This window comes from Blastococcus sp. SYSU D00669, from assembly GCF_054050715.1.
In genome coordinates this window covers 1-57,671 of sequence record NZ_JBJGZV010000033.1, presented here as the reverse complement: position 1 = coordinate 57,671, position 57,671 = coordinate 1, and the positions used below count along the sequence as shown (strand labels likewise).

Here is a 57,671-nt window from a genome sequence, read left to right as displayed (position 1 = left end):
CGGGGGTCCACGTGAACGCGGTCGCTCCGGGCGTCATCGACACCCCGCTCCTGCCGCGCGGTGAGGAGAACTGGGCGTTCTTCCGGACGCTCGCCCCGAACGGGAAGACCGGTGTGCCACAGGACGTCGTCGACGCCGTCCTGTACCTCACCGGCTCGGAGTACGTGACCGGTGCCGTGCTGACCGTCGACGGAGGCTCCACCACCGGCGTCTGGTGACGGACGGCCGCGTGCACGGGATAGTACGTCGGCATCGAGCGCGGTTGGGGTGAGCGATGGAACTGACCTGGTCGACCGAGGGCCTGGCGCCCGAGGACCAGTTCGCCTACTGGGCTGACGTCGTCTGCGAGGCGTGTGCTCCGCTGGCGCCGGTGCGCACCCGGCAGCACCTCAGCCGGAGCCGTTGGGGTGAGGGCCTGACCGGCTGGGTCCGGGCCGAACGGCTGGCGGACTCAACCCCGACCGAGGTCGTCTCGTGCACCCAGCGGCTGACCCACGGGCCGGCCGAGGTCCGGCGCGGCCGCGACGAGCAGATCTTCGTGAACCTGCAGCTGGACGGAACGGGTCGCGGCGAGCAGGACGGACGCAGGTGCGTCGTGCCGCCGGGGTCGTTCGCGGTGTTCGACACGACGCGGCCCTACGTGCTCGAGTTCGACGAGTCGCCCGACGGCTCCCCGTGGCGGGTCCTGTCCTTCAAGATCCCCCGGGAGCAGATGCTGCCGTTCATCCCGCAGCCGGCCCTGCGGACCGCACGCACCATCGATGCCCGGTCCGGGGCCGGCGCGGTCGCCGCCGACATGATGACGAGCCTCTGGCGCTCGCGGGCGCAGCTGAGCCCCGCATCACGTCTCGCCCTCGACCACGCCTGCACCGAGGTCATCGCCAATGCGCTCGGGGCGTTCGAGAAGGACGGTGACGACCGCAGCTCGGTCGACGACGCGTTGCGGGCGTCCATCGCCCGCTTCGTGCACGAACGGCTGCCGCACGGGCAGGTGCTCGCCGTCGAAGCGGCCCGGCACGTCGGCATCTCCGTCCGCAAGCTCCATCAGCTGTACAACGGACACGAGACCACGTTCGGCGCCACCGTCCGCGACCTGCGCCTCCAGCGGGCGGCCCGTCAGCTGGAGATGCAGGGTCCGCACGTCACCGTGACGGACGTGGCGACTCGCTGGGGGTTCTGCGATGCCTCGCACCTCAACCGGGCGTTCAAGGCCAGGTACGGGATGAGCCCGACGGCCTACCGCGAGTCTTCCAGCGCCACTGTCACCTGACCAGCAGCGCGCCGGACGTCCGGCGGGCCGCCGGAACAACGCTGGGCGCGCCGGCTCTCCGGGGCTGCCTCACGGCGCGGATCGGGCTGGTCGACGTTCGTGTCCCGAAGGCCGATCTGCTCGGTCTGGAAGGCCGAGGTGTCGAGCTGACGCGCAACGCCTTCGTCGGCAGCGGTGCCGCTATCGGGACCTTCTCGGTGGCCGCGACGCGCCAGGCCTTCGACGTCGCCTACCGTTTCGCGCTCACCGAGCACCGTGGCGGCGTGGTCCCGATCATCGAGCACCAGGCGGTCGCGGATGTCCTGGCGAGTGCCGAGGCGCGGATCGAGGCGACCCGGCTGCTGTCCTGGCGCGCGCTGGATGCGGCATGGTCGGGGACCCACAGGCGCTCGAATGGGCGATGCACGCGAAGGTCTTCGGGTCCGGGAACTGCGGTCGAGGTCATCAACGACCTGGTCGGCGTGGTCGGGGTCTCGGCCTGCTGTTGACCAGCAGCGGTCACGAACCGCTCGCGGCGTCCGAGATGAGCTGAGTGCCGCCGGAGAGACGCCAGCAGGTCCTCGAGCCGGATCGCCGTTCGCGGAAGATGATCGGGCGAGTCAGCGCTGTGCCAGCCCTCAAGAGGGCCGGCAATCACTCGTCCTCGCTGGTAGAACGCTTGGCGCGGCTGGGCTGCACGCGCATCGGCTCGCCCGGCATCTTCGGGTAGTCCGGGGGGTACGGGAGATCGCCCAGCCCCTGGTCGGCCGCCTGCCGCTCGGCCAGCTCCAGCAGCGGCTCGATGCCGAACGAGTGCTCGGAGATGCCGGCGTGCTTGTCGCCGACCTCCCGGAAGCGCTTCGGCATGGTGAGGACGTCGAAGTCGGTGGGGTGGACGTCGGCCAGCTCGTCCCAGTCCACCGGCGCGGAGACCGGGGCGTGCGGCTTGGGCCGGATGGAGTACGCCGAGGCGATCGTGCGGTCCCGGGCCATCTGGTTGTAGTCGATGAAGATCTTCTCGCCGCGCTCCTCCTTCCACCACGACATCGTCACGCGGTCGGGCAGCCGGCGCTCCAGCTCGCGGCCGAAGGCGATCACGGCGCGCCGCACCTCGGGGAAGGTCCAGCGCGGCTGGATCGGCACGTAGATGTGCACGCCGCGGCCGCCGGAGGTCTTCGGCCAGCCCTGCATGCCGAACTCGGCGAGCAGCTCGCGCACGTGCGGGGCCACCCACACGGCGTCGGAGAAGTCGGTGCCCGGCTGCGGGTCGAGGTCGATGCGGATCTGGTCGGGCTGCTCGACGTCGGACTTCGACACCGGCCACGGGTGGAAGGTCAGCGTGCCCAGGTTGGCGCACCAGGCGACCACCGCCACGGAGTCGGGCGCGATCTCGTCCGCCGTCCGCCCGCTCGGGAAGGTGATGTGCGCGGTCTGCACCCACTCGGGCGCGTTCTTCGGCACCCGCTTCTGGTAGAAGGCGTCGCCGGTGTTGTCCACCCGCGTCGACAGCCGCGCGCCCTCGAAGACGCCGCCGGGCCAGCGCTCCAGCGTGGTCGGCCGGTCGCGCAGCGCGTGCAGGATCCCGGGGCCGACCGAGACGAAGTACTCGACGACGTCGATCTTGCGGATGCCGCGCTCGGCGAAGTAGGGCTTCTCCGGGTTGGAGACGCGCACCTCGTGCCCGTCGATCTCCAGGACGACGGCGTCCTTGCTGGCGGCCATGGGCGCTCCTTTCCTCGGGCGGCGCGGCCCGTCGGGGCGCCTAGGCCGCCGGGCAGGTCAGCCCGTCGGAGGGCGCGGTCAGGTCGATGAGGTACGCGTTGACGGCGTCGGTCACGCACGGCGTCTTCGGGTAGCTCGTGTGGCCCTGACCCTGCCAGGTCAGCAGCACGCCCGACTCCAGTTCGTCCGCCATGTCCACCGCACCGGGCAACGGAGTCACCGGATCGCCGGAATTGCCGACGACGAGGATCGGCGCCGAGCCGGCGGCGTCGCGCTCCGGCAGCGGCGTCCGGTCGGCCTCCCAGGCGGAGCAGGTGTACAGGCCGGTCGCGGCGCCGGCGCCGAACAGCGGGTACGTCGCGTTCCACTCGGCGGCCAGCCGGCGGACCTCGTCCTCGGGGACCGCGGCGTCGGTGGAGGTGTCGGCGCAGTTGATCGCGATGTTGGCGTCGAACAGGTTGGAGTAGCCGCCGTCGGGCAGCCGCCCGGAGTAGCTGTCGGACAGGGTGAACACCCCCGCCGAGTCACCCCGGGACGCGGCGGCCAGCGCCTGCGCCAGCTGCGGCCAGGCCTCCTGGCTGTACAGGGCCGCCCGGACCGCGTTCCACACCACGCCGGCCGTGGCGGTGCGGGTCTCGCCCGGCGTCGAGCTCGGGATCGGGGTCGCCGCCGCCTGCGCCAGCAGGTCGTTGACGAACTGCCGCGGGTCGGCGCCGATCGGGCAGCCGGCGATGAGCGCCGTGCAGTACTGCGAGAACGCGTCGAACCCGGCCTCCAGCCCGGCCGCGCTGGCCTCGGCGTCCTCCACCGGGTCGGTGGTCGGGTCGACCGCGGCGTCGAGCACCAGCGCGCGGACGTTCTCCGGGAACAGCTCGGCGTAGGTCGACCCCAGCGTCGTGCCGTACGAGTAGCCGAGGTAGGTCAGCTGCTCGTCGCCCAGCGCCTCGCGCAGCAGGTCCAAGTCCCGCGCGGTGTCGACGGTGTTGAAGCTGCCCAGCGCGTCGCCGTACTCCTCCGCGCAGTCCTGCGCCACCTCGTCGGCGAGCCCGAACGCCTCGTCGAGCTGCGCCTCCGTCGTCGGCCGCGGCTCCGAGGCGATCAGCCGGTCCTTGAGGTCGGTGGAGATGCACTCGACCGGTGTCGACAGCCCCACGCCGCGCGGGTCGAAGCCGACCAGGTCGAACCGCTGCAGGACCTGCTCCGGCATCCGCAGCGCCAGGCCGAGGACGGCGTCCGCCCCGGACCCGCCCGGTCCGCCCGGGTTCACCACCAGCGAGCCGATCCGGTCGGTCTGCCCGGCCATCGTCACGCGGACCAGGAACAGCGGCAGCGTCGCACCCTGCGGCTCGTCGTAGCTGATCGGCACCTCGGTGCGGCCGCACTCGAACGTCAGCGGCCGCTCCGACCCGGGCCGGCCCTCGATCAGCGGCCGGATCTGCTCGCTGCAGTCCGTCCACTCGATCTCCGCGGCCGCCGGCTCGGCAGCGGCCGAGCTGCTGGCCGCGGCCGCCGTCTCCTCGGCCGCCATGGAGCCGGTGAAGGACGTGCAGCCGGTGAGCAGGAGGAGCAGCCCGGCCACGACGACGGGCAGGGTGGATCGACGACGCATGATCACGAGCCTAGGAGGACCTCGATGCCGTCGCAGGCGATCGAGACAAGCCTCACCCGTCGAGCACCTCGGCGAGGTCGTACCGCACCGGCACGTCGAGCTGGTCGTAGGTGCAGCTCTTCGGGTCGCGATCGGTGCGCCAGCGCAGGAACTGGCCGGTGTGCCGCAGCCGCCGCCCCTCCAGCTGGTCGTACTTGATCTCGACGACCAGCTCGGGGCGCAGCGGCACCCAGGAGAGGTCCTTGCCCGCGTTCCACCGGCTGACCGCACCCGGCATCCGGTGCTCGCCCTCGCCGTCGGTCTGCGCGTTCGCCCAGTCCTGCCACGGGTGACCGCTCAGCGCGTTCGCCCGGTAGGGCTCGAGCTCCTCGACCAGCTCGGCCCGCCGGGTCATGGGGAAGGACGCCGCGACGCCGATGTGCTGCAGGTCCCCGGCGTCGTTGTAGAGCCCCAGCAGCAGCGAGCCGACGACCGGCCCGCTCTTGTGCCACCGGAACCCGGCCACCACGCAGTCGGCCGTGCGGACGTGCTTGACCTTGGTCATCAGCCGCTGGTCGGGGCCGTAGGGCAGGTCGGCGGCCTTGGCGACGACGCCGTCGAGCCCGGCGCCCTCGAACTCCTGGAACCAGCGCTGCGCGGTCGCCGCGTCCTGGGTGATCGAGGTGACGTGCACCGACCCGGTCGTCGTCACCACCTCGCGCAGCCGGGCCTGCCGCTCGGCGAACGGGGTCTCCAGGAACACCTCGTCGCCGAGGGCGAGCAGGTCGAAGGCGACGAAGGTGCCCGGCGTCTGCTCGGCCAGCAGGTCGACCCGCGACTTCGCGGGGTGGATGCGCTGCAGCAGCGCCTCGAAGTCCAGCCGGTCGCCGCTCTGGACGACGATCTCGCCGTCGACGACGCACCGCTCCGGCAGCGCCGCCTTGACCGCCTCGACCACCTCGGGGAAGTAGCGGGTCATCGGCCGCTCGTTGCGGCTGCCCAGCTCCACCTCGTCGCCGTCGCGGAAGACGATGCACCGGAAGCCGTCCCACTTGGGCTCGTAGAACAGGCCCTCGCCGGTGGGGAGCTTCGTCGAGGCCTTGGCCAGCATCGGCTTCACCGGCGGCAGCAGGGGCAGGTCCATGCAGGTCAGTAGACCAGCCGGGGACGACGGCCGACGGCTCAGGCGGTGCGCACGCCGTATCGGGTGAACAGCATCCCGTCCTCCTCGAGCACCTGCCGCAGGTCGAGCCGGACGACGTCGGCGAGCGGCACGTCGCCGAGCAGCCGCACCTCGCCGCCGACCAGCGCGGGGGAGATCGAGAGGTCGAGCTCGTCGACCACGCCCGCCTCGAGGGCCGTGCGCAGCAGCTGCGGCCCGCCCTCGCAGGTGACGTGCGCCAGCCCGCGCCCGGCCAGGGCGTCGAGGGCGGCCGGCAGGTCGACGTCGTCCTCGCCGCACACGAGCACCTGCACGCCGGCGTCGGCGAGCGCGGCCCGCCGTCCGGCGTCCGCGGCGGCGCAGGTGACCAGGATCGTCTGCGGCACCGCCAGCCGGCTGCCCGGCTCCAGCGACGCCCGCCGCGACACCACCGCGATCGGCGCGGTCGCCGGGCGGCCCAGCTCGACGCGCAAGCGGCCGACGACCGAGTCGTCGGTCATCGGGCCGTACCCCTCGGCGGCGGCGGTGCCCGCCCCGACGAGGACGACGTCGGCCAGCGCCCGCAGCACCCGGAAGACCAGCAGGTCGCCGGGCGACTGCAGGTCGCGGCTGCGCCCGGCGACGGTGGTCGCGCCGTCGAGGCTGGCGATGAAGTTGATCCGCAGCGCACGGCCGGGCGGCAGCCGGTAGGCCGCGCCGATCTCGTCCGGCGCCAGGTCGGCCGGGTCGGGGAGCAGCCGCCTCACGTGGTCAGCACCACTGCGGTCTCCGCCGGCAGCGTCACCGTCTCGCGGTCGATGCGCGGCTGCTCGCCGGTGGTGAACAGCACGCCGGTGGCGGGCCGGTCGAGGTCGATCTCGCGCGGCTCGCCGGCGAGGTTGGCCACCACCCGCAGGGAGCCGCGGTGCACGGCCAGCCAGCGGTCGTCGTCGTCCCAGCTCACGGCCACGGCGGTCAGGTCGGGGTCGACCAGCTCGGGCTGCGCCCGGCGGAGCGCCAGCAGGGTGCGGTGGACCTCCAGCAGCCGGTCGTGCGGCTCCTTGCCCGGCTCCGACCAGTCCAGCTTCGAGCGGGTGAACGTCTCGGGGTCCTGCGGGTCGGGGACGACGTCGGCGTCCCACCCGTGCTCGGCGAACTCGCCGATCCTCCCCTCCGCGGTGGCCTTGCCCAGCTCCGGCTCCGGGTGGCTGGTGAAGAACTGCCACGGCGTGGACGCGCCCCACTCCTCGCCCATGAACAGCATGGGCGTGAACGGGCTGGTGAGCACGATGGTCGCGCCGACGGCCAGCAGGTCGGGGGAGAGGGAGGCCGAGATCCGGTCGCCGACCGCCCGGTTGCCGATCTGGTCGTGGTCCTGCAGGTAGCCGAGGAACTTCCAGCCGGGCAGCAGCGCGGTGTCGACCGGCCGGCCGTGGTGCCGCCGGCGGAAGCTCGACCACGCGCCGTCGTGGAAGTACGCCCCGGTCAGCGTCTTGGCCAGCCCGCCCAGGCCGGCCTCGGCGAAGTCGGCGTAGTAGCCCTGCCCCTCGCCGGTGAGGGAGGAGTGCAGCGCGTGGTGGAAGTCGTCGCTCCACTGCGCGGTCAGCCCGAGCCCACCGGCCACCCGCGGGGTGACCATGCGCGGGTCGTTCAGGTCGCTCTCGGCGATGAGGGTCAGCGGCCGGCCGACGGCGACCGAGAGCCTGTCGACCTCCTGCGCCATCTCCTCGAGCACGTGCGTGGCCCGCTCGTCGACCAGGGCGTGGACGGCGTCGAGGCGCAGCCCGTCGACGTGCATGTCGCGCAGCCACATCAGCGCGTTGTCGATGATGTAGCGCCGCACCTCGTCGGAGTCGGGCCCCGACAGGTTGACCGAGTTCCCCCACGTGTTGGCCCCGCCCTCGGCGAAGACGGGGAAGAACAGCGGCAGGTAGTTCCCCGACGGGCCGAGGTGGTTGTAGACGACGTCCTGGATGACCCCGAGCCCGCGCTGGTGGCAGGCGTCGACGAACCGCTGGTAGGCGGCCGGCCCGCCGTAGGTCTCCTGGACGGCGTACCAGAGGACGCCGTCGTACCCCCAGTTGTGGGTGCCGTTGAAGGCGTTGACCGGCAGCAGCTCGACGAAGTCGACGCCGAGGTCGACGAGGTGGCCGAGCCTGTCGACCGCCGCGTCCAGCGTGCCCTCGGCCGTGAACGTGCCGACGTGCATCTCGTAGACGACCCCGCCGGCCAGCGGCCGCCCGGTCCAGGCGCCGTCGCCCCAGGAGTACGCGCCCGGGTCGAACCGGCGCGACGGCCCGTGCACGCCCTCGGGCTGCCGCCGCGACCGCGGGTCGGGCCGCACCGTGTCGTCGTCGCCCAGCAGGAACCCGTAGTCCGCCTCGGGACCGGCCTCCACCTCGGCCCGCCACCAGCCGCCGTCGTCGCGCCGCATGTCGTGGACGGCGCCGTCGACCTGCAGGCGCACGCGCTCGGGGAGCGGCGCCCAGACGGAGAACTCGACGGGTGCGGACATGCGGAGGGCCTCCAGAGGTGCGGGATCGCGCCGATCATGCCCCCGTCCCGTGCGGTCAACCCTCGCCGCGGGACGGATCCTGCCGCCAGACTGTCCGCCGTGCCGGCGGAGCGCAGCGACTGGGTCGAGCTGCGCGTGCACGGGGTGAGCGGCACCCCGCCGGACTACATGCTCGGCAGCGCGCACACCGCCCAGGTCGCCGGCGACGACCGCAGCCGGTGCTTCCGCCCCACCGACTCCCGCGGCCGCGAGGTGCCGGCGCCCGACGGGCACGTGCTCGAGGCGTTCCACTGGGGCCGCTGGACCTCCGGGTCGTGGGTGCAGGGGCTGTGGCTGCTGCTCATCCCGTTCGGGATCCTCAACGCCGCCCACCACACGCTCCCGTCCGGTCCGGGCCGTCCCGCCCGCGCGGCGCGGGCGCTGGCCGCCGCGCTGCTGCGCCTGGTCGGGCTCGTCCTCACCGGGCTGTTCGCCCTCGCCACCTGCCTGGTCGTCGTCGACCTGGCCGCCTGGCAGTGGCTGGCGGACCTCGGGCCGGTGCCCGGCTGGCTGGTCGTCGACGTCGCTCTGGCCGTGGCCGCCCTGCTCATCGCCGGCCTCTCCGGGCTCGGGCAGGCCGACACCGGCCGCCGGTACCGGTTCGCCGCCGCCGGCCCGTGCGACCTGGGCCGCGGAGCGGGCGGCCCGGCGGCTCTCGGTGACGCCGCCTTCTTCGACGGCGACCCCGACAACCCGGCGCTGCGGCTGCTGCACCGGGCCGCCGGCCTGCTCGTCGTCGGCTGGCTGGGCCTCTCGGTCGCCGTCGACGCCGGTGTCGGCTGGGCCGCCGTGCCGCGCGGGGGCGTCGCCGTCGTCCTGGCGCTGGTGGCGGCCGCGGTGTCGGTCACGGGCCGGGGGCAGGCCGACGGCCCGGCGCGGTGGCGGTCGGTGGCCGCCGTGGCGGTGCGGGTGCTGTCCTGGGCCGCCGTCCTGCTCGCCCTCGCCGCGCTGGCCGGGGCCGACGTCGACGGCGCCGGTCCGCTGCCCGGGACGACCGTCGCCGTCGCCGTCCTCGTCGTCGCCGGCTTCGGGGGGCTGGCGCTGCTCGTGCTCTCGGTCGCCGTGCTCGCCGCGGCGACCCGGACGGCGGCGCGGGTGCCGCCGCGCCCGTTCCGGCGGTTCGCCGGCGGCCTGGCGGCGGGCCTGGCGGCCTCGATCGGCTGCTACCTCGCCGTCGGGCTGACCGCCGGCCTCACCCTCGGCGTGCAGGGGTTGCTCAACGGGCTCTTCGGCGCGTCCGTGCAGGGCCCGGCGCTGCTGCAGCGGTTCTCGTACGCGTGGGGCGTCACGGCCGCCGTCTTCGCCGTCCTCGGCGGGCTCGCCGCCCCGCGGCTCCGCCGGGACCGCCGCCGGTTCCGCGACCGGGCCGAGGCGGCCATGACCTTCGGCGACCCGCCGGTCCTGCACCTGCCGGCGCGCTGGGTCGCCCGCACGGGCCGCGCGATGCAGACCGCGCGGCTGAAGAACGCGATCCCGCAGGCCCTCGCGGTGTGGACCCTGCTCGGCCTGGTCCTGGCCGGGGCCATCGGCGCGGCGTTCGTCCTCGACCGCGAGCCGCCGGTCCCGCTGGGCCTGCTCACCGGCGCCAGCTCCGCCGCGGGCGGGGCGGTGACCGGGGACGACGTCGTCATCGGGCTGGGGCAGGTCACCCTGCTCGGCATCGCGGCCGCGGCGGTGCTGCTGGCCCGGGGCGCGCTGCGCTCGGAGGGGGCGCGCCGCGGGCTCAACGTCGTCTGGGACGTCGTCGCGTTCTGGCCCCGCGCCAGCCACCCGTTCGTGCCGCCGCCCTACGCGCAGGAGGTGGTGCCCGCGCTGGTCCGCCGGATCTGCTGGCACCTCGGCGTCCCGGACCCGCTGCAGGACACCGGCGCCGACGCCGATCGCCGGGCGGCCCCGGTGCACAACCCCGACCCGGCGCCGGAGGTCGTCGTGGCCGCGCACAGCCAGGGCAGCCTGATCGCGCTGGTCGCGCTGCTGTGGCTGCCGGCGGAGGTGCGCGGCCGCGTCCGCTGGGTCACCTTCGGGTCGCAGCTGCGCAGCGAGTTCGCCCGCGGCTTCCCCCACTACGTGACCGTCGACCTGCTGCGCGAGGTCGCCGCCGCCTTCCGCTGGGTGAGCCTCTACCGCGACACCGACCCGGTCGCCGGTCCGGTCACCAGCTGGGACCACAGCCCCGACGGCGGCCCGCTCACCTCCCGCCGGATGAGCGACCCCGACCGCGCGCTGCCCGACTGGCTGGACCCTGACACGGGCCGGCGGGTCTGCGGCGACGAGTGGCGGCTGCTCGACCCGGTGCCCGGGGACCTCGCCCTGCAGACCCGCGCCGTGACCGGCCCCGGCGGCCACGGCGGCTACTGGACCGACCCCGACTGGCCGCTTGCGCTGGACGTCGTCCGGGGCCGGGTCCCCGACGGGCGGGTCCCGCGCGCCCGGGTCAGTCGCGGGCCAGCAGCGCCACCGGCAGCCGGCCGAGCACCTCACCCAGCGGTGCCCCGTCAGCGGCGGACACCACCCGGGACCCGGTGAGCACGTCCCGCCAGGCGCCCGTGGGCAGCTGCAGCGCGGTGTCGCCCCAGCCGCCCGCCGCGGCCAGCGCCACCGGCAGCCGGGTCGCCACGGTCACCGCGCCGCCGCGGTCGAAGGCGACGACGTGGTCGGCCGCCGACCCGCTCGCCGCGACCGGCTCGTAGCCGGTGAACCACCCGGGGTCGTCCCGGCGGGCCCGCAGCGTGCGGGAGACCACCAGCAGCTTGGCCGCGCCGCCGTCGTCGAGCAGCGGCAGCTGCCCGGCGTCGAGGGCGGCCAGCAGCGACCGGCGCCGGTCGTAGTCGACCGGGCGGCGGTTGTCGGGGTCGACCAGCGAGAGGTCCCACAGCTCGGTGCCCTGGTAGACGTCGGGGACGCCGGGCATGGTCAGCTGCAGCAGCTTCTGCGACAGCGAGTTCGACCGGCCGAACGGCGCGATCCGCTCCACGAACTTGTGGATCCGCGCCGCGACGGCCTCGTCGTCGTAGGCGGCGTCGACGAGGGCGTGCAGCTGCTCCTCGAACTCCTGCACCGGGTTGGTCCACGTCGTCGACGTCCCGGCCTCGCGGGCGGCCTTCTCGACGTAGGCGTGCGCCCGCTCTTGCGACAGCGGCCAGGCGCCGACCAGGTTCTGCCAGACCAGGTGCGCCAGCGACCGGTCGGCCAGCGGGTGGCGGGACAGCAGCCAGCGCACCGTGTCCGCCCACTCGGTGGGGATCTCGGCGAGCACGGCCAGCCGGGCGCGCACGTCCTCGCTGCGCTTGGTGTCGTGCGTCGACAGCGTCGTCATCGACACCGGCTTGCGCTGCTGCCGCCGTACCTGTGCCTCGTGGAACTCCTCGACCGTGCTGCCGAACCGGGCGGGGTCGCCGCCGACCTCGTTGAGCGCCACGAACCGCGCCCACCGGTAGTAGGCGGAGTCCTCCACGCCCTTGGCCATGACCGGGCCGCTGGTCTGCTCGAACCGGGTCGCCGCCTCGGTGCCGGCCTGCGCCAGCACCGGGTGCAGCGCGTCGACGGCGGTCACCAGGTCGGGCCGCCGGTCGCGCACCGCGGCCACCGTGGCGTCGAGGTGCTCGCGGCCGTCGGGGAGGTAGCTGCGGTACACCGGGAACGAGGCCAGCAGCTCGGCGAGCGCCTCGCGGACCTGCTCGGCGTCCACGCCCTGCAGGTCGCCGACCACCCGCTGCAGGCGGGCGACCTCCGAGCCGAGCATCCCGTCGGTGACCTCGCGCTTGCAGTCGTGCACCAGCTGCGCGTAGTCGACCGGGCGGCCGGCCAGCTCGGTGTCCAGGGCGGTCAGCGCGGCCTCGCCCGCCGGGTCGACGAGGACGTCGTCCACCTCGGCCAGCGCGTCGTAGCCGGTGGTGCCGGCGGTCGCCCAGCTCTCCGGCAGCTCCTCGCCGGGCTCGAGGATCTTCTCCACGACCGTCCACCGGCCGCCCGACGCCTCGGCCAGGCGCTCCAGGTAGCCCTTCGGGTCGGCCAGGCCGTCGGGGTGGTCGATCCGCAGCCCGTCGACCTTGCCCTCGCCGACGAACCGGAGCACCAGCTCGTGCGTCGCGTCGAAGATCGCCGGGTCCTCGACGCGCAGGCCGGCCAGGGTGTTGATCGCGAAGAACCGGCGGTAGTTGAGCTCGTCGTCGGCCCGGCGCCAGTCGACCAGCTCGTAGTGCTGGCGGGCGTGGACCTCCTGCGGCGTCCCCTCCCCGGTGCCCGGGGCGATCGGGAAGCGGTTGTCGTAGTAGCGCAGCTCGCCGTCGGTGCTGCCCCCACCCGCCCCGCCGACGACCTCGAGCTTGTCGACGTCGCCAGCCGACCCCAGCACGGGGATGCGGACCCTGCCGCCGCCGAACTCCCAGTCGATGTCGAACGCGCCGGCGTGCGCGCTGTCCCGGCCGTGCTGCAGCACGTCCCACCACCACGGTGCGGCGGCCGGGTCGGCCACGCCCATGTGGTTGGGCACGAGGTCGAGCACCAGCCCGAGCCCGTGCTCGTGCAGCGCCTCGACGAACCGGTCGAAGCCCGCCTGCCCGCCGCGGGCCTCGTCGACGTGCGCGTGGTCCACGGTGTCGTAGCCGTGGTTGCTGCCCTCGGCCGAGCGCAGCAGCGGCGACGCGTAGGCGTGGGTCACGCCCAGGTCGGCCAGGTATCCCGCCACCGCGGCGGCGTCGTCGAGGGTGAACCCGGCGTGCACCTGCAGCCGGTAGGTGGCCGACGGGACCCCGCGACGGCGCTCGGTGCCGTTCCCCGGCCCGGTCACGGCGCGGCGCGCAGCACGACGGTGGCGCGGGCGCCGACGGTCACCGTCTCGCCGGGCTTGACCTCGTCGGGCTCCAGCTCGCCGCGCTCGGCGGTGTCGAGGACGACGGTCCACGCGGCGGCGTACTCGCTGGTGGGCAGCGTGAACTCCATCGGCTCGTGGTGGGCGTTGAACGCCAGGTAGAAGCAGTCGTCGAGGATCGGCTCGCCCCGCTCGTCGGTCTCGCGGATGCCGTGCCCGTTGAGGTACATGGCCAGCGACTTGGCGAAGCCGACGTCCCAGTCGTCGTCGCCCATGGGATCGCCGTCCGGCGTCAGCCAGGCCACTTCGGGCAGCGGGGAGCCCTCCTCCCGGCGCACCGGCCGGCCGGAGAGGAACCGGCGCCGGCGGAACACCGGGTGCTCGGTGCGCAGCCGGATCACGGTCTTCGTGAACTCGAGCAGGCTCTCGTCGACGGACTCCCAGTCCATCCAGGTGAGCTCGGAGTCCTGGCAGTAGCCGTTGTTGTTGCCGTTCTGGCTGCGGCCGATCTCGTCGCCGTGCAGCAGCATCGGCACGCCCTGGCTGAACAACAGCGAGGCGAGGAAGTTGCGCTGCTGCCGGGCGCGCAGCGCCAGCACCTTCGGGTCGTCGGTCGGGCCCTCGACGCCGCAGTTCCAGCTGCGGTTGTGGCTCTCGCCGTCGTTGTTCCCCTCGCCGTTGGCCTCGTTGTGCTTCTCGTTGTAGGAGACCAGGTCGCGCAGCGTGAACCCGTCGTGCGCGGTGACGAAGTTGATGCTCGCCACGGGGCGCCGGCCGGAGTGCTGGTACAGGTCGGACGAGCCGGTGATCCGGCTGGCGAACTCGCCGATGGTCGCGTCCTCGCCGCGCCAGAAGTCGCGGACGGTGTCGCGGTACTTGCCGTTCCACTCGGTCCACAGGGACGGGAAGTTGCCGACCTGGTAGCCGCCGTCACCGACGTCCCACGGCTCGGCGATCAGCTTGACCTGGCTGACGACGGGGTCCTGGTGCACCAGGTCGAAGAACGCCGACAGCCGGTCGACCTCGTGGAACTGGCGGGCCAGCGTCGAGGCGAGGTCGAAGCGGAAGCCGTCGACGTGCATCTCGGTGACCCAGTAGCGCAGCGAGTCCATGATCAGCTGCAGCGACTGCGGGGTGCGGACGTTGAGCGAGTTCCCGGTGCCCGTGGTGTCCATGTAGTACTGCAGGTCGTCCTCGACCAGCCGGTAGTAGGCCCGGTTGTCGATGCCCTTGAACGACAGCGTCGGGCCCATGTGGTTGCCCTCGGCCGTGTGGTTGTAGACGACGTCGAGGATGACCTCGATGCCGGCCTCGTGCAGGGCCCGCACCATGCCCTTGAACTCCTGCACCTGCTGGCCGTCGGTCGCCGTCGCGTACTCGTTGTGCGGCGCGAAGAAGCCGATCGTGTTGTAGCCCCAGTAGTTGCGCAGGCCCTTCTGCAGGAGGGTGTCGTCCTGCACGAACTGGTGCACCGGCATCAGCTCGATCGCGGTGATCCCGAGTTCCTGGAGGTGCTCGATGATCGCCGGGTGCGCCACCGCCGAGTAGGTGCCGCGGATCTCCTCGGGGATCCGCGGGTGGGTCATCGTCAGGCCCTTCACGTGGGCCTCGTAGATGACGCTCTTGTGGTACGGGATCCGCGGCGGGCGGTCCACGCCCCAGTCGAAGTACGGGTTGACGACGACGGACTTCGGCATGTGCGGCGCCGAGTCGTCGTCGTTGCGCTCGCCGGTGCCGAAGCGGTACCCGAAGCAGGCCTCGTCCCAGTCGACCTGGCCGTCGATGGCCTTGGCGTAGGGGTCGAGCAGCAGCTTGTTCGGGTTGCAGCGCAGCCCCTGCTCGGGGTCGTAGGGGCCGTGCACGCGGAAGCCGTAGCGCTGCCCGGGCTGGATGCCGGGCAGGAAGGCGTGCCAGACGTAGCCGTCCATCTCCTCGAGGACGATGCGCTCCTCGGTGCCGTCCTCGTCGAACAGGCACAGCTCGACCCTCTCGGCCACCTCGCTGAAGATCGCGAAGTTGGTGCCGGTGCCGTCGTACGTGGCACCCAGCGGGTAGGCGGTGCCGGGCCACACCTGTGTCATGCGGGTCGTTCCTCCTGCGGTGGCCCTCCGGGGAGAGGGCAGTGGCCTCCCTCCCCGGACTGGGGGAGGAGGTCGGTACGGGGCTCGCGGGGCGCTGTGCCCGGGTCGAGCCTCCCGCACACCTGGATCGGCCGGAGGAGAGCGGGGTCACCCGCAGGAACGAGAGAGCGGCGCCCACCGGGGTCCGACCTCGCCCGGCCGGGCCGGGTGGCGCTGGTCCCCGGCGGGCACCGCTGCTGCGACAGGGAACCTAGGGGGAGGGGGCGGGGAGGACAAGTAGCCGGGACGGTCCACCCCGTCCCGCCGGCACCAGGCCGCTCAGCCACCCGTTCTGTCACACCGGCGACGTACCGTCGTCCCCGTGCGCGCGCAGACCGACATCCGGCCCACCGCGGGGCGATTCCGCGTGGTCAGCGAGTTCGAGCCCTCGGGCGACCAGCCGACCGCGATCAAGGAGCTCGCCGAACGCGTCAACGCCGGGGAGAAGGACGTCGTCCTCCTCGGCGCCACCGGTACCGGCAAGTCCGCGACCACCGCGTGGCTGGTCGAGCAGGTCCAGCGCCCGACGCTGGTCATGGCGCCGAACAAGACCCTCGCCGCGCAGCTGGCCAACGAGTTCCGCGAGCTGTTCCCCGACAACGCCGTCGAGTACTTCGTCTCGTACTACGACTACTACCAGCCCGAGGCGTACGTCCCGCAGACCGACACCTACATCGAGAAGGACTCCTCGATCAACGAGGAGGTCGAGCGGCTGCGGCACTCGGCGACGATGAGCCTGCTCACCCGCCGCGACGTGATCGTCGTCGCCACCGTCTCCTGCATCTACGGCCTGGGCACCCCGCAGGAGTACGTCGACCGGTCGCTGCGCATCCGGGTGGGGGAGTCCCACGACCGCGACGACCTGCTGCGCACGCTGGTCACCGAGCAGTACACCCGCAACGACCTCTCCTTCACCCGCGGCACGTTCCGGGTCCGCGGCGACACGATCGAGATCTTCCCGGTGTACGAGGAGCTCGCCGTCCGCGTCGAGATGTTCGGCGACGAGGTCGAGCGGCTGTACTACCTGCACCCGCTCACCGGCGAGGTGGTCCGCGAGGTCGAGGAGATCTTCGTCTTCCCGGCCACCCACTACGTCGCCGGCCCCGACCGCATGGAGCGGGCGATCCGCGGCATCGAGGCGGAGCTGGAGCAGCGGCTGGCCGAGCTGGAGCGGCAGGGCAAGCTGCTGGAGGCGCAGCGGCTGCGCATGCGCACCACCTACGACATCGAGATGATGCGCCAGGTCGGGTTCTGCTCCGGCATCGAGAACTACTCGCGGCACATCGACGGCCGGGCCGCCGGCAGCGCCGGCTCCTGCCTGCTCGACTACTTCCCCGACGACTTCCTGCTGGTCATCGACGAGTCGCACGTGACCGTGCCGCAGATCGGCGGCATGTACGAGGGCGACATGAGCCGCAAGCGGACGCTGGTCGAGCACGGCTTCCGGCTGCCCTCCGCGATGGACAACCGGCCGCTGCGCTGGGAGGAGTTCCAGGACCGGATCGGCCAGACGGTCTACCTCTCCGCCACCCCCGGCCCTTACGAGCTGGGCCGCTCCGGCGGCGAGTTCGTCGAGCAGGTCATCCGGCCGACCGGCCTGGTCGACCCCGAGGTCGTGGTCAAGCCGACCAAGGGTCAGATCGACGACCTCGTGCACGAGATCCGGCTGCGCACCGAGCAGGACGAGCGGGTGCTGGTCACCACGCTCACCAAGAAGATGGCCGAGGACCTCACCGACTACCTCCTCGAGCTGGGCATCAAGGTGCGCTACCTGCACTCCGAGGTCGACACCCTGCGCCGGGTGGAGCTGCTTCGCGAGCTGCGGCAGGGCGAGTACGACGTCCTCGTCGGCATCAACCTGCTGCGCGAGGGCCTCGATCTGCCCGAGGTGTCGCTGGTCGCGATCCTCGACGCCGACAAGGAGGGCTTCCTCCGCTCCGGCACGTCGCTGATCCAGACCATCGGCCGTGCGGCGCGCAACGTCTCCGGCCAGGTGCACATGTACGCCGACACGATCACGCCGTCGATGGCGACCGCGATCGAGGAGACCAACCGCCGGCGCGAGAAGCAGATGGCCTACAACCGCGAGCGCGGCATCGACCCGCAGCCGCTGCGCAAGAAGATCGTCGACATCCTCGACGGCATCTACCGCGAGGCCGAGGACGGCAGCGCCGAGCTGGTCGGCGGTTCCGGCCGGCAGCAGTCCCGCGGCAAGGCGCCGGTGCCGGGGCTGTCGTCGAAGAAGGCCGCCGCGTCCAAGGGCAAGGCGGGCGCCATCGACGTCCAGGGGCTGCCGCGCAACGAGCTGGCCGACCTCATCACGCAGATGAACGACCAGATGCTCGCCGCCGCCCGCGAGCTGCAGTTCGAGGTCGCCGCCCGCCTGCGCGACGAGCTGGCCGAGCTGAAGAAGGAGCTGCGCCAGCTGGACGCGGCGCACGCCTGAGGCGCCCGGCCCCGTCCAGGGGCTCGCCCCGAGCGTGCGAGGGGTGAGGGGGACGGGGTGATTCCACCATCCCCGGGGTGACGCCGAATGCGCCGCAGGCGCACACCACCCGGGGGCGGGCTACCGGTACGCCGGTCCGGAATCGCGACTCGCTGGCGGACGTGCCGGACGCGGCACCGGATCAGGCCGGGAACTCATCCGGACGGCGGCGCGTTGCACGCCTCGGACCCACGGGAACGCGAGGGCGATGACGCCTGCCCGCTCCCGGTGGTCCGCACGTGGAGGGGAGTATCCCGACGCGGCGGCGTCGTCAGTACGGGACCTGGTGGTCCCCGGCCCGCCGGCCGCCCGACGAGGGGCGGTGGGAGAGACCTCCGGTCGCTGACGCACGCCAGTCACCGGAGGTATCGCCGCATGGATGTCCCCTTCTGGGTGTGGGCCGTCACGGTCGGCGCCGTGGTCGCGATGGTCGTGTTCGACCTGCTCGGCCACCGCCGCCCGCACGAGCCCACCCTCCGCGAGTCGGCGATCTGGTCGATCGCCTACGTCGCCATCGCCGTCGTCTTCGGCCTGCTGGTCTGGGTCTTCTACGGAGGCCAGTACGGCGGGGAGTACTTCGCCGGCTACATCACCGAGAAGAGCTTGTCGGTCGACAACCTCTTCGTCTTCGTGCTGATCATGTCCAGCTTCGCGGTGCCCCGGGCGCTGCAGCAGAAGGTCCTGCTCTACGGGATCGTGTTCGCGCTGGCCCTGCGCACCCTGTTCATCTTCGTCGGCGCGGCCGCGATCGAGCAGTTCAGCTGGGTCTTCTACCTGTTCGGCGCCTTCCTCATCTGGACGGCGGTCGCCCAGGCGCGCGGCGGGCACCAGGGGCAGGAGGAGTACCACGAGAACGGCGTGCTGCGGTTCACCCGCCGCTTCCTGCCGACCACCGACGAGTACCACGGTGACAAGCTCACGACCCGGATCGACGGCAAGCGCCTGATCACCCCGCTCGCCGTCGCGCTGGTCGCCATCGGCAGCGCCGACATCCTGTTCGCGGTCGACTCGATCCCGGCGATCTTCGGGCTCACCCAGGAGACGTTCCTGGTCTTCGCGGCCAACGCGTTCTCGCTGCTGGGCCTGCGCCAGCTGTACTTCCTCATCGACGGCCTGCTCGACCGGCTGGTCTACCTGCACTACGGGCTGGCGGTGATCCTCGGCTTCATCGGGGTCAAGCTGCTGATCCACGCCCTGCACACCAACGAGCTGCCGTTCCTCAACGGCGGTGAGCACGTCACCGTGATCCCCGAGATCCCCACCTGGCTCTCGCTCACGGTCATCCTGCTCACGCTGCTGGTCACCACCGTCGCCAGCCTCGCCAAGGACCGCCGGGACCGCGCCCGCGCGGTGACGGGGGCGCGCACCTTGCCCGCGCCGGCGACGTCCGCCCCCGTCCCGGACGGCCAGCCGGCCGGCGACGGGACCCTTCGCGGGGACGACGACCTGCCCGACGACGTCCCCGCCGGGGCCGGGGGCACCCGCACCTGATGGATCAGCTCCGCCGGGGGTATGGAGCCCCCGGCGGAGCCCCCGCACACCCGACCACCCCGCCCCGGCGCCTCGGCGCCCGCAGCGCCCGGCACTTAAGGTGAGGACCCGTGGAGCAGCTCCCCGTCTGGTTCGAGGTCTCGACGTTCGTGGGGCTGACGGTCCTGCTGCTCGCCGACCTCGCCATCGTCGCCCGTCGCCCGCACGAGCCCTCCATCAAGGAGGCGAGCCTGTGGGTGAGCTTCTACGTGGCGCTGGCCCTGCTCTGGGGCGTGCTGTTCCTGCTGGTCACCGATGCGACCCGGGCCACGGAGTTCTACGCCGGCTGGCTCACCGAGTACTCGCTGTCGGTCGACAACCTGTTCGTCTTCGTGATCATCATGGCCCGCTTCCGGGTGCCCAGGCACCTGCAGCAGGAAGCGCTGATGGTCGGCATCATCATCGCGCTCGTCCTGCGCGGCATCTTCATCCTGCTGGGCGCGGCGATCATCGCCCGGTTCAGCTGGGTGTTCTACATCTTCGGCGTCTTCCTCGTGTACACGGCGATCAACCTCGTCCGGCACCGCGGCGAGGAGGACGACTACGAGGAGAACGCACTCATCCGGCGGATGCGCAAGGTCCTGCCGATCACCCAGGACTTCGAGGGCGCCAAGATCCGGGTCACCCGCGACGGGAAGAAGTACTGGACGCCGATGATCGTCGTCTTCCTCGCCCTGGGGACGACGGACCTGATCTTCGCCCTCGACTCCATCCCCGCGATCTTCGGCCTCACCCGCGAGGCGTTCATCGTGTTCACCGCGAACGTCTTCGCGCTGATGGGCCTGCGGCAGCTCTACTTCCTGCTCGGCGGCCTGCTCAAGCGGCTGGTCTACCTGTCGCTGGGCCTGGCGGTGATCCTCGCCTTCATCGGCGTCAAGCTGGTGCTCGAGGCCCTGCACGAGAACACGCTGCCGTTCATCAACGGCGGCGAGCACATCGAGTCGGTGCCCACGATCCCGATCTGGCTGTCGCTGACGGTGATCCTCGGCGTCCTGCTGATCGCCACGGTGGCCAGCCTGGTGAAGACCCGGGGGCAGTTCGTCTCCGCCGAGGAGCCGGTGGTCGAGCCCGAGGAGGCCGAGCGGATCCCCTCGCGCGGGCCCGAGGCGCTGGCCGAGGCCGAGCCGCACATCGCCGCGACCGACGAGGACCCGGCAGGGGAGCGGCGGGGCTGACCCGCCGCTACAGCCGGTCGCGAGGCGGCGCGACGCCCGTCTCCACGGTCGCGCCGCCCGCGGCGACCAGCTGCCCGTCGCGGTAGACCTCGCGCACCCGGCCGGCCAGCCCGGTCAGGTCGGGCAGGGCGCCGTCGAGCACCACCAGGTCGGCGACCTTGCCGGGCTCGAGGCTGCCGTAGCCGTTCTCGACCCGCAGCAGCCGGGCCGCCTCGAGCGTCGTGGCCCGCCAGACCTCCTCGGGACTCATGCCCACCCCGGCCATGAGCGCCAGCTCGCCGAGGTTCGACCCGTGCGGGCCGACCCCCGTGTCGGTGCCCATCGCGATGCGCACGCCGGCCTCCGCCGCCCGCGCCACCGAGGCGTCGTGCACCTTCTGCACCGCGACCGCCTTGGCCAGCATCGCCTCCGGCAGCGCCGCGCCGGCCGCCACCGCGTCGAGCACCGCGCGCGGCGCCGACAGCGTCGGCACCAGCCAGGTGCCCCGCTCGAGCATGAGGTCGATCGCCTCGTCGTCGAGGAAGATGCCGTGCTCGATCGACCGGATCCCGGCGCGGACGGCGGCCTTGATCCCGGCCGTGCTCTGCGCGTGCGCCATCACCGCGATCCCGGCGGCCTCGGCCTCCTCCACGAGGACGTCGAGCTCGGCCCGGCGGAAGTGCGGGTGCTGCGGGTCGTCGCGGGCGGAGAGGACTCCGCCGCTGGTGGCCACCTTGAGGACGTCGGCGCCGGCGCGCACCAGCTCGCGGACCGTGCGGCGCATCTCGTCCGGACCGTCGACGACCGTCCGCGGCCGGCCGGGGTGCGGCTGCAGGTGGGGGAGGTCGGCCCCGCAGACGTGCCAGCCGTCGCCGTGGCCGCCGGTCTGGCTGATCATGCTGATCGAGATCTGCATCCGCGGGCCGGCGATCAGGCCGTTGCGCACCGCCTCGGCGACCCCCAGGTCGGCGCCGCCGGCATCGCGCACGTGCGTGAAGCCCTGCGCCAGGGTGCGGCGCAGGTTGTGCACCGCCTCGTAGAACGCGTAGCTGAACGGCGTCTGCAGCTGCCGCAGCACGTCGACCCCGCTCATCATCACGTGCACGTGGCAGTCGAAGAACCCGGGGAGCACCGTCGCGCCGGTGCAGTCGACCGCCTCGTCGCCGTCCAGCCCGAGGCCCACCTCGACCACCCGGCCGTCCTCCACCACCACGTCGGCCCGGGCCGCCGGGCTGCCCGCGCCGTCGAAGACCTGCCCACCGGTGAACACGCGCCGAGTCACAGGGAGGAGGCTACGGCTCACCCGTTAGCGGTGCTCAGGATCCGCCTCGACCGCCGACTGGGTTAGCGTCGCCGTCGTGCGGCCGACCGACCTCTCGCTGTTGCGGATCCCCGGCGTGCCGACGGTGTCGCCGGACGGCCGGATCGCCGTCGTCGCCGTCACCCGGCTCGACCTCGACGCCGACGAGTACCGCGGCCAGCTGTGGGCGGTGCCGACCGACGGCTCCGCCCCGGCCCGCCCGCTCACCTCCGGCGGGCGCGACAGCGCCCCGGCGTTCTCGCCGGACGGCCGCTGGCTGGCCTTCCTGTCGGCGGCGCCCGGCGGCCGGCCCCAGGTGCAGGTGCTGCCGACCTCCGGCGGGGCGGCGCGCACGCTCACCGACTGCCCGCTCGGCGCCGGCGCCCCGGTGTGGTCGCCCGACTCGCGCCGGCTGGCCTTCGTCGCCCGCGTGCCGGAGGAGGGTCGCTACGGCACCGTCGAGGGCGTCGGCCCGGAGGCCGAGCCGCCGCGGCTGATCACCACGTTCCAGTTCCGGCGGGACGCCGTCGGCTTCGTGACCGACCGGCGCAGCCAGCTGTTCGTCGTCGCGCTGCCCGACGACGGCGGGGACGACGCGGCGGCACCCCCGCGGCCGGTGCAGGTGACGACCGGCGACGCCGACTGCACCGACGTCGCCTGGAGCCCCGACGGCACCGAGCTCGCGTTCGTCTCCGCCCGGCACGAGCGGGCCGACCGCGACCTGGTCACCGACGTGTACGCCGTCCGCCCCGACGGCACGCAGCTGCGCCGGATCACGCAGTCGCAGGGCGACTGCTCCCGGCCGGTGTGGGACCGCACCGGCCGCACGCTCTACCTCACCGCCGTCCCCGACCTCGGGCCGGACGGGCTCGGCTTCGTCGGCAGCCAGGCCACCCTGTGCCGGGTCGACGCGGCGGGCGGCCCGCTGGAGCCGCTGCTCGACCCCGAGGAGCACCACCGCGGCGACGAGACTCCGACGACGGTGCTGGTCGACGGCGCGGCGCTGTTCGGCGTCGAGCGCCGCGGGGCGGTCGAGCTGCTCCGCGTGCCGCTCGACGGCGGCGACCCGGTGGCGCTGGTCGACGGCCCGTTCACCGTCCGCGGCTTCGCCGCCGGCGGTGGCGTCGTCGTCGCCACGGTCGCCCACGACCGGTCGGCCGGCGAGCTCATCGCCCTCACGCCGGGACGGCGCCGGTTGCTCACCGGCTTCGGCCGCGAGCTGGGCGCCACCGGCCGGGTGCACCGGATGGAGGAGCGGACGGCGACGGCGCCCGACGGATACCCGGTCCACGGCTGGGTCACCGTGCCCGCCGGCCCGGGGCCGCACCCGGTGCTGCTGACCGTCCACGGCGGCCCGTTCGCGCAGTACGGCTGGACGCTGTTCGACGAGACGCAGACCTACGTGTCGGCCGGCTACGCGGTCGTGCAGTGCAACCCGCGCGGCTCGTCGGGCTACGGGCAGGCGCACGGCCGCTCGATCCAGGGCCGCTGGGGGACGCTCGACGCCGACGACGTCCTGGCCTTCCTCGACGCCGCGCTGGAGGACCCCCGGCTGGACGCCTCCCGGGTGGGCATCATGGGCGGCTCGTACGGCGGCTACATGACCACGCTGGTCCTCGGCCGCACGACGCGGTTCGTCGCCGGGATCAGCGAGCGGGCTTTCGTCGACCCGGTCAGCTTCGTCGGCTCGTCGGAAGTCGGGTGGTTCTTCCCCGACCAGTACCTCGGCACCGACCCCGAGCGGATCGCGGCGCAGAGCGCCATGACGGGCGTCGACCGGATCGAGACGCCGACGCTGGTCATCCACTCCGAGGAGGACTGGCGCTGCCCGGTCGAGCAGGGCCTGCGGCTCTACGTCGCGCTGAAGCGGCGCGAGGTCCCCACCGAGCTGCTGCTGTTCCCCGGCGAGGGGCACGAGCTGACCCGCTCCGGCCGCCCCAAGCACCGGCTGGCCCGGCTGGAGCACGTGCTGCGCTGGTGGGCCCGCTGGCTGCCGACGGCGGCGAACGGCGGGACGGTGGAGCTGCCGCCGGCCGCCGCGGGTCGGGCGGGGGACGACACGGTCGACACCGGCGAGCCGGTCGACCCGGCGCCGCTGACCGTGCGCTCCACCCGGGTGCCGTGACCGGGCTGCGGGCGGTCGCCGGGGAGCTGGCGGCGACGGCGCTGCGCACCGTCCGCGCCGAGTACCCGTACGACCTGCGCGTGCTCTACACGGCTCCGGGCGCCGCCCCCGAGCGGCCGCGGGACCGCCACCCCGCCTTCTACGGCAGCTACGACTGGCACTCCGCCGTCGAGATGCACTGGGTGCTGCTCCGCCTGCTGCGCCGGTTCCCCGACGAGGTCGACACCGGGGCCGTCCGGGCGGTGCTCGACGAGCACCTGACACCGGGCGCCCTCGCCACCGAGACGGCCCACCACCGGGCGAACCCGGGTGCGCAGCGGCCGTACGGCTGGGGCTGGGCGCTGACCCTGCACGAGGAGGCGGCGGCCTGGCCGGGCGCCGCGCCCTGGACGGCGGCGCTCCAGCCGCTCGCCGACCACTTCCTCGACGCCCTGGCGGCCTGGCTGCCGCGCGCGCCCTACCCGGTGCGGCACGGCGTCCACCCGAACAGCGCCTTCGGCCTGGTCCGGTCGCTGCCGTCGGCCCGGCGCCGGGCGGCGGACGGCGACGACCGCGCGCTGAGTGCCGTCGAGGACGCCGCCCGCCGCTGGTTCACGGACGACGCGGACGCGCCGGTGCGCTGGGAGCCCTCGGGCGCGGACTTCCTCTCGCCGGTGCTCACCGAGGCCGTGCTGATGGCCGAGGTGCTGCCGGCCGACGAGTTCGGGCCCTGGCTGGCGCGCTACCTGCCCGGCCTCGCGGACCGGCCGCTGTTCGAGCCCGCGGTGGTGGCCGACTCCTCCGACGGGCAGACGGCGCACCTGCACGGGCTGAACCTCAGCCGTGCCTGGGCGCTGCGCCGGCTGGCCGCCCACGCACCGGCCGCGCGGGAGCTGCTCCTCGACACCGCCCGCCGGCACGCCGAGCCGGAGCTGGCGGAGGTGAGCGGCAGCGACTACGTGGTGGAGCACTGGCTGGCCGCCTACGCCCTGCTCTACCTGGACGAGGACCTCTGAGGCAGGGTGGGGCCGTGGTCCAGCGACGGGTCCCCAGGTGGGCGGAGTTCGCCGAGCTGGTGCGGCCGCGCCGGCTGCCCGGCGACGCGACCGACCGCCGGCTGGCCCGGGCGGCCACCGTCGGCGACCTGCGCGAGCAGGCCCGTCGCCGCGTGCCGCGGGCGGTCTTCGACTACACCGACGGCGCCGCGGGCGCGGAGGTCTCGCTGCGCCGGTCGCGCGAGGCGTTCGAGCGGGTCGAGTTCTTCCCGGGCGTGCTGCGCGACGTGAGCGTGGTGGACCCGTCGACGACGATCCTGGGCGCGCCGTCGTCCCTGCCGCTGGTGTTCGCGCCGACGGGCTTCACGCGGCTCATGCACACCGAGGGGGAGTGCGCCGTCGGCCGGGTGGCCGAGCGGACCGGCATCCCGTACGCGCTGTCGACCATGGGGACGACGTCGGTCGAGGCGCTCGCCGAGGCCGCGCCCGGCGCCCGCAGGTGGTTCCAGCTCTACCTCTGGCGCGACCGCGAGGCCAGCTCGGGGGTCGTCGAGCGGGCGAAGGCGGCGGGCTACGAGGCGCTGGTGCTCACCGTCGACACCCCGGTCGCCGGGCCGCGGCTGCGCGACGTCCGCAACGGCTTCTCGATCCCGCCGGGGCTGACGCTGCGGACGGTCGCCGACGCCGCCGTCCACCCGCGGTGGTGGATCGACCTGCTGACCACCCCGCCGCTGGAGTTCGCCTCGCTGAACTCGTGGGGCGGCACGATCGCCGAGCTCGTCGACCGGGTCTTCGAGCCCGCGGCGACCCTGGCCGACGTGGCCGGCCTGCGCGGGGCCTGGCCGGGCCCGCTGGTCGTCAAGGGCGTGCTGACGGTGGACGACGCTCGCGCCGTCGTCGACGCGGGCGCGGACGCCGTCGTCGTCAGCAACCACGGCGGCCGCCAACTCGACCGCTCGGTCACCCCGCTCGAGCAGCTGCCGGCGATCGTGCACGCGGTCGGCGACCGGGCGGAGGTGTACCTGGACAGCGGGGTCCTCGACGGGGCCGACGTCATGGCCGCCGTGGCGATGGGCGCCCGCGCGTGCCTGGTCGGCCGGGCCTACCTGTACGGGCTCATGGCCGGCGGCGAGCGCGGCGTCCAGCGGGTGGCGGACATCCTCACCCGGGAGATCTCGCGCACGATGCAGCTCCTGGGCGTCCGGACCGCGGCGGAGCTGACGACGGGACACGCGCGCCTGCGTCCCTGAGCCGTTGCCGCGGCGGCCCCCGCAGGGCCCGGCGCGAGGTACGGGCGGCGGGGGGCGAGGGGGTCCTTCTAGGGTGCGGCATGGACGTCGTCGAGGTCGTGCCCACGTTCGAGCAGTACGCGTTCACCTTCGGCGGCGTGGCGCCGCTGCGGACGGTCGCGCCGGGCACCGCGCTGCGGCTGTGGTCGGACGACGCGTTCTGCGGCGCCCTGCGGAAGGTCACCGACCTCTCGAGCGAGAAGGTCGACCTGCGCTACGTCAACCCGCAGACCGGGCCCTTCTACGTGGCGGGCGCCGAGCCCGGCGACACCCTCGCGCTGCACTTCGTCGCCATGGAGCCGGCCCGCGACTGGGGCGCCTCGGCGGCGATCCCGTTCTTCGGCGGGCTGACCAGCACCGACCGGACGGCGACCCTGCAGGACGCGCTGCCCGACACCACCTGGATCTACGAGCTGGACCGGGCGCGGGGCACCGTCACGTTCGCCGCCCGGCACAGCGAGCTCTCGGTGGAGCTGCCCGTCGCGCCGATGCTCGGCACCGTCGGCGTGGCGCCGCCCGGCGGCGAGGTGCGCAGCTCGCTGGTGCCCGAGCGGTTCGGCGGCAACATGGACACCCCGCAGATGCGGCCGGGCACCACCTGCTACCTCGGCGTCAACGTCGAGGGCGCGCTGTTCTCGGTCGGCGACGGCCACTACCGCCAGGGCGAGGGCGAGGCCTGCGGCACCGCCGTCGAGGGGGCCATGACCACGACGGTGGTCGTCGAGCTGGTGAAGGGAGGCGCACCGGCCTGGCCGCGGCTGGAGGACGACACCCACTGGATGACCGTGGGTTCCAGCCGGCCGCTGGAGGACGCCTGGCGGATCGGCCAGGTCGAGCTGGTGCGCTGGTTCGAGGAGCTCTACGGCCTGCACCCGATGGACGCCTACCAGCTGCTCTCGCAGATCACCGAGGTGCCGATCGCCAACGTCGTCGACGCCAACTACAGCGCCGTGGTCAAGGCGGCCAAGGCGCTGCTGCCCCCCGCGGTCGCCTACGGCGGCCTGCACGCCGAGCTGCGCGCCCGCGCTGCCTCCCTCTGACCCAGGAGAACGACATGGACCTCCAGCTCACCGGCTCGCGCGTGCTCGTCACCGGCGGCACCCGGGGCATCGGGCGGGCGATCGTCGAGGTGTTCGCCGCCGAGGGCGCCGCCGTCGAGTTCTGCGCCCGCGACGCGGCCGAGATCGAGGTGACCGAGAAGGCGGTGCCCGGCGCCCGCGGGGTGCAGCTCGACGTCCGCGACGGCGACGCGCTCGTCGCGTGGGTCGACGAGGCGGCCGCCCGGCTCGGCGGCCTCGATGCCGTCGTCGCCAACGTCAGCGCCATCGCGGTCCCCGACACCGAGGAGAACTGGTACACGGGGTTCGAGACCGACCTGATGCACACGGTCCGGCTCTCGAAGGCCGCGCTCCCGTACCTGGAAGCGAGCAGCAACGGGTCGATCGTGGCCATCTCCAGCGTCTCCGGACGCGAGGCCGACTTCGCCGCCGGCCCCTACGCCACCATGAAGACGGCCATCGTCGGTTACATCGCCGGGCTGGCGTTGCAGCTCGCCGGCCGTGGCGTGCGGGCGAACGTCGTCTCCCCGGGCAACACCTACTTCGAGGGCGGCTTCTGGCACGGCGCCGAGCAGAACCTCCCCGACCTGTACGCGCAGGTCCTCGCCGCCAACCCGACCGGCCGGATGGGAACGCCCGAGGAGGTGGCCAAGGCGGTCGTCTTCATCTCCAGCCCGGTCTCCAGCTTCACCACCGGGACGCACCTCGTGGTGGACGGCGCCGTCACGCGCGGGATCCAGCTCTGAGCGACGTCCTCGGCCCGCGGGCCCTCGGTCGCGCGACCCTCGCCCGGCAGCTGCTGCTGGAGCGGGTCGCGCGACCGGCGGAGCGCGCGCTCGAGGACCTCGTGGGGCTGCAGGCGCAGGTGCCCCGGGTGCCGCACCTCGCCCTCTGGGACCGGCTGGACGGCTACGAGCCGGCCTCGCTCGACGCGCTGCTGGTGACCCGGCGGGCGGTCCGCACCCAGCTGATGCGGACGACGATCCACCTGGTCACGGCCGCCGACGCCCTGGCGCTGCGCCCGCTGTTCCAGCCGGTCCTCGACCGCACCGTGGCGAGCACCGCCTGGGGCCAGCGGCTGCGCGGGCAGGACGTCACCGCGCTGCTGGCCGAGGCCGCCGTCCTGCTGGCCGAGCGCCCGATGGGCCGGGCGGAGCTGACCCGCGCGCTCGCGCAGCGGCACCCGGACGTCGACGCCGAGGCGGTCGCCTTCGTCGTCAGCTACCGGGTGCCGTGGGTGCAGCCGCCGCCCCGCGGCACCTGGACCGGCACCGGTGCCGCGGTGATGGCGCCGACCGCGGCATGGCTGGGGGAGGGGACCGGCCCGGCGTCGGTCGACGACGTCGTGCTGCGCTACCTCGCCGCGTTCGGCCCGGCCACGGTGCGCGACGTCCAGGCGTGGTGCGGCCTGACCCGCCTGGGCGAGGTGGTGGACCGGCTCGGCCCGCGGCTGCGGCGGTTCCGCACCCCGGACGGCGCCGAGCTCGCCGACGTCCCCGGCGCCCCGCGGCCCCACCCGGACACCCCCGCGCCCGCCCGGTTCCTGGCCGAGTACGACAACGCGACCCTCGGCTACGCCGACCGGTCCCGGGTGGTGGCCGACGCCGACCACGTGCTCCTCGAGGGCGGCCCCGGGGGCTGGACCGGGACGGTCCTCGTCGACGGCCGGGTGTCCGCGACGTGGGCGGCGCGGCGGGACGGCGACGCGACGGTGCTGCACGTGCGCCCCTCGCTGCCGCTGACCGGGCCGCAGCGCGACGAGCTGGCCGTCGAGGGCGCCCGCCTGCTCGCCTTCCTCGCCCCGGACCGCCGCCACGACCTGCGGATCGGGTGACCGCGCCCGCCCGTGCGGACGGATGCCCAGCCGGCCGCCGGGAGGCGATACGGTTCCGCCGTCCCCCCTCCGACGACCGCAGGAGACGCCCGCTCGATGACCGAGGTGCTGCTCGTCGTCCTGGCGCTGGCCGTGGTGATCGGCGTGGTCGTGGTGGTCCTCCGGGCCCGCCGCGCCCGCTCCACCCCGCCGCCGCGCCGGGTCGACCCGCTGGCCGACCAGCCGGAGCTCTACGACCCGCACAAGATCGGCCCGGGTGACGTGATCACCTACGCCGGGATCGACCACGTCGTGCGGGGGACGATCACCCTCGAGGAGGGCGGCGTCACCTGGCGCGAGCACCTCCTCGACGGCTCGACCGGTCGCCGCTGGCTCACCGTGGAGGACGACGAGGGCGACCTCGAGATGACCCTGTGGATGCGCCGCGAGGGCACGAACCTCACGCCGGGCGGCGACGTCGTCCTCGACGACCGCGTGCACCGCCAGGTCGAGCGCGGCCGGGCGCGGTACACCGCGGAGGGCACCACCGGCACCGCGCCCAGCGGGGTCATGGACTACGCCGACTACAAGACCGCCGACGGCACCGGCCTGATCGCCTTCGAGCGCTGGGCGGACACCCAGTCCTGGGAGGTCTCCACGGGGCGCGCGGTCTCCCTCGGCGAGCTGATCGTCTACCACCGGACGCCCGAGGCATGACCGTGCACCTCCTATGACCCTGCACCTCTTGGACATCGCGCCGCGCGACGTCCGCGCCGACGCGCTCGGCCTCGTCCTCGACGCCCCCGCCCCCGAGGCGCTGGCCGAGCTCACGCTGTCCGACGGCCGCGGCGGCTCGCTGACCCTCGGCGTGCTCGGCGCCTCGCACGTGGTGACGGCGTCGGTGCCGGGCGCCGTCCTGACCGAGCAGGTCTCCTGCGACGCGGTCGCCGCCGGCGGCACGCGGCTGCCCCGCTCGGCGCGCTCGGGCGCGCACCGGCTCTCCTCGGAGACCCGCGAGGTGCCGCGCGCCGCGCTCGAGGCGGAGGCCCGGCGGCTGCACCGGCTCGCCGAGACCGACCCGGCCTGGCTGTGCGGGGCCTTCCCGGGGGCGGACGCCGCCGTCACCGCGCTCACCGCCGCGGCCCTGCCCGAGGGCGGCTGGGAGTGGGAGAGCTGGCACCTGTACCCGGGGGAGGAGCACGGCGTGGTCGTGACGACGAGAAGCCGGTGGACGCCGTGAGGGCGCGCCGCTGGGCAGGGGCGCTCCTGGTCGCCCTCGTGCTGCTGGCCGGCTGCGCCGGGAGCGACACCCAGGTGCGCGGCTACCTCGACGACGCGTTCGGCAACGGCACCGGGTCGGGCGACACCCGCACGTACTCCTCGCCGGACCCGGTGGGCACCGTGACCGCCCGCATCGCCGACGCGGTCCGGCCGGCGGCCCGCGCGGCCGACGGCGGCAACGAGTACCTGCGATACGACGACGACATCGTGACGGTCAGCCCGGCGGCGAGCGGCAGCAGCATCCGCGTCGAGGACCTGGACCGCCGCTACCGCAGCGGCTTCTTCGCCTACCTGGGCCCGGGCTTCACGCCGGGCTCGCCCGCCGGCGGCGCCTCCGACGGCGGCCCCGGGGACACCAAGTGACCAGCTCTCGTAGGAGGAATGCGTGACCGCGACCGTGCAGGCCCTCGACTTCGGGTCGGTCGACGTCGGGCTGCTGGGCGACGGCATCGTGGCCACGTTGCTCTACTTCGTCGTCGGCTTCCTGATCCTGGCCCTCGGGTTCGCGGTGCTCGACCTGCTGACGCCGGGCAACCTGCGCGCGCAGGTCTACACCGACCGCAACCCCAACGCGGCGGTGCTGCTCGCCGGCAACCACCTCGCGCTGGCGCTGATCGTGGTGACGGCGATCATGACCAGCGACGAGGAGCTGGGGCTGGCGACGGGCCTGATCGACACCCTGGTCTACGGCCTGGTCGGGATCGCGCTGCAGGCTGTCGCGCTGCGGCTGCTCGACGCGTTCGTCCCCGGCCACCTGCGCAACCTCGTCAACGAGCCGCGGCTGTGCGGCGCGAGCTGGGCGGTCGCCGCGAGCCTGCTGGCCATCGGCGCGGTGAACGCCGCCTCGCTGTCCTGAGCCGGTGACCGCGACCGTCGCGCGGGCGCCGGCGCCGGCCCGCGTCCGGCTCCTCCGGCCGCTGCTGCTGGCCGCGGTGGCGGTCTGCGCGGCCTGCGGGCTGGTCTACGAGCTGGTCCTGCTCACCCTCTCGACCAGCCTGGCCGGCGGCGGGATCACCCAGACCTCGCTCATCGTGGCCGGCTACGTCGCGGCGCTGGGCGTCGGCGCGCTGCTGGTCAAGCCGTTCCTCGGGCGGGCGGCGGCGACGTTCGTCGCGGTGGAGATCCTGCTCGGCGTCCTGGGCGGGATCTCCGCGGTCACCCTCTACGTCTCGTTCTCGTTCTACGGGACCAGCTGCGGGGTGCTCGTCGCGGCGACCGCCGTCCTGGGCGTGCTGGTCGGGGCCGAGGTCCCGCTGCTGATGACGCTGCTGCAGTCGGGCCGCAGCGGCCTCGACGCGCGGACCTCCGGCTCGCTGCTGGCCGACCTCAACGCCGCCGACTACGCCGGCGCGCTGCTCGGCGGGCTGGCCTGGCCGTTCGTGCTGCTGCCCCTGACCGGGCTGGTGCGCGGGGCCGCGGTCACCGGCATGGTGAACCTGGCGGCGGCCGCGGTGGTCGCCGTCTTCCTGCTGCGCCCGCAGCTGGGCCGGTGGGCCCGCCGCGGGTCCGCGGCGGCGCTGCTGCTGGCCGCCGCGCTGCTGGGCGCGCTGCTCGTGCAGGCCGACGACATCGAGGTCACCGCGCGCCAGCGGCTGTACGCCGACCCGATCGTGGCCGCGGAGCACTCGGCGTACCAGGAGGTCGTGCTCACCGAGCGCGGCGACGACCTGCGCCTCTACCTGGACGGCGACCTGCAGTTCTCCAGCGTCGACGAGCACCGCTACACCGAGGCGCTGGTGCACCCGGTGCTGGCCGGCGACCCGCGGCGGGTGCTCGTGCTGGGGGGCGGCGACGGGCTGGCCGCCCGGGAGGTCCTGCGGCACCCCTCGGTCCGGGAGGTGGTGCAGGTCGAGCTCGACCCCGCGGTGCTGGACCTGGCCCGCACGCGGCTCGCCGAGCTCAACGCGCACGCCCTGGACGACCCGCGCGTGCAGGTGGTCGTGGAGGACGCCTTCCGCTGGCTGCGGGACGCGCCGGCCGAGCCGTTCGACGCCGTCGTCGTCGACATGCCCGACCCCGACACCCCGGCGCTCGGGCGGCTGTACTCGACGGAGTTCTACGGGCTGGTGTCGACCGTGCTGGCCCCCGGCGGGCTGGTCGTCGTGCAGTCCGGCAGCCCGTACTCCACGCCCACGGCCTACTGGCGGACGGTCAGCACGCTCGAGTCGGCCGGGTTCGGCGTCACGCCGTACCACGTGCACGTGCCGAGCTTCGGCGACTGGGGCTTCGCGCTGGCCGCCGTGGGCAGCCCGCCGTCGCTCGCGCTGTCGCCGTCCGCCCCGGCGCTGCGCTCGCTGGACGACGCGACCCTGCAGGCCGCCGGGGTGTTCCCGCCCGACCGGCCGCGGCAGTCGCTGGCGCCGTCCACCCTGGACCGCCCGCGGATCGTCGACGACGTGCGGCAGGGCTACGTCGGCTGAGTAACGTGCGCCGGATGGCGCTCATCTACCCGGTCCCGGCCGACGCTCCCGATCCCGAGGACGGGACCGAGCCCGACTTCGCCGAGCTGGCCACCGACCTCTCGGACACGTGGCTGGTCGAGGTCGCGGTGGGGGAGGACGGCGACGACGCCTGCTTCGGCCCGCTCACCGCGCGCGCCGCCTGGGACCTCGCCGTCGAGCTCGACGGCCAGCGGCCGGCGTGGACCGTCTCGGTCGTGCCGCTGCACGTCGCCGGCACGGCCGACGAGCTGATCGCCCTCTTCGAGGACGAGTAGCCGCTCAGCTCGCGGACGCCTGCTTGCGCGCCCCGTCCTCGGCGCCCCTGCCATTGCGCGCCGTCACGTCCGCCAGCGAGCCCCCCGCGGCGAGGCGGTAGGCCTCCGCCAGGTCGCGCAGCAGCTGGGCCTTCTCCGCCGGCCGCAGCGCCGCCTTCATGTTGTTCTCGGCCTGGTCCTGGATCGCCGCGAACAGCGCGTCCTGCGCTGCCCGCTTCGCCTCGCTCTGCACCGTGCGCCTCCCGGGTCGGGTCCCTCGACGTCCCCGTGGTCGCCGGTCCGTACCCACTGATCCGCCCGGCGATTCACGACCCGTCCCGGCTACCAGCCGCGCTCGCGCCACTCGCCGAGGTGCGGGCGCTCGGCGCCGAGCGTGGTGTCCCTGCCGTGGCCCGGGTAGACCCACGTGTCGTCGGGCAGCGCCCCGAACAGCCGCTCCTCGACGTCGTCGATCAGGCTGGTGAACCGCGCCGGGTCCTTCTGCGTGTTGCCGACACCGCCGGGGAACAGGCTGTCGCCGGTGAAGACGTGCGTGCCCGCGCACTCCGGCCCGCGCCAGACCAGCGCGATGCTGCCCGGGGTGTGCCCGCGCAGGTGCACCACCTCGAGGGTCTGCCCGCCCACGGTCACCGTGTCGCCGTGCTCGACCGGCCGCTGCACCGGGACGGGCAGGTCGCCGGCGTCGGCCGGGTGGGCCACCGTGACGGCGCCGGTGGCCTCGACCACTTCGGGCAGCGCGCGGTGGTGGTCCCAGTGCCCGTGCGTGGTGACGACGGTCCGGACGTCGACGCCCTCGACCAGCTGCAGCAGCTTCCCGGGCTCGGCCGCGGCGTCGACCAGCAGCGCCTCGCCGGTCTGCGCGTCGCGCAGCAGGTAGACGTTGTTGGCCATCTCGGAGACGGCGAGCTTGGTGATGGTCAGCCCGGGCAGCTCCCGGACGTCGGCCGGTCCGCCCACCTCGACGTCGCCGGTGTAGGTCATCTGGACTCCGATCGGAAAGTGTCAGCAGCCGTGGTTAGGTTCCTCTGTCATGGACGCTAGCGGGTCTCCGGGCGCTGCTCAGGTCGTCGGCCTGCCGGCCACCGAGATCGCCGCACGGGTGCGTTCCGGCGACCTGACGGCGGTCGACGTGGTCCGCGCGCACCTCGCCCACATCGCCGCGGTCGACGCCCGCATCGGGGCCTTCCGGGTGGTGCGCGCCGAGGCCGCGCTCGCCGAGGCCGCCGCCGTCGACGCCGATCCCCGTCGCGCCTCGCTGGCCCTGGCCGGGGTCCCGATCGGGGTCAAGGACAACATCCCCGTCGCCGGGGAGACCTGCACCGTCGGCACAGCGGCCTGCGCTCACGAGCCCGCCGCCGCGGACCACCCCGTCGTCGCGAGGGTGCGGGCCGCGGGAGGGGTCGTCGTGGGCATCACCCGCATGCCTGAGCTCGGTCTCTACGCCGCGACCGACGCACCCGGCGCGGTCAGCCGCAACCCCTGGGACACCGCGCGGTCGCCGGCCGGCAGCTCCGGCGGCAGCGCGGCCGCGGTCGCCTCGGGCAGCGTGCCCGTCGCGCTCGGCAACGACGGCATGGGTTCCCTGCGCCTGCCGGCGGCCGCGTGCGGGTTGGTGACGCTCAAGCCCGGGCGCGGCGTCGTCCCGACGCTGGCCAACGACTGGTTCGGCATGGTCGAGAACGGCGTCCTGGCGACGACGGTCGGCGACCTCGTGCTGGGCACGGCGGTCCTGGCCGGGGAGGAGCCGACGTCTCCGGCCGCTCCCGGTCGCCCGCTGCGCATCGCCGTCTCCACCCGCTCGCCCCTGCCCGGGCTCCGGGCCGACGCGGCGACGTCGGCCGCCGTCGATGCGACCGTGACGGCGCTCCGGGACGCCGGCCACGTGGTCGTACGGCGCAACCCCGTCGTTCCTCCTGCCGCAGCGCTCGGGACCGTGGCGCGCTGGATGGCGGGTGCCGACGTGGACGCGGAGGCCCTCGAGGTCGACCGGACGGTGCTGCAGCCCCGCAGTCGCGCGCACGCCCGGGTCGGCCGGCTCGTGCGCCGGGCGGGCCTGGTGCGTCCGTCGACCGCCGAGCGGTTCCGGGAGCGGACGATCGCCTTCTTCGCGGACGTCGACCTGCTCCTCAGCCCCGTGACGACCGGTCCGCCGCTGGCCGCACGGCCGTGGCACGAGCGAGGCCTCGTGGCCAACGTCACCGCCAACGCCCGGTGGGCCCCGTGGACCGCAGCGTGGAACGTCACGGGCCTGCCCGCCCTCGCCCTCCCTGCCGGCGTGGGGCCGGGGGGACACCCGTTGTCGGTCCAGTTCGTCGGCCCCCCGGGCGCCGAAGGACGACTACTCTGGCTGGCCGGAGACCTGGAACGCCGGCGGCCGTGGCGCCGTCACGCGCCGGTCTTCGACCCCGCCGCGCCACCGGCCGCGGCACCCGTCTGAGCAGCACCCGCGAGCGCGGCCCGGCCGCCGTCCGTCCGGGTGCGCCCGCCTGCACCGCCACAGCTCCACACCGACTCACCCGCCCAGCGACCGACAGGGAACACATGGACCGCCTCGTCGTCCGCGGCGCCCGCGAGCACAACCTCAAGGACGTCCACCTCGACCTGCCCCGCGACGCCCTGATCGTGTTCACGGGCCTCTCCGGCTCCGGCAAGTCCAGCCTCGCCTTCGACACGATCTTCGCCGAGGGCCAGCGCCGCTACGTCGAGTCGCTGTCCGCCTACGCCCGCCAGTTCCTCGGCCAGATGGACAAGCCCGACGTCGACTTCATCGAGGGTCTGTCCCCGGCGGTCTCGATCGACCAGAAGTCGACCAACCGCAACCCGCGGTCGACCGTCGGCACGATCACGGAGGTCTACGACTACCTGCGGCTGCTCTACGCCCGCGCCGGCCAGCCGCACTGCCCCAACTGCGGCAAGCCGATCTCGCGGCAGACCCCGCAGCAGATCGTCGACCAGGTGCTGGCCATGGAGGAGGGCACCCGGTTCCAGGTGCTCGCCCCGGTCGTCCGCGCGCGCAAGGGCGAGTACGTCGACCTGTTCAGCTCGCTGCAGACGCAGGGCTTCTCCCGCGTCCGCGTCGACGGCGTGGTGCACCCGCTCACCGAGCCGCCGAAGCTCAAGAAGCAGGAGAAGCACTCGATCGAGGTCATCATCGACCGCCTCACCGTCAAGGAGAGCGCGAAGCGGCGGCTGACCGACTCGGTCGAGACGGCGCTGGGCCTGGCCGGCGGCCTCGTCGTCCTCGACTTCGTCGACCTCCCGGACGACGACCCGTACCGCGAGCGGACCTTCTCCGAGCACCTGGCCTGCGTCGACGACGGCCTGTCGTTCGAGGCGCTCGAGCCGCGCTCGTTCTCGTTCAACTCGCCGTTCGGCGCCTGCCCCGAGTGCACCGGCATCGGCACCCGCAAGGAGGTCGACCCCGACCTCGTCATCCCCGACCCCGAGAAGAGCCTCGGCGCGGGCGCGGTGGCGCCCTGGGCCGGCTCGATGAGCAACGAGTACTTCCAGCGGCTGCTCAGCGGCCTGGCCGACCAGCTCGGCTTCTCTATGGACACCCCGTGGGAGCAGCTGCCGGCCAAGGTGCAGAAGGCGGTCCTGCACGGCTCGCCCGACCAGGTGCACGTCCGCTACAAGAACCGCTACGGCCGCCAGCGCAGCTACTACGCCGCGTTCGAGGGCGTGCTGCCGTTCCTCGAGCGGCGGCACGAGGACACCGACAGCGACTACATGCGGGACAAGTACGAGGGCTACATGCGCGACGTGCCCTGCCCCGTGTGCCACGGCACCCGGCTCAAGCCGGAGATCCTCGCCGTCAAGCTCAGCGGGCGCTCGATCGCCGAGGTCACCAACCTCTCGATCGGCGAGGCCTCGCAGTGGCTCGGCGCGCTGGAGCTCGGCGACCGCGAGCGGGCGATCGCCGACCGCGTGCTCAAGGAGATCCAGGCCCGGCTGTCCTTCCTCGTCGACGTCGGCCTCGACTACCTGTCGCTCGACCGGCCGGCGGCCACCCTGGCCGGCGGCGAGGCGCAGCGCATCCGGCTGGCCACGCAGATCGGGTCGGGGCTCGTCGGCGTCCTCTACGTGCTCGACGAGCCGTCGATCGGCCTGCACCAGCGCGACAACACGCGGCTGATCGAGACGCTCGTCCGGCTGCGCGACATGGGCAACACGCTCATCGTCGTCGAGCACGACGAGGACACGATCAAGACCGCCGACTGGGTGGTCGACATCGGTCCCGGCGCCGGCGAGCACGGCGGCGAGGTCGTCGTCAGCGGCACCGTCGAGGACCTGCTGGCCAGCGAGCGGTCGCTGACCGGCGCGTACCTGGCCGGCCGCAAGGAGATCGCCGTCCCGGAGACGCGGCGTCAGCCGACGCCGGGGCGCGAGCTGGTGGTGAAGGGCGCGCGCGAGCACAACCTCAAGGGCGTCGACGTGACGTTCCCGCTGGGCGTCTTCTGCGCCGTCACCGGGGTCTCCGGCTCGGGCAAGTCGTCGCTGGTCAACGACATCCTCTACACGACGCTCGCCAACGAGCTGAACCGCGCGCGCATGGTGCCCGGCCGGCACCGGACGATCACCGGCCTCGAGCACCTCGACAAGGTGGTCCACGTCGACCAGTCGCCGATCGGCCGCACCCCGCGGTCGAACCCGGCCACCTACACCGGCGTGTGGGACCACGTCCGCAAGCTGTTCGCCCAGACGTCCGAGGCCAAGATCCGCGGCTACCAGCCGGGGCGGTTCTCGTTCAACGTCAAGGGCGGCCGGTGCGAGGCGTGCTCCGGCGACGGCACGCTGAAGATCGAGATGAACTTCCTGCCGGACGTCTACGTCCCGTGCGAGGTCTGCAAGGGCGCCCGGTTCAACCGCGAGACCCTCGAGGTGCACTACAAGGGCAAGACGGTCGCCGAGGTCCTCGACATGCCGATCGAGGAGGCGGCCGACTTCTTCGCCGCCATCCCGGCGATCGCCCGCTACCTGCGGACCCTCACCGACGTCGGCTTGGGGTACGTGCGGCTCGGCCAGCCGGCGACGACCCTGTCCGGCGGCGAGGCGCAGCGCGTCAAGCTGGCCAGCGAGCTGCAGAAGCGCTCCAACGGCCGGTCGATCTACGTCCTCGACGAGCCGACCACCGGCCTGCACTTCGAGGACATCCGCAAGCTGCTGCTCGTGCTGCAGGGCCTGGTCGACAAGGGCAACTCGGTCGTGGTGATCGAGCACAACCTCGACGTCATCAAGAGCGCCGACTGGCTCATCGACATGGGCCCCGAGGGCGGCTTCCGCGGCGGCACGGTCGTCGCCGAGGGCCCGCCGGAGTTCGTCGCCACCGTGCCGGAGAGCCACACCGGCCGGTACCTCGCCCGGATCCTCGACCCGGAGGCGGTCAACGCCGCCGCCGCGCCGAAGCGCCGGGCACGCAGGAAGGCCAGCTGACCGGCGGCCCCGGCTCCTCCGTGGGGGAGCCGGGGCCGTACCCGGACCTCGTCCGGCGGTGCTCGGCGTCTCGGCCGTGGCGCGCCGAGCGCACGAGCACCCAGCGGGCGGCCGGGCGTGCCGTGTTCTGCTCCATGCGCGGACAGTGGCACGTCGGCCGGCTCGGGCATCGTGGTTGTCCACAGGTCGCTGACCTGGGCAGACGTTGTCCACAGCCGGTTGCCGGGCGTTGCTCTCGAATCTACGTTCGAACGCGTGAGCGGCGCGGCGACCCTGGCGGACACAAAGGCCGTCGCCGCGCGCCGGGCGCGGGCCCGCAACCGCCGGATCGAGGCGGAGCGGGCGTCCACGGCGTGGCCGGCGTTCACCCCGCAGGTCGGTCTTGGTGCGGGCGCCCTGGGGGAGGCGCAGGCGGCGGACCGCGAGATCGCCCGGATGTACGCGCTGCGGGCCCGCAAGCTGGCGGAGTTCGCCGCGTCGCGACCGGCGGCGGCCGACCGGGCGCAGGGAGAGCCGGGAGCGATGAGCCCCGAGCGGTGGGCGGCCCGACCGGACGTCCTCCGCGACGTGTCCGAGTGGGCGACGCCGGAGGCCTCGATCGGCCTGACCCGCACCCAGGTCCGCGCGGAAGGGCTGCTCGAGGAGTCGCTGACGCTGGTGCACAGGCTGCCCGGCGTCCTGGCGGCGCTCGAGGGCGGCCTGCTGACCCCCGAGCACCTCCGGCCGCTGCTGGAGCACGTGGCGGTGGTCGTCGACCCGCAGCTGCGCGCGGAGATCGAGGCCGAGGTGCTGCGCTGGGTGGCCGACCGCGCGGCGGACCGGACGATCACGACGCCGCCTCAGTTCGGCGACAGGGTGCTGCGCGTGGTCGAGCGCCGCAACGCCCGCGACGCAGCGCAGCGCGCGCTGAAGGCGCTCCGGGTGCGGGGCGTGCACCGGCAGAACGAGCGCGGGGAGGGCCTGGCCGGGCTGCGCGTGGTCGGCACGGTGCCGGAGATCGAGGCGCTGCTCACCGCCCTGGCCGCCTGCGTCGACGCGCTGCCGGCCGACCCGGCGGACACCCGCACGCGGGACCAGAGGATGCTCGACGTGCTGCTGGACCTGGTGCTGCGGCCCGGGCAGAACGACGTGCCGCCGGTGCAGGTGGTGCTCACGCTCGTCATGGCCGTGCAGACGGCGCTGGGCGGGGACACCCCGACCGAGCTGAACGGCCGCGTCGTGTCGGCCGAGACCGCGCGGCAGCTCCTCGACGCGCTCGCCGGCGCCGGTCCGGGGGCGGGTGCGCTCGCCGAGCTCCAGCGCCTCGCCGATGCCGACGCCGACGCTGATGCCGATGCCGATGCCGATGCCGACGTTCCGGCCGCCCATGCCGACGTTCCGGCCGCCCATGCCGACGGTCCGGCCGCCGACGACTCCGGCACACCTGATCCCGAGCCCTCTGCGGAGGACCGGTTCATCGACGACCCCGGCTGGGACCCGTGGGAGCCGGAGATGCAGGCGCCCCTGGCGGAGTGGGAGGCCGACTGGCAGCGGCGGGTCGACGCCGGGCTGGTCGACGACCCCGATCCGATGCCCGACGACGTCGCGGTCGCCCTGGCCGAGAGGCGGGCGGCGAGCGGTCAGATCGACCTGGAGCTGGACCGGCTGCTGGCCGAGGCCCAGGACCGGTGGTGGGCCGAGTTCGAGGCCGGCCGGATCCGCGACCCCGATCCGCCGGACCTAGATGCCGACCGGCCGCCGGACGATCCACGGCCCGCCTCCCGGTGGTGGGCGACGGCCGACCGGGCGGTGCACGACGCCTCGGCTGCGCAGCTCGCCGCCGCGCAGGCGCTGGCGCGTGCCGGCCGGATGGTGCGCACGGCCGCCAGGGCCGATGCCGCGGACGAGGCCGCGTGGCGGAGGAGCGCGGCGGGCCGGGTGGATGCCGCCACCGCGGCACTGGCCGCGCTGCGGGCGGCGGCCGATGCCGACCGGGCGGCGCTCGCCGATCTGCTCCGGCGCACGTCGGGGGGTGGATTGGCCGACCGGCCGCGGGTCGCGCTGGTCGACGCCCTCACCGGCGTGCTCGTGTCGCTCACGGATCTCCCGGGGCTGCGCCACGCCGCGGCCACCGGCACCGGGCTCGGCGCTCCGACCCGACCGACGGCTACCGGCCCGGCGCCGCGCTCGACCGGTTCGTGCGGCACCGCGACCGCCGCTGCCGCTTCCCCGGGTGCCGCCGGCGGGTCCGCAGCGGCGAGCTGGACCACCACGTGCCGTACCCGCTCGGGGCCACGTCGGCCGCCAACCTGACCGGCTACTGCACGGGCGACCACCGCGGGAAGCACCAGGCGCCCGGCTGGTCCCGCGAGCTCGCCGACGACGGCCGGCTGACCGTCACCACGCCGTCCCGCCTGGTCGCCACCACCGAGCCCCCGCCCTTCTGAGTCGGGCCCTCCTGAGCCGCGGCGCACCCGTCTCGCGGAACAGATCCGTCGGTTCGCGCCATGCGGCGCGCTGTGGTGCGGTGGGGTGTCCGATGCGGAGGTGCAGAACCGTGCACATGTCCCGCCGATCGTTCCTCGCCGGGGTAGTCGCGGCCCCGGCACTGGGGGCGCTCTCCGCCTGCGCCGGCACGGTCGTGCAGCCCGGCGACCTCTCCCGGCTGCGCATCATGGCGCCGGCCAGCCCGGGCGGCGGCTGGGACACCACCGCGCGCGTGATGCAGCGCGTCATCCAGACCAGCGGCCTGGCCCGCAACGTCCAGGTCTTCAACGTCGAGGGCGCCGGCGGCGTCATCGGCCTCGGTCAGCTCGGTCGCGAGGACGACGACGCGCTGCTCATGATGATGGGCCTGGTCATGGTGGGCGCCGTCGAGACCAACGACGCCGAGACCCGGCTCGAAGACGTCACGCCGATCGCCCGGCTGATCGGCGAGACCGAGCTGATCGTCGCGCCCGCCGACGCCCCGTACGACGACATCGAGGGCTTCGTCGAGGTCTGGGCCGCCGATCCGGGAAACACCCCGATCGCGGGCGGCTCCGCCGGCGGCACCGACCAGATCCTCGCCGGCCTGCTCGCCCAGGCCGCCGGCATCGACCCCGCGCAGATCAACTACGTCGCCTACTCCGGCGGCGGCGAGTCCCTCGCGGCCCTGCTGGGCAACCAGGTCGCCGCCGGCATCTCGGGCACCGCCGACTACGGCCCCCAGGTCCAGAGCGGCGACCTCAAGGGCCTCGCCGTCTCCACCCCGGAGCGCAGCGACCAGGTGCCCGACGTGCCCACCCTTGTCGAGTCCGGCTTCGACGTCGAGGTCTCCAACTGGCGCGGGGTCATGGCCCGCCCCGGGATGTCCGCCGGGGCGCGCGACGACCTCACCCAGCTCGTCGTCGACGCCCACGACAGCGACGAGTGGCAGGAGGCCCTGGAGAACAACGGCTGGGACGACCTGCTGCTGACGGGCGACGACTACGGCGAGTTCATCGCCGAGGAGGTGCAGCGCGTGCGTCCCATCCTCGAGCAGATCGGCCTGGTCGAGTGAGCGCGCCGACGACGGGCCGCGACAACGGCGAGCTCGCCATGACGGTCCTGCTCGGCGCGCTCGGGGTCTACCTGCTCCTCGACGCGTCGAACATCGCCGTTCCGGGGTCGGCCAACACCGTCGGCCCGCGCTTCTTCCCCTACCTCGTCGGCGGCCTCGTCGTCGCCACCGCCCTCGGCCTGGGCTACCGCATCTGGCGCGGCGACCGCGGCCCCGCCGACGAGAGCGAGGACGTCGACCCCACCGCCGGCACGTCCTGGACGTCGGTCGGCATCATCGCCCTCGCCTTCCTGGCGCACGCCCTGCTGATCAACGTCATCGGCTGGCCGCTCGCCGTCACGCTCATGTTCGCCACCGTCGCCTGGGCGCTCGGCGCCCGCGGCATCGTCCGCCCGCTGCTCGCCGGCGGCATCACGTCGGTGGTGGTCTGGATCGTCTTCGTCAAGGCGCTCGGCGTCGCACTGCCCGGCGGCGTCCTGCTCGAGCTCGCCACGGAGTGGCTGTGATGGGCGGGCTCACCGACCTGCTGGGCGGCTTCGCCGACGCCCTCACCCCGGTCAACCTGCTGTTCGCGTTCATCGGCGTGGTCCTGGGGACGGCGGTCGGCGTCCTCCCCGGCATCGGCCCGGCCATGACCGTCGCCCTGCTGCTGCCGATCACCTACGTCCTCGAGCCGACCAGCGCGTTCATCATGTTCGCCGGCATCTACTACGGCGGCATGTACGGCGGCTCCACGACGTCGATCCTGCTCAACACCCCCGGTGAGTCGAGCTCGATCATGACCGCGCTCGAGGGCAACCGGATGGCCAAGGCCGGCCGTGGCGCGGCCGCGCTCGCGACCGCCGCCATCGGCTCCTTCGTCGCCGGCACCATCGCCACCCTGCTGCTCGCGCTGGTCGCCCCGACCGTCGTCGACCTGGCCATCGGCATCACCGCCGCCGACTACTTCGCCCTCAGCGTCCTGGCCTTCGTCGCCGTCGCCACCGTCCTCGGCTCCTCCCCGCTGCGCGGCCTGGCCTCCCTCGGCGTGGGCCTGTACCTCGGCCTCGTCGGCACCGACGTCCTCACCGGCCAGGAGCGGTTCACCCTCGCCATCCCGCAGCTCTCCGACGGCATCGACGTCGTCGTCGTGGCGGTGGCGCTCTTCGCCGTCGGCGAGGCCCTCTACGTCGCCTCCCGCCTCCGCCGCGGGCCCGTCCAGGTGCTCAGCGCCTCCGGCCCGTGGTTCACCCGGCGGGACCTGCGCCGCTCCTGGGCGCCGTGGCTGCGCGGCACGGCGTACGGCTTCCCGCTGGGCGCCCTCCCCGCCGGTGGTGCGGAGATCCCGACCTTCCTCTCCTACGCCACCGAGCGCCGGCTGTCGAAGCACGAGGACGAGTTCGGCAAGGGCGCGATCGAGGGCGTGGCCGGCCCCGAGGCGGCCAACAACGCCGCCGCGGCCGGCGTGCTGGTCCCGCTGCTCACCCTCGGCCTGCCCACGTCGGCGACCGCGGCCATCCTGCTCGCCGCCTTCCAGAGCTACGGCATCCAGCCCGGCCCCACCCTGCTCAGCACCGAGTCGTCGCTGGTCTGGACGCTGATCGCCGCGCTGCTCATCGGGAACCTGATGCTGCTCGTGCTCAACCTGCCGCTCGCCCCGCTGTGGGTGAAGGTGCTGCGCATCCCGCGGCCGTACCTCTACGCGGGCATCCTGCTGTTCGCCTCCCTCGGCTGCTACGCCGTCAACGCCGACCCGCTCGACCTCGTCCTGCTGCTCGTCCTCGGCGTCCTGGGCTTCTTCATGCGCCGCTACGGCTGGCCGGTGGCGCCGGCGATCATCGGGCTCATCCTCGGCCCGATCGCCGAGACCAACCTGCGCCGGGCCCTGGCCATCAGCAGCGGCGACCTCGGCGTTCTCGTCGACACCTGGTTCAGCCGGATCGTGCTCGCGCTCGCCGTCCTCGCGCTGGTCGCCCCGATCGTGCTGCGCGCCGTCCGCGGACCCCGGGCCACGCCCGAGGAGGTCCAGCAGGAGGGCGTGCTCCGGCACCGGGAGCCGCGGGTGCGCACGGGTGCGGACGAGGAGGAGCGGTGAGCGGCGCCGTCGTCGTCGGGTACGTCCCCAACCCGCGCGGGCGGGCGGCGCTGGCCCACGCGCTGGCGGAGTGCCGCCGGCGCGCCGCGCGGCTCGTCGTCGTCAACACCTCGCGCGGCGACGCCCTGGTCGACGAGGACTACGTCCAGGGCGACGCCGTCCGCGCCCTGGAGGACGAGCTGGCCGCCTCCGGTGTAGCGGCGGAGCTACGCCGCCCGGTGCGCGGCAGGGACGTCGCCGAGGAGCTGTCCGAGGCCGTCGCCGAGACCGGCGCCGACCTGCTGGTCATCGGCGTGCGCCGGCGCACGCCGGTCGGCAAGCTGCTCATGGGCAGCGCGGCCCAGCGCATCCTCCTCGAGGTCGACTGCCCGATCCTGGCGGTGAAGAGCCCGCCGGAGGGATGACGAGGGAGGCGTGGATGGGGACGTCCGCGGACGTGGAGCTGCTGCACCCAGACGCCGTCGCCGACCTCCCCGACGGGCTGCCCGTCCTGCTCCTGTCGGGCCGGCGCGACCCGGTCGGCGGGGTCGACGGCAGCCAGGTCACCGCCCTGGCCGACGCGCTCCGCGCCCGCGGCCTCCCGGTGGAGCAGCGCCTCTACCCGGACGCCCGGCACGAGGTCTTCAACGAGACCAACCGCGACGAGGTGACCGCCGACCTGCTTACCTGGCTCGACCAGCGGCTGGGGTGAGCGCGGGAGCTGGACGTTCCCCCGCGGGAACGTCCTAGCGTCCGCCGTGTGGAGACGCCCAGGCTTACCGTCGGACAGCTCGCCGCGGCGGCCGGCACCACCACCAAGGCGCTGCGGCACTACGACCGCACCGGCCTCTTCCCGCCCGACGGCGTGGACGACGGCACCGGTTACCGCTGGTACGCCCCCGACCGGCTGCCGCTCGCCCGGTTGATCGCCCGGCTCCGGTCGGTCGGCGTCCCGCTCGACGCGGTGGCCGAGTGCCTCGCCACCGGCGGCGACCCGGACGTCGTCGACCGGGTCCTCGCCGCGCACCGGCGCCGGCTGGAGAGCCGGCTCGCCCGCGTCCAGGGCGACCTGCACCGCCTCGCCCACCTGGAGCAGGACGACGACCCGTCGCCGCCGGACCCCGCGCTCCCGGCCCCGCCGCCGGACGACCGGCCCCCGGCGGCGCCCGACGAGCGGCGGCTCGCCGCCGACCTGTTCAACGCCGTCTGGCGGCTCCTGGAGACCGAGGACCGCACCCCGGACCAGGACGACCGCATGCTGCACATGGCGCACGCCTCCCGCCACCACTGGGAGCAGGCCGGCACGGCGGTCCACCGGGCCCGCGGCGAGTGGCAGTGCTCCCGCGTCTACGCCGTCCTCGGCCGCGCCGAGCCGGCCGTGCACCACGCCCGCCGCTGCCTGGAGCTCTGCTCCGAGCACGCCCTCGGCGACTTCGACCTCGCCTTCGCCCACGAGGCGCTCGCCCGCGCCGCCGCCGTCGCCGGCGACGCCGAGGCGCGCGACCGCGCCCTCGCCGACGCCCGCGCGGCCGCGGAGGCGATCACCGACCCGGAGGACCGAGCGCTGCTGGAGAGCGATCTCGCGTCGATCCGGTGAGCCGGCCCTCGACCTCCTGCCAGAACGCGTCCACCCGGGCGTTCCACCGCTCGGGGACCTCCTGGAACGGCTGGTGCGCCTCGCCCTCCTGCACCTCGAGCACGGCGCCCGGGACGAGCCCGGCCACCACCCGGCCGAGCTCCGGACGGCCCACGAGGTCGACGCTGCCGGCCAGCACGAGGGTCGGTGCGCCGAGGTGGGGCAACCGGTCGGTGGTGTCGTGGTCGACCAACGCCTCGAGGTAGCGCCGCAGGTCCTCCGCCGACTGCTTGTGCGGAAAGGCGATCGCCGCGTCGACGAACCTCGCCACCGTGCCGTCACCGTGGGCGCGCGGGGTGTAGACGTCGAGGAAGAAGCTCTCGAGGAACTCCCGCTCGCCGGGCGCCGTGGCCGCGAGCCGGCCGACGGAGAGCAGCCAGGTGCGCAGGTAGGCGTCCGGCCGTGCCCAGGTGCCCTGCAGCACCAGGCTGCGCACCAGGTCCGGCCGCCGCAGCGCCAGCTCCTGCGCGGCGATGCTGCCGCCGGAGAAGCCGGCCACGTGCGCCGACCGGATCCCCAGACCGTCCAGCACGGCCGCCGCGTCGTCGGCCATCGCCGCCACCGTCGGTCGACCCGGCGGCATGGCGGTCCGCCCGGCTCCCCGGTTGTCGAACGCGGTCAGGCGGTAGCGGTCGGCCAGCCCGTCGAGCTGGAACTGCCACGACTCCACCGTGTCGCCGGCGCCGCCGATGAGCAGCACGTCGGGGCCACGCCCGACCTGCTCGGTCCAGACGTCGAGATCGCCGGCCCGCACGTGTGCTCCCATCGCCGCTCCCGAGGCGTCCCGCTCCCGCGCGGCCCAGGCTCGCCCTGGCGTCGCGCCGGTGTCAACGGCGGCGCCGGCCCTGCGGCCGGGTGGCGGCCCACTCGACGGTCAGGCGGTCGCCGGGCGCCCGCGCCGACCACTCCGACGCCGCGGTCCGCAGCGCCGCCGCGGCCCGGTCCAGCGCCGCCCGGTCGTACCCGGTCTGCGCCAGCTGCGCGGGCAGCAGCTCCTGGTCCCGCGCCAGCCGCGCCACGACGTCGGCCAGCCCCTCGGCGGCCGTGATCCGTGCCTCGCGCTCCTTCTTCAGCCGGGCCGAGCGCTCCGCGCCGTGCGGGGGCTGCCGCCCCGACACGTGCCGCATGCTGCCCCAGACGACGCCGTCGGCGACGCAGCCCCAGATCCCGTCGGGCACCCCCAGCTCCCGCTCGACCAGGGCGTGCACCAGGTCGTGCGGCAGCGCGGCACCGCCGCCGGCGCCGCGCATCAGGAAGGTCACGCCGTCGTCCCGCTCGACCAGCGTCTCGACCGGGCGCCGGTCGGCCATCCGCTCGAACGTGATCCGCACCCCGCCAGGATCGCGGCGGCGTCCACCGAATTACCGGCGTGTCACCCGACCGACCTAATGTGGACGCGTGCCCGACCCGTCCACGTACCGACCGGCGGTCGGCTCCATCCCCGAGTCGCCCGGGGTCTACAAGTTCCGCGACCCCAGCGGCCGGGTCATCTACGTCGGCAAGGCCAAGAGCCTGCGCCAGCGGCTGAACAGCTACTTCGCCGACGTCGCGGGGCTGCACCCGCGCACCCGGCAGATGGTGACGACGGCGGCGAGCGTCGAGTGGACCGTCGTCGGCACCGAGGTCGAGGCCCTCCAGCTCGAGTACAACTGGATTAAGGAGTTCGACCCGCGGTTCAACGTCCGCTACCGCGACGACAAGAGCTACCCCTCGCTGGCCGTGACGCTGAACGAGGAGTACCCGCGGCTGCAGGTCATGCGCGGTCCCAAGCGCAAGGGTGTCCGCTACTTCGGCCCGTACGCCCACGCCTGGGCCATCCGCGAGACCCTCGACACCCTCACCCGCGTCTTCCCGGCGCGCACCTGCTCCAACGGCGTCTTCAAGCGGGCCGGCCAGATCGGCCGCCCCTGCCTGCTGGGCTACATCGGCAAGTGCGCCGCGCCCTGCGTCGGCCGGGTCAGCGCCGACGAGCACCGGCAGATCGTCGACGACTTCGTCGACTTCATGGCCGGCCGCACCGACCTCATGGTCAAGCGCCTCGAGCGCGAGATGGCCGAGGCCGCCGAGGCGATGGAGTACGAGAAGGCGGCGCGGCTGCGCGACGACCTCGGCGCCCTCAAGCGGGCCATGGAGAAGCAGGCCGTCGTCCTCGGCGACGGCACGGACGCCGACGTCGTCGCCTTCGCCCAGGACGAGCTCGAGGCCGCCGTGCAGGTCTTCCACGTCCGCGGCGGCCGGGTCCGCGGCCAGCGCGGCTGGATCATCGACAAGGTCGAGGCCGTCACCACCGGCCAGCTGGTCGAGCAGTTCCTGCTGCAGGTCTACGGCGGCGTCGACGAGGAGACCGGCGAGTCGGGGACGGCGGGGGAGTCGGTGCCGCGCGAGGTGCTCGTCCCCGAGCTGCCCGACGACGCCGACGTCTACGAGGACCTGCTCGGCGAGCTGCGGGGCAGCCGGGTGAGCCTGCGCGTACCCCAGAGGGGGGACAAGCGGGCGCTGCTCGAGACCGTCGAGCGCAACGCCAAGGAGGCCTTCGCCCGGCACCGCGTCAAGCGGGCCAGCGACCTCACCGCCCGCAGCCTCGCCCTGTCCGAGCTGCAGGAGGCCCTCGACCTGCCCGACGCCCCGCTGCGCATCGAGTGCATCGACATCTCGCACGTGCAGCAGACCGACGTCGTCGCGAGCATGGTCGTCTTCGAGGACGGCCTGCCCAAGAAGTCCGACTACCGCCGGTTCTCCGTGCGGCAGGGCACCGACGACACCGCGGCCATGGCCGAGGTGGTCCGCCGCCGGTTCGCCCGCCACCTCAAGGAGGAGGAGGACCGCCGGGACGAGCAGGGCGTCGCGGCGGAGGAGGGCCGGCCGCGCCGGTTCGCCTACCCGCCGAACCTGCTCGTCGTCGACGGCGGCGCGCCCCAGGTGGCCGCGGCCAGCCGTTCCCTGGACGAGCTCGGGATCGTCGACATCGCCGTCTGCGGGCTGGCCAAGCGCATGGAGGAGGTCTGGCTGCCCGGCGAGCCCGACCCGGTGATCCTGCCGCGCACCTCCGAGGGGCTCTACCTGCTGCAGCGCGTCCGCGACGAGGCCCACCGCTTCGCGATCACCTACCACCGGCAGAAGCGCTCGACCTCGATGCTGGTCTCGCTGTTGGATGACGTGCCGGGACTCGGCGACACCCGGCGGAAGGCGCTGATGAAGAAGTTCGGGTCGCTCAAGCGGTTGCGGGCGGCGAGCCTCGAGGAGCTCATGACCGTTCCCGGCATCGGACGGCGGACGGCGGAGGCGGTGCAGGCCGCCATCGCCGAGCCGTCCGCCGAGCCGTCCGATCCCCGGGAGTCCACGCTGGCCCCCGAGGGGCCGGCCGAGCGCGGGGAACCGACGGCCGGCGCCGGCGACACCGCCGAGGTCGGCCGCGTGGGGGCCGCCCGGTGACGCTGGGAGAGGTGCCCCAGGACGAGGTGCGGCCGCCGCTGGACCCCGCGTCCACCGAGACCCCGCCGCTCGAGGTCGTCGTCGTCACCGGCCTCTCCGGCGCCGGCAAGAACACCGCCGGCCGGGTGCTCGAGGACCTCGGCTGGTACGTCGTCGACAACCTGCCGCCGGCGCTGCTGCTGCCGATGGTCGAGCTCGGGGCGCGCGGCGACCTCCGCCGGTTCGCCGCGGTCGTCGACGTGCGCAGCCGCGCCTTCTCCAGCGACCTGCAGGAGGCCATCCGGGTGCTCGCCGAGGCCGGCCACCGGCCGCGGGTGCTGTACGTCCACGCCCGCGACGAGGTGCTGGTCCGCCGCTACGAGTCCAACCGCCGCGAGCACCCGCTGCAGGGCAGCGGCCGGCTCAGCGACGGCATCGCGGCGGAGCGGGCGCTGCTCACCGGCATCGCCGGAGACGCCGACCTGTGGGTCGACACCAGCGACCTCAACGTGCACCAGCTGCGGGCCACCCTCGAGAACGCCTTCGCGCGCGACGGCCAGACGCCGCCGCTGACCGCGACCGTGCTCAGCTTCGGCTTCAAGTACGGCCTGCCGCTCGACGCCGACCTCGTCGTGGACGCCCGCTTCCTGCCCAACCCGCACTGGATCCCGGAGCTGCGGCCCAGGACGGGCCGGGACCCCGACGTCCGCGACTACGTGCTCGGCCAGGACGACGCCGGCGAGTTCCTCGACCGCTACACCGACGTGCTGCGCGTGCTCGTCCCCGGCTACCGCCGCGAGGGCAAGCGCTACCTGACGCTGGCCGTGGGCTGCACCGGGGGCAAGCACCGCAGCGTGGCGATCGCCGAGGAGTTCGCCCGCCGGCTCTCCGCCGAGGGCGTGGCGGCGGTGGCCCGCCACCGCGACCTCGGGCGCGAGTGATGACGGGCGGAGCGGGGGAGGTCCGCCGGTACCCGGGGCCGCTGCCACCGGTGCCGACGACGCCGCCCCCGCCGCGGGTGGTGGCCTTCGGCGGCGGCCACGGGCTGGCCGCCGCGCTGGCCGCGTGGCGGCGGCTCACCCGGCACCTGACCGCCGTGGTGACCGTCGCCGACGACGGCGGCTCCTCCGGCCGGATCCGCCGGGAGATGCCCTACCTGCCCCCGGGCGACCTCCGCATGGCGCTGGCGGCCCTCGCCGGGCAGGACGACCGCACGCAGTCGATGACCGCGCTGCTGCAGCACCGCTTCGGCGGCAGCGGCGTGCTGGCCGGGCACTCGGTGGGCAACCTGGTGCTCACCGGCCTCACCGAGCTCTACGGCGGCGACGCCGTGCGCGCGCTCGACGAGCTCGGTCAGCTGCTCGGCGCCCGCGGGCGGGTGCTGCCCATGGCGTCGGTCCCGCTCGACCTCGTCGCCCGAGTCGAGAGCGTCGACCCCGACGACCCCGCCCGGCACCGCACCATCCGCGGCCAGGTCGCCATCGCGGCCACCCCCGGCCGGGTGCGCGACATCCGCGTCATGCCGCCCGACCCGCCGGTGCCCGACGCCGTCCTCGACGCCATCGCCGCCGCCGACGTCGTCTCGCTCGGGCCCGGCTCCTGGTACACCTCGGTGCTGCCGCACCTGCTCGTGCCGCGGCTGCGCAAGGCGCTGGCGGTCTGCCACGCCCACGTCGTCGTCGTGCTCAACCTCGAGCCGCAGCCGGGGGAGACCGACGGCTTCAGCCCGGAGGAGCACCTGCGCGTGCTGCAGGCGCACCTCGGCGGAGTGGCGTTGCACACGGTGATCGCCGACGAGGAATCGGTTGTTGACCGGCATGGTCTGCTAACGGCGGTGCGCGCGTGCGGCGCCGAGCTCGTGCTGGCCCCGGTGGCCGAGCCCGACGGTGCACCACGGCACGATCCGGGGCGGCTGTCCGAAGCACTGGCCTCGGTGGTCGATGCGCGCTAGGAGTAAGGCTGCCCGATCGGGTACCGGAACCTCGGTGCCCGGCGGCGGTACGAGGGGGAAGGAACTCCGCAGATGGCGATGACCGCGATGGTCAAGGACGAGCTCTCGCGGGTGGAGTGCAGCAAGACCTCCGAGCGCAAGGCGGAGGTGACCGCGCTCCTGCGCTTCTCGGGCGGGTTGCACATCGTCGGCGGCCGGGTGGTCATCGAGGCCGAGCTGGACACCGGCTCGGTCGCCCGACGGCTGCGCCGCGACATCAGCGAGGTGTACGGGTACACCAGCGGCGTCAGCGTGCTCGCCGGCGGCAACATCCGCCGCGGCGTGCGCTACCTGGTGCGCATCGCCAAGCACGGCGAGGGCCTGGCCCGGCAGACCGGCCTGGTCGACCAGCGCGGCCGCCCCGTCCGGGGCCTGCCGCCGGCCGTCGTCTCGGGCAGCATCGGCGACGCCGAGGCGGCCTGGCGCGGCGCCTTCCTCGCCCACGGCTCGCTGACCGAGCCCGGCCGGTCGTCCTCGCTCGAGGTGACCTGCCCCGGCCCGGAGGCCGCCATGGCGCTCGTCGGCGCCGCCCGCCGGCTGGGCATCGCCGCCAAGGCCCGCGAGGTCCGCGGCGCCGACCGGGTCGTCGTCCGCGACGGCGACGCGATCAGCGCGCTGCTCACCCGCATGGGCGCCCACGACGCCGTCCTGGCCTGGGAGGAGCGGCGGATGCGCCGCGAGGTCCGGGCCACGGCCAACCGGCTGGCCAACTTCGACGACGCCAACCTGCGCCGGTCGGCCCGCGCCGCGGTCGCCGCCAGCGCCCGGGTCGAGCGGGCCCTGGAGATCCTCAACGGCGACGCGCCCGAGCACCTGCTCATGGCCGGCCGGCTGCGCCTCGAGCACGGCCAGGCCTCGCTGGAGGAGCTCGGCCAGCGCGCCGACCCGCCGATGACCAAGGACGCCGTCGCGGGCCGGATCCGCCGGCTGCTGGCGATGGCCGACAAGCGCGCCAAGGACCTCGGCATCCCCGACACGGAGTCCGCCGTGACCGAGGACATGCTCACCACGTGACCACCCGGGCCGCCTCCGGACGCGCCCGATAGGGTTTCCGCGGAGCGGAGCCGTGCGCTGCGCGCGGCCCCTGACGCGACCGCTTCCTACAGAGGCATGGAGGTCCCCTCGTGACGGTCCGGGTAGGCATCAACGGTTTCGGCCGCATCGGCCGCAACTTCTGGCGCGCCGCCGCCGCCAGCGGCAAGGACATCGAGATCGTGGCGGTGAACGACCTCACCAGCCCCGAGACCCTGGCCCACCTGCTCAAGTACGACAGCATCCTCGGCGTCCTCCCGGAGGACGTCGGCGCCGACGGCGAGGGCATCAAGGTCGGCGGCAGCACCATCAAGGTGCTCTCCGAGCGCGACCCGGCCGCCCTGCCGTGGGGCGACCTGGGCGTCGACGTCGTCGTCGAGTCCACCGGCTTCTTCACCAAGGCCGCCGACGCGCGCAAGCACGTCGACGCCGGCGGGGCCAAGAAGGTGATCATCTCGGCACCGGCCACCGGCGACGACCTGACCATCGTCATGGGCGTCAACCACGACAAGTACGACGGCTCGCAGACGATCATCAGCAACGCGTCCTGCACCACGAACTGCCTGGCCCCGCTGGCCAAGGTGCTGCAGGACGCCTTCGGCATCGAGCGCGGCCTGATGACGACGATCCACGCCTACACCGCCGACCAGAACCTGCAGGACGGCCCGCACAAGGACCTCCGCCGGGCCCGCGCCGCCGCGCTCAACATGGTCCCGACCTCCACCGGCGCCGCCAAGGCGATCGGCCTGGTCCTGCCCGAGCTCAACGGCAAGCTCGACGGCTACGCGGTCCGCGTCCCGGTGCCCACCGGCTCGGCCACCGACCTCACCGTCCAGCTGTCCCGCGAGGCCTCGGCCGACGAGATCGACGCCGCCTACCGCGAGGCCGCGGCCGGCCCGCTCGCCGGGTACCTCAAGTACACCGACGCGCCGATCGTCTCCTCGGACATCGTCACCGACCCGTCGTCGTGCATCTACGACGCCAAGCTGACCAAGGTCTTCGGCCCGATGGCCAAGGTGCTCGGCTGGTACGACAACGAGTGGGGCTACTCCAACCGCCTCGTCGACTCCGTCGAGCTGGTGGGCAACTCGCTCTGATGCGTTCCCTCGACGACCTCCTCGCCGAGGGCGTCTCGGGTCGGCGCGTGTTCCTGCGCGCCGACCTGAACGTCCCGCTGGACAAGAGCACCCGGGCGATCACCGACGACGGCCGGATCCGCGCCAGCCTGCCCACCCTGCAGGCGCTGCGCGACGCCGGCGCCCGGGTGGTCGTGGCCGCCCACCTCGGCCGGCCCAAGGGCGCGCCGGACCCGCAGTTCTCCCTGGCCCCGGTCGCGGCCCGGCTCGGCGAGCTCCTCGGGGCCGACGTGCCGCTGGCCGACGACGTCGCCGGCGAGGACGCGCAGCAGAGGGCCGCCGCCCTCGGCGACGGCGACGTCCTCCTGCTGGAGAACGTCCGGTTCGAGGCGGCCGAGACGTCGAAGGACGACGCCGAGCGCGGCGCGCTGGCCGACCGGCTGGCGGCGCTGGCCGACGTCTACGTCGACGACGCCTTCGGCGCCGTGCACCGCAAGCACGCCAGCGTCTACGACGTCGCCGAGCGGCTGCCCCGCTTCGCCGGCCGGCTGGTCGCCCGCGAGCTCGAGGTGCTGCGGACGCTCACCACCGAGCCCGACCGGCCGTACGTGGTGGTGCTCGGCGGCTCCAAGGTCAGCGACAAGCTGGCGGTCATCGAGGCGCTGCTGCCCAAGGTCGACCGGCTGCTCGTCGGCGGCGGCATGTGCTTCACGTTCCTCGAGGCGCAGGGCCACGAGGTCGGGAAGTCGCTGCTCGAGGAGGACCAGGTCGAGACCTGCCGCAAGCTCCTCTCCGACGCCGGCGAGCGGATCGTGCTGCCGGTCGACGTGGTCTGCGCCCCGGAGTTCAGCGCCGACGCCCCGACGACCACCGTGCCGGTGGAGGGCATCCCCGCCGACCAGCTCGGCCTGGACGTCGGCCCGCGGACGGTGGAGCTGTTCGCCGGCGAGCTGGCCGGCGCGCGGACCGTCTTCTGGAACGGCCCGATGGGCGTCTTCGAGCTGGCCCCGTTCGCGGCCGGCACCGAGGGCGTGGCCCGCGCGGTCGCCGCCGTCGACGGCCTCTCCGTGGTCGGCGGTGGCGACTCCGCCGCCGCGGTGCGCCAGCTCGGCCTCGACGAGTCAGCGTTCGGCCACATCAGCACCGGCGGCGGGGCCTCGCTGGAGTTCCTCGAGGGCCGGCAGCTGCCCGGCCTGACCGTGCTGGAGGGCTGATGGCGCGCCGCCCGCTCATCGCCGGCAACTGGAAGATGCACCTGAGCCACCTCGAGGCGATCGGGCTGGTGCAGAAGATCGTCTTCACGGTGCCCGAGAAGGTCCTGGACCGGACCGAGGCGGTCGTCCTGCCGCCGTTCACCGCGCTGCGCAGCGTGCAGACGCTCGTGGCCGGCGACAAGCTGCCGGTCGGGTACGGCGCGCAGGACCTCTCGGTGCACGACTCCGGCGCCTACACCGGCGAGGTCAGCGGCGCGATGCTCGCGGCGCTGGCCTGCCGGTACGTCGTGGTCGGGCACTCCGAGCGGCGCGCGCTGCACGGGGAGGGCGACGCGCTCGTCGGGCGGAAGGTGCAGGCGGCGCTGAAGCACGGCCTGACCCCGATCCTGTGCGTGGGGGAGGGCCTGGAGGTCCGCCGGGAGGGCGGCCACGTCGTCCACTGCACCGGCCAGCTCGACGCAGCCCTGGCGGGGCTGTCGGCCGAGCAGGTGCGGGAGGTCGTGATCGCCTACGAGCCGGTGTGGGCGATCGGCACCGGTGAGGTGGCCACGCCGGAGGATGCGCAGGAGGTCTGCGGGGCGTTGCGGGCGCGGCTCGCCGAGCGGTTCGGCCCGGAGACGGCGGAGGTCGTCCGTATCCTCTACGGGGGGTCGGTCAAGGCCGGGAACACGGCCGGGATCCTGGCCGGACCGGACGTCGACGGAGCCCTCGTCGGCGGCGCCAGCCTGGACGCCGACGAGTTCGCATCGATCTGTCGGATCGCGGCCGACGGCAGCTGACCGCCGCCGGCTGCCCCGGCGCAGGGGGAGTGGCAGCAGGTCGTGAGGGGCATCCTCGGTCGCGCGCTCGGCGGCCTGGTGGCGCTGGCGCTGGCGGCCGGCTGCAGCGCCGGGGCGGGCACGGTCGACGTCCCGGTGCAGGGCGGCGGCCCCGACGCCGGCGTCGAGGGCGTCCGCGCCCCGTCCGACGAGACCGGCGGCACGCTGCGGGTCGTCGCGGCGCAGATCGACAGCCTCGACCCGCAGCGCAGCTACCTGCCGGGCGTGTGGAACCTGATGCGGCTCTACGTCCGCACGCTGGTCACCTACTCGCCCGAGCCCGGCGCCACCGGCCGGCTCGTGCCCGACCTGGCCACCGACACCGGCCAGAGCCCCGACGGCGGCTCCACCTGGATCTTCACCCTCAAGGAGGGCGTGGCGTTCGAGGGAGCCCGGCCGATCACCTCGAAGGACGTCAAGTACGGCATCGAGCGGTCGTTCGCCTCCGAGGTCGTCGTCGGCGGCCCGACCTACGTCGTCGACCTGCTCGACGACCCGGCCAACCCCTACGCCGGGCCGTACCAGGACGAGACGCCGGACAAGCTCGGCCTGGCCGCGATCGAGACCCCCGACGACAGGACGGTGGTCTTCCGCCTGCGCACGCCGATGCCGGACTTCCCGTACGTCCTGGCGCTGCCGTCGAGCAGCCCCGTGCCGATCGAGCGGGACACCGGCGGCGGCTACGGCGCCGACCCCGTGTCGTCCGGCCCCTACGCGATCGAGACGGTCGACGAGCAGACCGGCATCCGGCTGGTCCGCAACCCCGACTGGGACCCGGCCACCGACGAGGTCCGCACGGCGCTGCCCGACGAGGTCGTCGTCCGCACGAACCTGACCGGCCTGGAGCGCGACCAGGCGATCCTCGCCGGCTCGGCCGACGTGGACATCGCCGGCGCCGGCGTGCAGCGGGCCACCACGGCCCGGGTGGCGGAGGAGACCGACACCGAGCCGCCGCTGACCGACCGGGTGGACGACGTCACCACCGGCGCCACGCGGCTGCTCGCCCTGCCCACCGACGTGGCGCCGTTCGACAACCCCGAGTGCCGCCGCGCGGTGGCGAGCGCGGTCGACCGGCGCGACCTGCAGGAGGTGCTCGGCGGCGCGGGCAGCGCGGTCCGCAGCTCGGTGCTGTGGCCGCGCGGGCTGCCCGGCGGTCCCGAGGACGCGGACCCGGGGGCCGACCCGGAGGCGGCCCGCGCGGCGCTCGAGGCGTGCGGGCGGCCCGACGGGTTCGCCACCGTCCTCGCCGTCGCGGACGCGCCGAGCAGCGTGGACCTGGCCGACGCGATCGCCGGCCAGCTGGGCGAGGTCGGCATCGAGGTCGAGGTCCGGCCGCTGGACCCGACGACCTTCTACGCCACCGACGTCGGCAAGCCGGAGAACGTCACCGCCAACGGCTACGGGATCGTCCTCGCCACCTGGACCGCCGACTTCCCCACGCCGGGGTCGTTCCTGGTGCCGCTGGTCGACGGGCGCAGCGTGCGCAGCGTCGGCAACACGAACTACGCGCGGCTGAACGACCCGGCCGTCAACGGGCTGGTCGACACGGCCCGGGTGCCGGCGGCCGACGCCGCCGCGGCGAGCGCCGCGTGGGCGGAGGTGGCCACCGCGGCCGCGGGGACGGCGGCCTACGTGCCGCTGGCCGAGACGCGGATCCAGCTCATCGCCGGGCAGCGGTTGCGCAACGGGCTGGTGATGCAGGCGTACAGCGGCTACGACCTCGCCACCGCCGGCGTGCGCTGAGCGTCCGTTACCCTCGGTGCCATGGTCGAGCTGATCCTCAACGTGCTGCTGGTGCTCACCAGCATCCTGCTCGTGGTGCTGATCCTCCTGCACCGCGGCCGGGGCGGGGGTCTGTCCTCGATGTTCGGCGGCGCGGTGTCCTCGTCGCTGGCCGGTTCCTCGGTGGTGGAGAAGAACCTCAACCGGCTCACCGTGTTCACCGGACTGGTCTGGGCGGTGTGCATCGTCGCGCTGGGGATCCTGGTCAAGGTCTGAGTTCGCGGGTTCGTCCGCGAAATGTGACCTGGGATTCGCGCTCCGCTGCCCTAGACTGCGCCAGCGGCCCTCGTCGGTCGCGCCGATCGCAGATCAGGGGAGCGCGCTCGTGGCTGGTGGCAACGCGATCCGGGGCACCCGGGTCGGAGCAGGTCCGATGGGTGAGGCCGAGCGCGGGGAGGCCGCTCCGCGGCGCCGCATCGCGTTCTGGTGCGCCAAGGGTCACGAGACCCGCGTCGCGTTCGCGAGCGAGGCCGAGGTCCCCGAGCACTGGGACTGCCCCCGCTGCGGCCTCCCGGCCGGTCAGGACCGCGAGGACCCGCCGCCCGCGCCGCGCACCGAGCCCTACAAGACCCACCTCGCCTACGTGCGCGAGCGGCGCAGCGACGCCGACGGCAACGCCCTGCTCGAGGAGGCGCTCAGCCGCCTGCAGGCCCGCCGCGGCGGCTGAGCCGCCCGGCCCGGGGGGGGGGGGGGGGGGGGGGGGGGGGGGGGGGGGGGGCGGGGGGGGGGGGGGGGGGCGGGGGTCTGTGGGGAGGGCGGGCGAGGGCGGGGGGGGGGGGGGGGGGGGGGGGGGGGGG

At 74.2% G+C, this 57,671-nt stretch carries 51 protein-coding genes (1 of these 51 running past the window's edge); 39 read left to right on the top strand and 12 right to left on the bottom strand.

From position 1 onward, the window contains the following. The 3 genes in view from ACI8AF_RS20515 to ACI8AF_RS20505 are tightly spaced (at most 56 nt apart) and all read left to right on the top strand, a layout consistent with a single transcriptional unit that may run on beyond the window. Positions 1–218, top strand: partial view of an SDR family NAD(P)-dependent oxidoreductase gene (locus ACI8AF_RS20515; RefSeq protein ID WP_456541600.1) — the end only. It extends 499 nt beyond the left edge of the window; 218 of the gene's 717 nt are visible here — the last part of the coding sequence; its start codon lies off the left edge, out of view; it ends in the stop codon at positions 216–218. Positions 219–274: 56 nt separating this feature from the next. Beyond that, positions 275–1,270, top strand: coding sequence for an AraC-like ligand-binding domain-containing protein (locus ACI8AF_RS20510; protein WP_456541599.1), 996 nt, complete (start codon positions 275–277; stop codon positions 1,268–1,270). Continuing rightward, on the top strand, positions 1,168–1,758 hold the full coding sequence (locus ACI8AF_RS20505) for an acyl-CoA dehydrogenase family protein (RefSeq protein WP_456541602.1): 591 nt from the start codon (positions 1,168–1,170) through the stop codon (positions 1,756–1,758). Before ACI8AF_RS20510 ends, ACI8AF_RS20505 begins: the two co-directional genes overlap by 103 nt. Positions 1,759–1,903: 145 nt before the next feature. On the opposite strand, the gene ligD is transcribed toward ACI8AF_RS20505, so the two are convergent. Genes ligD through treZ form a run of 5 tightly spaced genes read right to left on the bottom strand, consistent with a single transcriptional unit; the run spans position 1,904 to position 8,215 of the window. Then, positions 1,904–2,971 (bottom strand): non-homologous end-joining DNA ligase, encoded by a 1,068-nt coding sequence (ligD, locus tag ACI8AF_RS20500; RefSeq protein WP_456541598.1) that lies wholly within the window; start codon positions 2,969–2,971, stop codon positions 1,904–1,906. Between the two features lie 40 nt (positions 2,972–3,011). Continuing rightward, on the bottom strand, positions 3,012–4,580 hold the full coding sequence (locus ACI8AF_RS20495; protein ID WP_456541597.1) for an alpha/beta hydrolase: 1,569 nt from the start codon (positions 4,578–4,580) through the stop codon (positions 3,012–3,014). A 52-nt stretch (positions 4,581–4,632) separates the two neighbouring features. After that, positions 4,633–5,703: an ATP-dependent DNA ligase gene (locus tag ACI8AF_RS20490; RefSeq protein WP_456541596.1), complete on the bottom strand. Its 1,071-nt coding sequence runs from the start codon at positions 5,701–5,703 to the stop codon at positions 4,633–4,635. 38 nt (positions 5,704–5,741) lie between these two features. Beyond that, positions 5,742–6,467, bottom strand: coding sequence for a dihydrofolate reductase family protein (locus tag ACI8AF_RS20485; RefSeq protein ID WP_456541595.1), 726 nt, complete (start codon positions 6,465–6,467; stop codon positions 5,742–5,744). Further along, entirely contained in the window at positions 6,464–8,215 is a 1,752-nt protein-coding gene (gene treZ, locus ACI8AF_RS20480) for a malto-oligosyltrehalose trehalohydrolase (RefSeq protein ID WP_456541594.1), read from the bottom strand. The genes ACI8AF_RS20485 and treZ overlap by 4 nt, the downstream gene beginning before the upstream one ends. A 99-nt stretch (positions 8,216–8,314) precedes the next feature. On the opposite strand from treZ, the gene ACI8AF_RS20475 reads away from it, so the two are divergent. Then, complete coding sequence (locus ACI8AF_RS20475; protein WP_456541593.1) at positions 8,315–10,780, top strand: hypothetical protein; 2,466 nt, start codon at positions 8,315–8,317, stop codon at positions 10,778–10,780. On the opposite strand, the gene treY is transcribed toward ACI8AF_RS20475, so the two are convergent. After that, positions 10,689–13,043, bottom strand: a complete 2,355-nt coding sequence (gene treY / locus ACI8AF_RS20470; RefSeq protein ID WP_456541592.1) for a malto-oligosyltrehalose synthase — start codon at positions 13,041–13,043, stop codon at positions 10,689–10,691. The genes ACI8AF_RS20475 and treY overlap by 92 nt on opposite strands. Next, positions 13,040–15,145, bottom strand: coding sequence for a glycogen debranching protein GlgX (gene glgX, locus ACI8AF_RS20465; RefSeq protein ID WP_456541591.1), 2,106 nt, complete (start codon positions 15,143–15,145; stop codon positions 13,040–13,042). The genes treY and glgX overlap by 4 nt, the downstream gene beginning before the upstream one ends. A gap of 361 nt (positions 15,146–15,506) precedes the next feature. On the opposite strand from glgX, the gene uvrB reads away from it, so the two are divergent. The 3 genes from uvrB to ACI8AF_RS20450 all read left to right on the top strand — a co-directional run bounded on the left by uvrB (position 15,507) and on the right by ACI8AF_RS20450 (position 20,374). Then, positions 15,507–17,630, top strand: coding sequence for an excinuclease ABC subunit UvrB (gene uvrB, locus ACI8AF_RS20460; RefSeq protein ID WP_456541590.1), 2,124 nt, complete (start codon positions 15,507–15,509; stop codon positions 17,628–17,630). Between the two features lie 414 nt (positions 17,631–18,044). Beyond that, positions 18,045–19,160, top strand: coding sequence for a TerC family protein (locus ACI8AF_RS20455; RefSeq protein ID WP_456541589.1), 1,116 nt, complete (start codon positions 18,045–18,047; stop codon positions 19,158–19,160). Positions 19,161–19,270: 110 nt separating this feature from the next. Then, entirely contained in the window at positions 19,271–20,374 is a 1,104-nt protein-coding gene (locus tag ACI8AF_RS20450; protein ID WP_456541588.1) for a TerC family protein, read from the top strand. Positions 20,375–20,381: 7 nt separating this feature from the next. Here the strand turns inward: ACI8AF_RS20450 and ACI8AF_RS20445 are convergent, their stop codons facing one another. Next, positions 20,382–21,635: an amidohydrolase family protein gene (locus ACI8AF_RS20445; protein ID WP_456541587.1), complete on the bottom strand. Its 1,254-nt coding sequence runs from the start codon at positions 21,633–21,635 to the stop codon at positions 20,382–20,384. 76 nt (positions 21,636–21,711) lie between these two features. Here ACI8AF_RS20445 and ACI8AF_RS20440 point away from each other — a divergent pair, with 76 nt between their 5' ends. The 12 genes from ACI8AF_RS20440 (at position 21,712) to ACI8AF_RS20385 (ending at position 32,909) form a co-directional block, all read left to right on the top strand. Beyond that, on the top strand, positions 21,712–23,778 hold the full coding sequence (locus tag ACI8AF_RS20440) for a S9 family peptidase (protein WP_456541586.1): 2,067 nt from the start codon (positions 21,712–21,714) through the stop codon (positions 23,776–23,778). After that, a complete protein-coding gene (locus ACI8AF_RS20435; protein ID WP_456541585.1) occupies positions 23,775–24,773 on the top strand; it encodes a DUF2891 domain-containing protein in 999 nt (332 codons plus the stop codon). The genes ACI8AF_RS20440 and ACI8AF_RS20435 overlap by 4 nt, the downstream gene beginning before the upstream one ends. A 14-nt stretch (positions 24,774–24,787) precedes the next feature. Continuing rightward, positions 24,788–26,002, top strand: coding sequence for an alpha-hydroxy acid oxidase (locus tag ACI8AF_RS20430; protein ID WP_456541584.1), 1,215 nt, complete (start codon positions 24,788–24,790; stop codon positions 26,000–26,002). Between the two features lie 80 nt (positions 26,003–26,082). After that, entirely contained in the window at positions 26,083–27,081 is a 999-nt protein-coding gene (locus ACI8AF_RS20425; protein WP_456541583.1) for an acetamidase/formamidase family protein, read from the top strand. Positions 27,082–27,095: 14 nt separating this feature from the next. Further along, the gene (locus tag ACI8AF_RS20420) at positions 27,096–27,845 is read left to right on the top strand and encodes an SDR family NAD(P)-dependent oxidoreductase (RefSeq protein WP_456541582.1); all 750 of its coding nucleotides are present in this window, start codon (positions 27,096–27,098) and stop codon (positions 27,843–27,845) included. Between the two features lie 101 nt (positions 27,846–27,946). Next, entirely contained in the window at positions 27,947–28,933 is a 987-nt protein-coding gene (locus ACI8AF_RS20415) for a winged helix DNA-binding domain-containing protein (RefSeq protein WP_456541581.1), read from the top strand. A gap of 96 nt (positions 28,934–29,029) precedes the next feature. After that, entirely contained in the window at positions 29,030–29,629 is a 600-nt protein-coding gene (locus ACI8AF_RS20410) for a DUF4178 domain-containing protein (protein WP_456541580.1), read from the top strand. Positions 29,630–29,642: 13 nt separating this feature from the next. Beyond that, entirely contained in the window at positions 29,643–30,152 is a 510-nt protein-coding gene (locus ACI8AF_RS20405) for a DUF2617 family protein (RefSeq protein ID WP_456541579.1), read from the top strand. Beyond that, positions 30,140–30,556 carry a DUF4247 domain-containing protein gene (locus tag ACI8AF_RS20400; RefSeq protein ID WP_456541578.1) on the top strand — a complete coding sequence of 139 codons (417 nt, stop codon included), beginning with the start codon at positions 30,140–30,142 and terminating at the stop codon, positions 30,554–30,556. Before ACI8AF_RS20405 ends, ACI8AF_RS20400 begins: the two co-directional genes overlap by 13 nt. A 22-nt stretch (positions 30,557–30,578) precedes the next feature. Then, positions 30,579–31,049 carry a DUF350 domain-containing protein gene (locus ACI8AF_RS20395; protein WP_456541577.1) on the top strand — a complete coding sequence of 157 codons (471 nt, stop codon included), beginning with the start codon at positions 30,579–30,581 and terminating at the stop codon, positions 31,047–31,049. Between the two features lie 4 nt (positions 31,050–31,053). Then, positions 31,054–32,613: a polyamine aminopropyltransferase gene (locus tag ACI8AF_RS20390; protein ID WP_456541576.1), complete on the top strand. Its 1,560-nt coding sequence runs from the start codon at positions 31,054–31,056 to the stop codon at positions 32,611–32,613. A gap of 14 nt (positions 32,614–32,627) precedes the next feature. After that, complete coding sequence (locus tag ACI8AF_RS20385) at positions 32,628–32,909, top strand: hypothetical protein (RefSeq protein ID WP_456541575.1); 282 nt, start codon at positions 32,628–32,630, stop codon at positions 32,907–32,909. 4 nt (positions 32,910–32,913) lie between these two features. On the opposite strand, the gene ACI8AF_RS20380 is transcribed toward ACI8AF_RS20385, so the two are convergent. Then, positions 32,914–33,141, bottom strand: a complete 228-nt coding sequence (locus ACI8AF_RS20380; RefSeq protein WP_456541574.1) for a hypothetical protein — start codon at positions 33,139–33,141, stop codon at positions 32,914–32,916. Positions 33,142–33,230: 89 nt separating this feature from the next. Continuing rightward, positions 33,231–33,890 (bottom strand): MBL fold metallo-hydrolase, encoded by a 660-nt coding sequence (locus tag ACI8AF_RS20375; RefSeq protein ID WP_456541573.1) that lies wholly within the window; start codon positions 33,888–33,890, stop codon positions 33,231–33,233. A gap of 49 nt (positions 33,891–33,939) precedes the next feature. On the opposite strand from ACI8AF_RS20375, the gene ACI8AF_RS20370 reads away from it, so the two are divergent. From ACI8AF_RS20370 to ACI8AF_RS20325, 10 genes are all read left to right on the top strand, one after another. Continuing rightward, a complete protein-coding gene (locus tag ACI8AF_RS20370; protein ID WP_456541572.1) occupies positions 33,940–35,346 on the top strand; it encodes an amidase in 1,407 nt (468 codons plus the stop codon). A 104-nt stretch (positions 35,347–35,450) separates the two neighbouring features. Then, positions 35,451–38,342 carry an excinuclease ABC subunit UvrA gene (gene uvrA / locus ACI8AF_RS20365; RefSeq protein WP_456541571.1) on the top strand — a complete coding sequence of 964 codons (2,892 nt, stop codon included), beginning with the start codon at positions 35,451–35,453 and terminating at the stop codon, positions 38,340–38,342. Positions 38,343–38,597: 255 nt separating this feature from the next. Next, positions 38,598–40,634, top strand: a complete 2,037-nt coding sequence (locus ACI8AF_RS20360) for an HNH endonuclease (protein WP_456541570.1) — start codon at positions 38,598–38,600, stop codon at positions 40,632–40,634. After that, positions 40,595–40,768, top strand: a complete 174-nt coding sequence (locus tag ACI8AF_RS20355; protein WP_456541569.1) for a hypothetical protein — start codon at positions 40,595–40,597, stop codon at positions 40,766–40,768. The genes ACI8AF_RS20360 and ACI8AF_RS20355 overlap by 40 nt, the downstream gene beginning before the upstream one ends. Positions 40,769–40,884: 116 nt before the next feature. Beyond that, on the top strand, positions 40,885–41,862 hold the full coding sequence (locus ACI8AF_RS20350; RefSeq protein ID WP_456541568.1) for a Bug family tripartite tricarboxylate transporter substrate binding protein: 978 nt from the start codon (positions 40,885–40,887) through the stop codon (positions 41,860–41,862). Then, positions 41,859–42,368, top strand: coding sequence for a tripartite tricarboxylate transporter TctB family protein (locus tag ACI8AF_RS20345; protein ID WP_456541567.1), 510 nt, complete (start codon positions 41,859–41,861; stop codon positions 42,366–42,368). The genes ACI8AF_RS20350 and ACI8AF_RS20345 overlap by 4 nt, the downstream gene beginning before the upstream one ends. Continuing rightward, the gene (locus ACI8AF_RS20340; protein ID WP_456541566.1) at positions 42,368–43,936 is read left to right on the top strand and encodes a tripartite tricarboxylate transporter permease; all 1,569 of its coding nucleotides are present in this window, start codon (positions 42,368–42,370) and stop codon (positions 43,934–43,936) included. Before ACI8AF_RS20345 ends, ACI8AF_RS20340 begins: the two co-directional genes overlap by 1 nt. After that, the gene (locus ACI8AF_RS20335; protein ID WP_456541565.1) at positions 43,933–44,340 is read left to right on the top strand and encodes a universal stress protein; all 408 of its coding nucleotides are present in this window, start codon (positions 43,933–43,935) and stop codon (positions 44,338–44,340) included. Before ACI8AF_RS20340 ends, ACI8AF_RS20335 begins: the two co-directional genes overlap by 4 nt. Before the next feature lie 14 nt (positions 44,341–44,354). Next, positions 44,355–44,627 carry an alpha/beta hydrolase gene (locus ACI8AF_RS20330; protein WP_456541564.1) on the top strand — a complete coding sequence of 91 codons (273 nt, stop codon included), beginning with the start codon at positions 44,355–44,357 and terminating at the stop codon, positions 44,625–44,627. A gap of 48 nt (positions 44,628–44,675) precedes the next feature. After that, entirely contained in the window at positions 44,676–45,512 is an 837-nt protein-coding gene (locus ACI8AF_RS20325; RefSeq protein WP_456541563.1) for a MerR family transcriptional regulator, read from the top strand. Here ACI8AF_RS20325 and ACI8AF_RS20320 read toward each other — a convergent pair. Both ACI8AF_RS20320 and ACI8AF_RS20315 read right to left on the bottom strand, forming a co-directional pair. Then, positions 45,457–46,317 (bottom strand): alpha/beta fold hydrolase, encoded by an 861-nt coding sequence (locus ACI8AF_RS20320; RefSeq protein WP_456541562.1) that lies wholly within the window; start codon positions 46,315–46,317, stop codon positions 45,457–45,459. The two genes, ACI8AF_RS20325 and ACI8AF_RS20320, sit on opposite strands and share 56 nt — an antisense overlap. A gap of 61 nt (positions 46,318–46,378) precedes the next feature. Next, on the bottom strand, positions 46,379–46,882 hold the full coding sequence (locus ACI8AF_RS20315) for a hypothetical protein (protein ID WP_456541561.1): 504 nt from the start codon (positions 46,880–46,882) through the stop codon (positions 46,379–46,381). Positions 46,883–46,949: 67 nt separating this feature from the next. Here ACI8AF_RS20315 and uvrC point away from each other — a divergent pair, with 67 nt between their 5' ends. From uvrC to ACI8AF_RS20265, 10 genes are all read left to right on the top strand, one after another. Next, positions 46,950–48,983, top strand: coding sequence for an excinuclease ABC subunit UvrC (gene uvrC / locus ACI8AF_RS20310; RefSeq protein ID WP_456541560.1), 2,034 nt, complete (start codon positions 46,950–46,952; stop codon positions 48,981–48,983). 11 nt (positions 48,984–48,994) lie between these two features. Continuing rightward, positions 48,995–49,903, top strand: a complete 909-nt coding sequence (gene rapZ, locus ACI8AF_RS20305; RefSeq protein WP_456541559.1) for an RNase adapter RapZ — start codon at positions 48,995–48,997, stop codon at positions 49,901–49,903. Continuing rightward, positions 49,903–50,913, top strand: coding sequence for a gluconeogenesis factor YvcK family protein (locus ACI8AF_RS20300; RefSeq protein ID WP_456541558.1), 1,011 nt, complete (start codon positions 49,903–49,905; stop codon positions 50,911–50,913). Before rapZ ends, ACI8AF_RS20300 begins: the two co-directional genes overlap by 1 nt. A gap of 72 nt (positions 50,914–50,985) precedes the next feature. Continuing rightward, positions 50,986–51,966 (top strand): DNA-binding protein WhiA, encoded by a 981-nt coding sequence (gene whiA, locus ACI8AF_RS20295; RefSeq protein ID WP_456541557.1) that lies wholly within the window; start codon positions 50,986–50,988, stop codon positions 51,964–51,966. A 110-nt stretch (positions 51,967–52,076) separates the two neighbouring features. Continuing rightward, positions 52,077–53,081 (top strand): type I glyceraldehyde-3-phosphate dehydrogenase, encoded by a 1,005-nt coding sequence (gene gap / locus ACI8AF_RS20290; RefSeq protein WP_456541556.1) that lies wholly within the window; start codon positions 52,077–52,079, stop codon positions 53,079–53,081. After that, positions 53,081–54,274, top strand: coding sequence for a phosphoglycerate kinase (locus tag ACI8AF_RS20285; protein ID WP_456541555.1), 1,194 nt, complete (start codon positions 53,081–53,083; stop codon positions 54,272–54,274). The genes gap and ACI8AF_RS20285 overlap by 1 nt, the downstream gene beginning before the upstream one ends. After that, positions 54,274–55,053: a triose-phosphate isomerase gene (gene tpiA / locus ACI8AF_RS20280; protein WP_456541554.1), complete on the top strand. Its 780-nt coding sequence runs from the start codon at positions 54,274–54,276 to the stop codon at positions 55,051–55,053. Before ACI8AF_RS20285 ends, tpiA begins: the two co-directional genes overlap by 1 nt. 42 nt (positions 55,054–55,095) lie before the next feature. Further along, positions 55,096–56,835 (top strand): ABC transporter substrate-binding protein, encoded by a 1,740-nt coding sequence (locus tag ACI8AF_RS20275; RefSeq protein WP_456541553.1) that lies wholly within the window; start codon positions 55,096–55,098, stop codon positions 56,833–56,835. Between the two features lie 21 nt (positions 56,836–56,856). Next, positions 56,857–57,090: a preprotein translocase subunit SecG gene (secG, locus tag ACI8AF_RS20270; protein ID WP_456541552.1), complete on the top strand. Its 234-nt coding sequence runs from the start codon at positions 56,857–56,859 to the stop codon at positions 57,088–57,090. Between the two features lie 109 nt (positions 57,091–57,199). Then, positions 57,200–57,541, top strand: a complete 342-nt coding sequence (locus ACI8AF_RS20265) for an RNA polymerase-binding protein RbpA (protein WP_456541551.1) — start codon at positions 57,200–57,202, stop codon at positions 57,539–57,541. Positions 57,542–57,671 lie beyond the last annotated feature (130 nt).

Excerpts from the sequence above, each read along its gene's own strand:
- tpiA (WP_456541554.1), top strand. The coding sequence starts at position 54,274 with ATGGCGCGCCGCCCGCTCATCGCCGGCAACTGGAAGATGCACCTGAGC.
- ACI8AF_RS20425 (WP_456541583.1), top strand. The coding sequence starts at position 26,083 with ATGGACGTCGTCGAGGTCGTGCCCACGTTCGAGCAGTACGCGTTCACC.
- ACI8AF_RS20510 (WP_456541599.1), top strand. The coding sequence starts at position 275 with ATGGAACTGACCTGGTCGACCGAGGGCCTGGCGCCCGAGGACCAGTTC.
- uvrA (WP_456541571.1), top strand. The coding sequence starts at position 35,451 with ATGGACCGCCTCGTCGTCCGCGGCGCCCGCGAGCACAACCTCAAGGAC.
- ACI8AF_RS20375 (WP_456541573.1), bottom strand. The coding sequence starts at position 33,890 with ATGACCTACACCGGCGACGTCGAGGTGGGCGGACCGGCCGACGTCCGG.
- ACI8AF_RS20405 (WP_456541579.1), top strand. The coding sequence starts at position 29,643 with ATGACCCTGCACCTCTTGGACATCGCGCCGCGCGACGTCCGCGCCGAC.
- whiA (WP_456541557.1), top strand. The coding sequence starts at position 50,986 with ATGGCGATGACCGCGATGGTCAAGGACGAGCTCTCGCGGGTGGAGTGC.
- treZ (WP_456541594.1), bottom strand. The coding sequence starts at position 8,215 with ATGTCCGCACCCGTCGAGTTCTCCGTCTGGGCGCCGCTCCCCGAGCGC.
- ACI8AF_RS20420 (WP_456541582.1), top strand. The coding sequence starts at position 27,096 with ATGGACCTCCAGCTCACCGGCTCGCGCGTGCTCGTCACCGGCGGCACC.
- ACI8AF_RS20300 (WP_456541558.1), top strand. The coding sequence starts at position 49,903 with ATGACGGGCGGAGCGGGGGAGGTCCGCCGGTACCCGGGGCCGCTGCCA.
- ACI8AF_RS20350 (WP_456541568.1), top strand. The coding sequence starts at position 40,885 with ATGTCCCGCCGATCGTTCCTCGCCGGGGTAGTCGCGGCCCCGGCACTG.
- ACI8AF_RS20340 (WP_456541566.1), top strand. The coding sequence starts at position 42,368 with ATGGGCGGGCTCACCGACCTGCTGGGCGGCTTCGCCGACGCCCTCACC.
- ligD (WP_456541598.1), bottom strand. The coding sequence starts at position 2,971 with ATGGCCGCCAGCAAGGACGCCGTCGTCCTGGAGATCGACGGGCACGAG.
- ACI8AF_RS20385 (WP_456541575.1), top strand. The coding sequence starts at position 32,628 with ATGGCGCTCATCTACCCGGTCCCGGCCGACGCTCCCGATCCCGAGGAC.
- ACI8AF_RS20330 (WP_456541564.1), top strand. The coding sequence starts at position 44,355 with ATGGGGACGTCCGCGGACGTGGAGCTGCTGCACCCAGACGCCGTCGCC.
- ACI8AF_RS20320 (WP_456541562.1), bottom strand. The coding sequence starts at position 46,317 with ATGGGAGCACACGTGCGGGCCGGCGATCTCGACGTCTGGACCGAGCAG.
- ACI8AF_RS20410 (WP_456541580.1), top strand. The coding sequence starts at position 29,030 with ATGACCGAGGTGCTGCTCGTCGTCCTGGCGCTGGCCGTGGTGATCGGC.
- ACI8AF_RS20495 (WP_456541597.1), bottom strand. The coding sequence starts at position 4,580 with ATGCGTCGTCGATCCACCCTGCCCGTCGTCGTGGCCGGGCTGCTCCTC.
- ACI8AF_RS20285 (WP_456541555.1), top strand. The coding sequence starts at position 53,081 with ATGCGTTCCCTCGACGACCTCCTCGCCGAGGGCGTCTCGGGTCGGCGC.
- glgX (WP_456541591.1), bottom strand. The coding sequence starts at position 15,145 with ATGACACAGGTGTGGCCCGGCACCGCCTACCCGCTGGGTGCCACGTAC.
- ACI8AF_RS20490 (WP_456541596.1), bottom strand. The coding sequence starts at position 5,703 with ATGGACCTGCCCCTGCTGCCGCCGGTGAAGCCGATGCTGGCCAAGGCC.
- ACI8AF_RS20370 (WP_456541572.1), top strand. The coding sequence starts at position 33,940 with ATGGACGCTAGCGGGTCTCCGGGCGCTGCTCAGGTCGTCGGCCTGCCG.
- ACI8AF_RS20455 (WP_456541589.1), top strand. The coding sequence starts at position 18,045 with ATGGATGTCCCCTTCTGGGTGTGGGCCGTCACGGTCGGCGCCGTGGTC.
- secG (WP_456541552.1), top strand. The coding sequence starts at position 56,857 with ATGGTCGAGCTGATCCTCAACGTGCTGCTGGTGCTCACCAGCATCCTG.